Genomic DNA, 57671 nt, shown 5'->3' with positions numbered 1-57671 from the left:
TGCAGATAGGAATTGATGGCCTCCTGCCCGCTTTCGCGCCCGATGCCGCTCCTCTTGTAGCCGCCGAAGGGCGCCATATAGGAGACGGCGCGGTATGAATTGATCCAGACCATGCCCGCTTCCATTGCGGCCGCGCCGCGCAGCGCCCGGCCCATGTCGCTGGTCCATATCCCCGCCGCCAATCCGTAGGGGCTGTCATTGGCAATGGCGAAGGCCTCGTCCTCGTCGTCGAAAGGAATGACGGACAGGATCGGCCCGAACACCTCTTCACGCGCGATCCGCATGGTGTTGTTCACGCCGGTGAAGATGGTGGGCTCGACGAACCAGCCCTCGCCCAGTTCGCCGGGCGTCGGCTTGCCGCCGCCCAGCACGCACAGCGCACCCTCGCGGCGCGCGATGCCGAGATAGGACAGCACCTTCTCGCGCTGGGCTTGCGTGGTGATCGGCCCCACCTGCGTCTCGGGCAGCGCCGGATTGCCCAGTCGAGCGCTGGCCGCCAGCGTTATGACGCCCTCCACGAACCGATCGTGGATTTTGCGATGCACCAGCAGGCGTGAGCCGGCGATGCAGGTCTGGCCGCTGGCCGCGAAAATGCCTGATATCGCGCCGTTGACCGCGCTCTCGATATTGGCGTCGTCGAAGACGATGTTGGCCGATTTGCCGCCCAGTTCCAGCGTGACGACTTTAAGCTGTTCGGCAGCCGCGCGGTAAACGGCGATGCCGCCGGGCTCACCGCCGGTAAAGGCGATCTTGGCGACGTCGGGGTGTGCAACGAGCGGCACGCCAACATCGAGCGGCATGCCGGTAACGGTGTTGACCACACCGGGGGGAAAGCCCGCCTGCGCAAACAGTTTCACGAACTCCAGCGTCGAGGCCGAGGCGTGTTCCGACGGCTTGATGACGACAGTGTTGCCTGCCGCCAGCAGCGGCGCGAGCTTCCATGTCAGTAGCAGAAGCGGCGAGTTCCACGGCACGATTGCCGCGATGACACCCAGCGGCTCGTGGCGGGTGAACGCGAACATGCCAGCCTTGTCAATCGGCAGCACCGCCCCTTCGATCTTGTCGGCAAGACCGCCGAAATAGCGGAACCATTCCGGGATGTAGCGCAGCTGCGCCGTCATTTCGGTGAGCAGCTTGCCATTGTCGCGCGTCTCGATGGCGGCAATGCGCTCCGCGTTCTCGGCAATCAGATCGGCCAGCCGCACAAGCAGCTTGCCGCGTGCGGTCGGCGTGATGCCGGCCCATTCCTTCGACCGGAAAGCCGCCTTGGCGGACGCCACGGCAGCGTCCACCTGGCCCGCTCCCCCGCGCGGGATCAACGCCCATGGCCTGCCGGTGAACGGATCATGGCTCTCGAATGTATCGGCGGTCGATTGCAGCCGACCGCCGACCGTGTTCTGGAAACTGACCAGCGCCATATCGACCTCAACAGGTGGCAAAGCCCAAATGGGCGCGAAAGCGGTTCTTGACCTCGACCGCGTCGCGCGGCGGCAGCGAGCGCGGCAGGTTCTCGGCGGTGATTTTCAGCACGAAAAGGCGTGGGCCCTCAGCCGGTCGACGCAGCTCTTCACACAACCTGTCGACCTCCTCCAGCGAACGCAACTCGGCGCTTTTCGAAAAACCGCAGGCGGCCGCGACCTTGTCGAAACCAATGCCCTTGCCGGTATGGCTGGACTGCATGCCGGTCTCGCCGAAATGCTGGTTATCGAGCACGATCAGGTCGAGATTTTTTGGCCGCGCCACCGAGATCGTCGCCAGCGAACCGAACGCCATGAGCTGTTCGCCATCTCCGGTAATCACCATGACCCGCTTGTCGGGCTGGGCCTGGGCAAGCCCGAGGCCGATCAGCGCAGCGCCGCCCATGGCGCCCCAGAGATAGTAGTTGTCGTTGCGGTCACCGGCGGCATGCACGTCGTAGCTCGGCGAGCCGAGACCGGTCACGACCAACGCGCCATCGCGGGCGTCAAGCAGCTTCTTCACCGCAACCCGGCGGTCCATCGTCGGTAAATTCATGTCGCTCACCACTTCTTCTTACCGAGCAGCCGCTGCCCGATCAGCACGGCAATCTGCTGGTCGGCGTCGAAGGCCATCAGGGCTGCTTGCGCCACCGTCTCCACGAGGTCGGGGCCGGTCTCGGCACGCAGCACCCTGAGGCCGATCGCCTTCAGCGAGGCTTCCGTCGCCTGTCCCATCGGCACCTGCCATGGGTTGAATTCGGCCCATTCGCCCCGCATCGTCACCAGGACGAGCAAGGGAAAGCGCGCCTGCACGGGAAGCGACAGCATGTTGATGCAATTGCCGACACCGGAGGATTGCATGAGCACGACGCTCCGCTTGCCGCTCAGCCAGGAGCCGGCGGCGATGGCGATGCCCTCCTCCTCCGTCGTCAGCACGTTGGTGACGACCTCGGGATCCTCACTGAAAAGGCGGATCAATGTGGTGTGGCCGGCATCGGGCACATAGGACATGTGGCTGATGCCGGCGGCCTTGAGCACGTCATAGACCTGATCCGGCCACTGCCTTTCAGACGCCGCCGGAGCGGCTGCAAGTGCTGCTGCTTCCGGATGTTTTGCTTCTACGCTCGCCGTCACCTTGGACCCCGGGAATTTGGATTGGAACCAGGTTACCTCGGCTATCCGATCTAATCTTCGTCTCTTTCTTGTGTTCAGATATAATGATATTTGATAGCCCATGGAGTTGTCGCAGCTACGCACCCTGATCCACGTCGCCGAACTCGGCAGCCTCAGCAAGGCTGCCGACCGGCTGCACATCGCGCAGCCGGCGCTCAGCCGGCAGGTGCGCATGCTGGAGGAGGAATTGGGCTTTGCCCTTTTCCTGCGCCACGGACGCGGCATGGTGCTGTCCGAGCAAGGCAAGGAGGTGCTGACGCACGCCATGCGCGTGATGGCCGAGATCGACGAGATCCGCGCCACGGCCACGCCCGCCGATGCGCCGCTGACCGGCGAAGTGGCCATCGGCCTGCCACCCACCGTTGCGGACATTATTTCATTGCCGCTGGCTGCCGCCTTCGGCAAGGCCCACCCCAAGGCGAAACTCAGACTTGTCAGCGCCTACACAGGCTATTTGCTGGACTGGATGCACCGCGGCGAGGTGGACGTCGCGGTGCTCTATGACCCGCGCATGGCACGTTCACTGCGCTCGCGCCCCCTGCTCCTGGAAAACCTCTTCCTGATCGGACCGCCAGACGCGGGGTTTTCAACCGTGCGCGCCGTAACGTTCGCCTCGCTCGCCGGCAAGCGCCTGCTGCTGCCCAGCATCAAGCACGGGCTGCGCATTATCGTCGAACGCTGCGCCACGGATGCCGGCATCACGCTCGATGTCGGCATCGAAGCGGACTCGTACTCGGCGCTGAAGGACCTGGTGCGCAACGGCCATGGCTGGACGATCCTGCCGCTCGCTCCTATCCATGCCGACGTGACCGCGGGGCTGCTCACCGCCGCGCCGTTGATCGATCCCGTGCCCGTGCGCCGCCTGATCCTCGCGTACCCGGCAGACCGGCCTGCCTCGCGGCTGGCGCGGTTTGCCGGACAAGCGATTGAGGACATCGCCAAGGATCTTGTCGGGCGAGCCGTCTGGGTTGGCCAGCTTCTCGGTCCTCCGCCATAAGCATTCGAATTCCGTTATATCTGCTCACGCCCGCCTTGCATTGCTGACAGGATATGGAGGCGCGATAGTGAGGCCCGCAGCAAGACGAAAAGCCGGATAAATCTCATGGAACACTACCAGGACATTCGGGATGCCGTCGCCAGGCTGTGCGCGCGCTTCCCCGGAGACTACTGGCGCGCACTCGACAGGGACATGACCTATCCCGGTGAATTCGTCGCAGCGCTGACGGAGGCCGGCTGGCTCTCGATCCTGATCCCGGAGGCGTATGGCGGCTCGGGCCTGCCGCTTTCGGCCGCCGCTGCCGTGCTGGAGGAAATTCAGCGCGCCGGCTGCAATGGCGGCGCCTGCCATGCCCAGATGTACACGATGGGCACGCTTCTTCGCCACGGCTCGGAAGCGCAGAAGCAGCGATACCTGCCGAAGATCGCCGCGGGAGAACTGCGCCTGCAAGCCTTCGGCGTCACGGAACCGACCAGCGGCACCGATACGGGGGCGCTCAAGACCACTGCTCGCCTCGACGGCGATCATTTCGTGGTCAAGGGCCAGAAGATCTGGACCAGTCGCGCCGAGCATTCGGATTTGATGCTGCTGCTGGCGCGGACCACACCGCTCAGGGATGGCATGAAGAAGACCGACGGCCTCTCCGTCCTCATCGTCGACATGCGCGAAGCCGTTGGCAACGGCCTCACCATCCGGCCGATCCGCACCATGATGAACCATGCCACCACCGAGGTCTTCTTCGACGATCTGCGCGTGCCGGCCGAAAACCTGATCGGCGAAGAGGGAAAGGGATTCCGCTACATCCTCTCGGGCATGAACGCCGAGCGTATCCTGATTGCCGCCGAATGCGTCGGCGATGCGAAATGGTTCATCGAAAAGGCAAGCACCTACGCCGGGGAAAGGCATGTGTTTGGTCGGGCGATCGGCCAGAACCAGGGCATCCAGTTTCCGATCGCCAGGGCCTACGCCAACATGCGCGCGGCCGAATTGATGGTGCGCGAGGCGCTGAACCTCTACGAGGCCGGCAAGAACCCCGGCGCCGAAGCGAACATGGCCAAGATGCTGGCGGCCGACGCCTCGAACGAAGCCGCCAATGTCTGCATCCAGACGCATGGCGGCTTCGGTTTCGCGGAAGAGTACGATGTTGAACGCAAGTTCCGCGAGACGCGTCTCTATCAGGTCGCGCCGATCTCGACCAACCTCATCCTGTCATACCTTTCCGAGCACGTGCTTGGACTGCCGCGTTCCTACTAGGAGTCGTCCGTGAACGTCCTCATCGTCTATGCACACCCGGAAGCAAAATCCTTCAACGGCGCCATGAAGGATCTGGCTGTGGAAACCTTGACCCGCGCAGGCCACGATGTGGTCGTCAGCGACCTCTATGCGACGGGCTTCAATCCTGTCGCAGGGCCGGGCGACATATCAGGCGAGCGCAACGATCCAGACTTCTTCAGCCTGCCGCGCGAGCAGACCGCCGCCTACGAGGCCGGCGCACTCTCGGCCGATATCAGCGCCGAGATCGAAAAACTGAAGCGGGCGGACTTCGTGTTGTTCCAGTTCCCCGTCTGGTGGTTCGGAATGCCCGCAATCCTCAAGGGTTGGGCCGACCGTGTCTTCGCGCGCGGTTTCGCCTATCTGCCGGGCCGCAAATACGACACCGGCATATTCAGGGGAAAGGTCGCCATGGTGGCCGCCACCACAGGCACATCGGCCGACACCTACGCGCCCGATGGCATCGACGGCGACATCCTCACGGTGCTGTGGCCGATCCATAATGGCCTGCTGCGCTATTCCGGTTTCGACGTGCTGCCGCCCTTCGTCGCCCATATGCCGGGCCGTGTTGGCGACGATGGTCGTAAGGCCTATCTGGAGGCCTATAGCAAGAGGCTCGAGGACATCGACGGCACGCCGCGCCTGTTCTTCCACCCTGCGGAAGACTACGGCAAGAATGAGCGGCTGAAGCCTGGCGTGCTGGCGCGCTCGGGGGTGCAGCGCAATGTCTGACAGTGCCCGCCCGCTCGAAGGTCTGTTTGTCGTTTCGATCGAGCAGGCCGTCGCCGCTCCGCTCTGCACGGTCCGCCTTGCCGACGCCGGCGCGCGCGTCGTGAAGATCGAGCGCCCGGAAGGCGAAACCGCGCGTCACTACGATTCTGCCGTGGAGGGCATGTCGGCCTATTTCGTCTGGCTCAACCGAGGCAAGGAAAGCGCGGTGCTCGACCTGAAGGAAAAGGACGACCTGGCTTTGCTGCACCGGATGGTGGCGCGCGCGGACGTTCTCGTGCAGAATCTCGCGCCGGGCGCCATTGACAGGCTCGGCCTCTCCGCCGATGCAATTGCGAAAGAGTTTCCTCGGCTGATTGCCATCAACATCGTCGGCTACGGACAGGACACGCCTTACGCAGCGATGCGCGCCTACGACATGCTGGTGCAGGCCGAAAGTGGCATCTGCGCAGTCACCGGCACACCGGACACGCCGAGCAAGATCGGGGTTTCCGCCGCCGACATCGCAACCGGCATGAATGCCCATGCAGCGATCCTCGAAGCCTTGTTGGCGCGCGAGAGGACCGGGCGCGGTCGCATTGTCGAGGTTGCCATGTTCGACGCCATGGCAGACTGGATGACCGTGCCGCTGCTGCACTACGAACATGCGGGCCGCGAGACGCAGAGATATGGCCTGGCGCACGCTTCGATCTACCCCTATCGACCTTATGCCTGTCGGGATGGCGCCGTGGTCGTGTCCATTCAGCAGAACAGTGAATGGAAGCGCTTCTGCAGCGTCGTGCTGCAAAGGCAGGATCTGTTCGCCGACGAACGCTTCGCCACCAATGCCTGGCGGGTGGCCAATCGCACGGCACTCGACGCCGAGATCGAACCGATCTTCGCGGCAATCGACTGCGAAGAGGCCATAGGCCGCCTCAACGAGGCGCAGATCGCCTGGGGCCGGGTGAGCGCAATGAACGACCTGCCGCACCACAAGGCGTTGCGCCGGACAGAAGTGGCGCTGCCGGACGGCAGGCGCATCTCCGTGCCGATGCCGGCAGGGCGATCGGAGGGATTCGCAACGATCCCCAGCGTTCCCGCTCTTGGCGCCGACACAGACCGGATCCGGTCCGAATTCGCCGCCTGACGAGGAACTCATGAGCCTGGACACAAGCACGCTGCAGGAATGGGTTGGACGCACACACGAGGTCGAGGATGTTGTGACCCCGCGCCTGCTGGCCAGCTTTGGCGCCACGCTTGGGGACTACGCAGCGCAAACTACCGGGGGCGCGGCCCCGCCAGGACTGCACTGGTGCCTGACACCCGACATTGCCGACATGCACAAACTCGGGCCTGACGGGCACCCGGCCAAAGGCAGCTTCCTGCCGCCGGTGCCGCTGCCGCGTCGCATGTGGGCGGGCAGCGACATGCGCTTCATCGCACCGATCCGCGTCGGTGACGTCGTCCGCCGCCGCTCGACAGTGTCCGCTATCGAGGAGAAGCAGGGCCGCACCGGCCCGCTCACCTTCGTCACGGTCCGGCACGACATTGCCAACGACACTGGTCAGGTGATCGAGGAGGACCAGACCATCGTCTATCGCGCCGCCGAAGCTGCTGCGGCGACCTCTGCCCTGCCGGCAAGTTCGACCCTGGCAGCATCGCACGAGCTTTCGGTCGACGTCGATCCGGTACTGCTTTTTCGGTATTCCGCGCTGACGTTCAACGGGCATCGCATCCACTATGACGCGCCCTACGCCACGTCGGTCGAACACTATCCCGGGCTCGTCATCCATGGCCCGCTGCAGGCGACGCTGCTCATGAACTTCGCCACCGCCATTGTCGGCACGTCGCCGCGCCGCTTCTCGTTCCGGGGCGTGCATCCGGCGAGCGGCCCACAGCGCCTGCTTCTGAGCGCAACATCCCCAGGCCAAGACGGCATGGCTCTCGAGGTACGGTCGGCCGACGGCCATGTGACGGTGAAAGCCACGGCGCAATGGTGAGCTTCGTCACGCCCGTCGTGCCGCTGTTCGTGCCGGGCTCGCGGCCGGAACGGTTTGCCAAGGCCGACAGCAGCGGCGCGGACACGGTCATTCTCGACCTCGAGGATGCCGTCGCCCCTGGCGACAAGGAGCGCGCTCGCGAAGCCGTCGTGGCTCATGCGACCGCGCTAAAATCTCCGGTCGTGGTCCGTGTCAACGCCGCCGGCACACCCTGGCACGAAGCGGACATTGATGCCGTGCGGCGCCTCGACGGCGTCTCCGTCATGCTGCCCAAGGCCGAACGTCCGGAAGACATTGCTGATATGACCAGGCACATGGCACGCAGCGTTTCCGTCATCGCGCTGGTCGAGAGCGCCATCGGCCTTGCCAATTTGCCGGATATATTGGCCACGTCTGGCGTCGTTACCGTCGCCTTCGGCTCGGTTGACTTCTCGCTCGATCTCGGTTGCGCGCATGATCGACTGACCCTGTTTGCGGCCCGCAACGAAATCGTCTGGCGTTCGCGCGCGGCTGGCCGGACCGCGCCGATCGACGGCGTGACGACCGACCTGAGCAGTCCCGAAATCACCGAAGATGACGCCCGCCACGCCATGAAGATGGGTTTCGGCGGCAAGATGGCCATCCACCCGAGGCAGATCGAGCCGATTCGCAATGGCTTTCGCCCGAGCGAGAATGACATCATCTGGGCACGCGACATCGTCGGCGCGGCTTCGTCCGGTGAAGCTGTCCAGGTGAACGGCGAAATGGTGGACCGGCCGGTGATCGAGCGAGCCAGGCGGATCCTGTGCCGGGCCGCCTCGGTCTAGGGGCGATCAGAGGAGGAACAGATGGGCATGGACACCGCCGATTGGCCAACCGCCAGACTTTGTGCCTTCATCGCTGAACTCGACTTCGAGCAAATTCCGCCGCGCGTCGTTCATTTCGCGAAAGGACTGATGATCGACTGGCTCGGCTCGGCGCTGGCCGGCAAGGGCGCGCACCAGGTCGAGATGATCGACGGCTTTGCTCGGGCGATGGGGCCGGCGGACGGCCCAAGCATCGTCATCCCGACGCGGCGGCGCACCAGCCCCTATTTCGCGGCGATGGTCAACGCGGCGGCCTCCCATGTCGTGGAACAGGACGACGTTCACAACGGCTCGGTCTTTCACCCGGCTGCGGTGATCTTTCCGGCCGTCCTGGCTGTTGCCGAGGCTGAGGGGAAGACCGGCCGCGAAGTCCTGACTGCCTGCATCGCCGGCTACGAGACGGGTATTCGTGTTGGCGAGTTCCTCGGGCGCTCGCACTACGAGATATTCCACACCACCGGCACGGCTGGCGCTGTCGCCGCGGCGGCGGCGGTCGGCAAGTTGATCGGGTTGGATGCAGCCGGCCTCAACCATGCTCTCGGCTCCGCCGGCACCCAGGCGGCAGGGCTCTGGGAATTCCTGCGTGATGCCGCCGATTCCAAGCAGCTTCATACGGCGCGAGCGGCCGCCAACGGCCTGTTTTCTGCCTATCTGGCGCGCGATGGCTTCAAGGGGGCCGCGCAGATCCTCGAAGGGAAAAAGGGCATGGCGGCCGGCATGTCCAGCGACGCCGATCCGGCCCGCCTGACGGACGGCCTCGGCAGCCGTTGGGCAACCGAAGAGACGTCCTTCAAATGGCATGCCGCCTGCCGGCACACCCATCCGGCCGCTGACGCGCTGCAGTCTCTCATGCGCCGCGAAGGGCTCGGTCCGGACGACATCACTGATGTGGTGACCCATGTCCACCGGGGCGCCATCGATGTCCTGGGCGCGGTGGTCATTCCGCAAACCGTCCACCAGGCGAAGTTCTCCATGGGTACGGTGTTGGGGCTCATCGCCGTCCATGACGTCGCCGACCTCGACGCGTTCGAACGCCACGCACTTGCCGATGACCGCGTCGCCCGTTTCCGCGCGAAGGTGCGGATGGAACTCGACGCCGAGGTTGACGCCCTTTATCCCAAGCAGTGGGTCGGCAAGGCAAGCGTCACGACCGTTGACGGCCGCAAATTCAATGCCCGCGTCGACGAGCCCAAGGGCGACCCCGGCTACACGCTTGCGAAACAGGAATTGGAAGCCAAGGCACTACGCCTTGCGGAATTCCGAGGCGGCGCAACAGCTGACGAGATGCGCACCTGCATTTCTCAGATCTGGAGCCTCGACCAGCCTGGCAGCACGGCGGATATTATTTGCAGAGCCCTGTCTGCGAATAGGGCCGACGACCAGAGCTTCTGATGCATTGCCTGCCGCGCCGCTGCGGTCGGCGGAGCGGTGGCGTTGCGACTTCCGCCTCCCGGTCATGTGCCGGGCACGCCGTGCTCGGCCGACACCATGCGTGAAAGCGGAAACCCGATGGTACCGTTGGCTGGGATCGAACCAGCGACCTCCGGATCCACAATCCGGCGCTCTAACCATCTGAGCTACAACGGCACATTTGCCGGAGCGGATCGAAGCAGAAAACTCATCCCACTCGACCGCTCTGTCGTTCGGCGATGCGTCCTTACGGGCTTATGGATTCTAATTCAAGGCTTTTGGAAAGCAAAGGGCACTTCCCCACATCGGCGCGGCATTACCAGGCAAAAAGAGGGCACCAGGCAGAAGAGGACACCGGGCAAAGAAAAAGGCCGGCGGGAGGAGGTGCCGGCCTTTTCCTGTTACGAGCCAGCGGGAGGAGGTGCTGGCTGGTCACCCCGGAGAGCAGAGGGAGGAGGTTCCACCCGCCGGGTATTCCTTGATGGCTGCCATCATACGCTTGATCGGTTTTAAGAAAATGCGACCTTTTGTTGCATCTTCAGATCAAGCGTAAATGTTAGGCAACCTTGATTTCCTTCATCGCCTTCTCGAAGGCGGTCTTGATCGGCTTGGAGACATCCTCGGCCGCCTTGGAGGCGACGGTCTGGAAGTCCTTGGCCTGCTCGACCGTCATTTCGACGCGCTTGCGCAGGAACGCGGTCTGCAGCTCGACGACTTCCGACAGCGACTTGGCGCCGATCAGGGCTTCGAGATGCGAAAAACCAGCCTCGGCATTGGCGCGCAGAGCGGAAATGGTCTTGAGCGACAGGTCGCTGGAAACGGTCTTGGCCGTCTCGAAGGTCGACTCCAGAGCCTTCTGGGTCTCCTCGGCACCGGTCTTCAGCTTGGCATAGGCTTCCTTCGACTGCTCAACGCCCTTTTCAGCGAAAGCGCGCATCTGGTCGGTGGCCTTGGAAGCGTCGAAGCTCGGGAATTCAACGTTTTCGATCGTCTCGGCGGTTTTGGTCCTGGACATTTTCCATCCTTTTCAGCGGCAGCGGCTTTGACAGAAAGCCGTCTCGTTCATGTATGATGGCAATATAAAGGCAAATTTTGTGCATTGCAATATCTTTGTTGCAGTGCACCATAAATTTCTTTTGGGCCGTTAACCAAGAGCCCAGATTCCAGCCTTTGCACGTTCTGGCTTGTGGACCTTCGCGCCTCCGGCTTTTATTAACAAAGCGTTAACTGCAAATTCGCCGCTCCGTGAGGGTTCGCCAAGCGCATGCCGTCCGAATATTCCTTCCTCGACGTCGCCGTGCTCGACGCGGTCCGCCAGCGCTTTGCCGCCGGCGACGCGATCGCGATCCTGTCGGCGGATCTGGAGCAGGTGATCTGGGCCAACGGACCGGGGGCCGCGGTGTTCGGCTACCCCGATATCGGGACCATCATCGGCGCCTCGGCGCAGCTGCCATTGATCGCCAGGCGCCAGATCATGGCGACAAGCGGATTTCCCGAGATCGGCAGTGACCGCGCCATCATGGTGCGGCTGGCGACCGGCATGACCAGCCGCGCCGTCAGCTTCCTGGCCAGTGCCGTGACCATGCCGGACGCCGAAAAAGCGATTATGCTGGCAGTGCCGGCGGCGCAGACGGGCTCGCGCGGTGCCGGAGAAATCGCCACTCGCGCCATCAGCGGCTTTACCGAGGATGGCCATTTCATCGCCTTTGTCGATGCCGGGGGCACTGTCGAGGCAGCCTCGGAAGGGTTTTCGGCACTGGGCATTCTGCCGGAGACGCTGGCTGCGCTCGTCGCCGACGTCGCGGCCGAGAGCGACCGCATCGTCAAGCGCCTCGTCCCTGGCGGCACGGCCTCCTATCCGGCAGGGCTGGCGAGATTGACCGAGGAGCGGCATCTGCTGGTGGTGATCGACGAGGATCAGCTCGACGACACGGCCGGCGAACACCCGGCGCAAACCATTGCCGAGGCCGCGGCAGCTGGCGACGCCGTTGTCCAGCCGCAACAGGATCCCGAGGCGGCGCCAACCGACGAACCGCGCGCCGCGCAGCCGGCCGACGACATCGCAGCATCGCAGCAGCATGATATCGCCGACGCCACCGGGCAGACGCCGACGGCAGCCAACAGCGATCAACCAGCATCGGAAGGCACGCCGGCGCAGCACGACCATTGGTACTTCAACGCCGGCGAGGACGAAGGGCAACAGGCGCATCGACCAGCCGCGTCCGAACCTGAAGCACCAGATGAACCGGCCACCCTGGAACTTCCCGCGCAAGACACGAAACGGAATGACGTCCGAGCCACCTCTTCGGCCGCGCCTGCGACCGTTCCGGCGATGGACCGCGCGGCGGCGCCAGTACGCTTCGTCTGGCGCACCGATGCCGAGGGCAAGTTCAGTGCGCTGTCCCCGGAATTCGCCGACATCGTCGGCAAGCCGGCAGCCGATGTGATCGGTCGGCGCTTCAGGGATGTCGCGGCCACCTTCGGCCTCGACCCCTCCAGCGAGATATCCGGCCTGCTGGAACGACGCGATACCTGGTCCGGGCGCTCCGTGCTGTGGCCGGTCGCCGGCACCGATCTGAAGATACCTGTCGACCTGGCGGCGCTGCCTGTCTATGGCCGCAGCCGCGCCTTCGAAGGTTTCCGCGGCTTCGGCGTCGCCCGCGCCAGTGATGCGGTCGTCGATCCGGAAGCGATCGGCATGGCGCTGGTGCCCAATGGCGAGGCGCCGGCGACGCCGGAAACGCAAGCCGTCGAACCCGAGCCCGAACAGCCAAAGGCTGAAGAGCCGAAGGCCGAGGACCCTCAGGTATCGGACCCGTTCAAGGGCGAAGTGCCGGCGCTGACCATCGTGCCGAAACCGGAACGGCGCTTCGCCGACAAGGTGATCCGGTTGGCCGAACATCGCCAGCCGGCCAACGACAAGGGCCTGTCGACCCTGGAACGCAGCGCGTTTCGCGAGATCGGCGAGCGACTGAAGAAGGACAGCGCCGCGGTCGAGCCGCCAGAGGCCGAAAAGCCCAGCCTCGAAAGCTCCAAAGCAGCGACGACCGAGACGGTCGAGGCGGCTGGCGGCCTGACGCAAGCCGGCGAAATCCCTGCGGCAGAGCCAGAGAACGAACCGGTCGAGCCATCCGAGACCGATGTCGATGCCGAAGACGAGCAGGATCTGGCGCGGCTTGACGGCGGCCATCCGGACGAAGCGGTTCGTGAGGGAACCTCCGAACCGAATGTGACAGGCTCGTTGCTCGACTATGCCGGCCATGATGACGAAAGCGGTCCGGTCGCGGACAACAATGACGAGGCCCCTGTTTCCGAACCGGTGGCGGCGAAACCAGAGATCACCGGGTCCGTCGCCACTGGCGAAGAGCCGGTTGGAGCTGATGCGACCCATGACGCCGTCGATGACGACAGCATGACGTCAGCTGACTTTCGCGATGCCGAGGATAGTGAGGATTGGGCGCAGCCCGACGAGGAAGCCGCGGCGCCTGACGAGCAGGCGGCTGCATCCGCCGAGGAAACCGCCAGCGCAAGCGACACCGTCGCGGCACGCGTCGAGCGCCCTCGCCTGCAGGTGCCGCCGCTCAAGGCCGAAGGGTTCGTGCCGTCGGCGTTTTCGGCCGGAGATGAGCACAAGGCTCCGGACACCTCGCTTCTGAGCAAGCTGCCGGTGCCGCTGCTCATCCATTCCGGCGACCAGTTGCATTATGCGAACGAGGAATTCCTCAACCTGACCGGCTATGAAGCGCTCGACGACCTGGCGGATGCCGGCGGCCTCGGCGCGCTGTTTGCCGATCCCTACGCCGACGACGGCGCCTCCGACGGCATTGATCGCGCGCTGCGGTTGAAAACGCGTGACGGACAGGAATTCCCGATCGAGGCCATTTTGCGCTCGGTTCCCTGGCGCGACGGCAAGGCGCTGATGCTGGTCGTGCGCCGCTCCGGCGAGGATGACGCGCCAGCGACGCTGCATGTGGTTGGCGACGAGCAAACCCAGCCCGACATTCCCGAGCTCAAGGCACGTATCGCCGAGATGCGCACCATCATCGACACCGCCACCGACGGCGTCGTGCTGATCGGCCGTGACGGCACCATCCGCTCGATCAGCCGGCCGGCCGAAGCGCTGTTCGGTTTCGACAGCGACGACGTGACCGACAAGCCGTTCGCCTCGCTGTTTGCGATCGAAAGCCAGCGCGCGGCACGCGACTATCTCAACGGACTGTCCGAGCCCGGCGTGGCGAGCGTCATGAATGACGGGCGCGAGGTGATCGGGCGCGAGGCACAGGGGCGCTTCATTCCGCTGTTCATGACCATCGGCCGGCTGCCCAATGACAGCGGCTTCTGCGCCGTGGTGCGCGACATCACGCAGTGGAAGCGGGCCGAAGAGGACTTGACGCAGGCGCGTGCGGTGGCCGAGCGCGCGTCTTCGCAGAAGACCGATTTCCTCGCCCGCATCAGCCACGAGATCCGTACTCCGCTCAATGCCATCATCGGCTTTTCCGAACTGATGGTCGACGAGAAGTTCGGACCTGTCGCCAATGACCGCTACCGCGACTATCTGCGCGACATCAACCGCTCGGGCAATCATGTGCTCGACCTGGTCAACGACCTGCTCGACATCTCGAAGATCGAAGCCGGCCAGCAGGAGATGGCCTACGAGGCGGTGTCACTCAACGACACGCTGGCCGAGACGGTGGCGATGATGCAGCCGCAGGCCAACCGCGAACGCGTCATCATCCGCTCCAGCTTCGCTTCGCGATTGCCGGAAGTGGTGGCCGACCTGCGCAGCGTGCGCCAGATCGCGCTCAACATCCTGTCGAATGCCATCCGTTACACCCAGGCCGGTGGCCAGGTGATCGTCTCGACCGCCTATGAGACGTCGGGCGACGTCGTCATGCGGGTGCGCGACACCGGTATCGGCATGAGCCAAGCCGAGATCGAGCAGGCGCTGAAGCCGTTCAAGCAGATCAACGCGCTGAAGCGCGGGCGCGGCGACGGAACGGGCCTTGGATTGCCGCTGACAAAGGCGATGGTGGAAGCCAACCGCGCCCGGTTCACCATCAATTCGACACCGGGCGAAGGCACCCTGGTCGAGGTCGCGTTTCCGTCGACCCGTGTGCTCGCGGAATAAGCCGGCCCTCTCTTGACGGAATTGCTCCGGCAAAAGAAAAGGCGCCCAAAAGGACGCCTGAAGAGATGGATTGCTGTCACAACGGGGGCTTGAGCGAATTCGGATCCTCCGGGGCTGAGGAACGGGATTTCTCCCTCAAGTTGTATGCGACTATCGACGCCGGACCTTAACAACTCCTTACCGGCGCGGCGGAAAATTTACGAATGTGTACCACTCATGAAATCTAGGTAAATTCTACCGACATATCTTGTTAACCATGCCGACTGGCCAATCATTCGGCCAGCTGCCGCAGGTCCTTGAACAGCTCGAGCGCCTCTGGGTTGGCGAGCGCCTCCTTGTTCTTGATGGCGCGGCCGTGCACGACGTCGCGCACCGCAAGCTCGGTGATCTTGCCCGACTTGGTGCGGGGAATGTCGGTGACGGCGACGATCCTGGCCGGCACGTGACGCGGGCTTGCGCCGCTGCGGATCTTGGCGCGAATGCGTTTTTCCAGATCGTCATCCAGTTCCACGCCGGCGGCCAGCCGCACGAACAGCACGACGCGCACGTCATTGTCGAAGTCCTGGCCGATGCACAGCGCTTCCAGAATCTCCGGCATCTGTTCGACCTGGTTGTAGATCTCCGCCGTGCCGATGCGCACGCCGCCCGGGTTGAGCGTGGCGTCGGAACGGCCATGGATGATCAGGCCGCCATGCACGGTCCATTCGGCGAAATCGCCGTGACACCAGACATTGTCGAAGCGCTCGAAATAGGCCGCCCGGTATTTCTTGCCCTCGGGATCGTTCCAGAAGCCGATCGGCATTGCCGGAAATGCCTTGGTGCAGACCAGTTCACCCTTCTCTTGCCGGACCGGCCTGCCGTCGTCGTCCCAGACATCAACGGCAAGGCCGAGGCCGGGACCCTGGATCTCGCCGGTCCAGACCGGCTGCGTCGGCACGCCGAGCACGAAGCAGGAGACGATGTCGGTGCCGCCGGAGACCGAAGCCAGATGCACGTCCTTCTTGATGCCGTCATAGACGAAGCGAAAATCCTCCGGCGACAACGGCGAGCCGGTGGAGGAAATCGCCCGCACAGTGGACAGATCGTGCGTGCGGATCGGCTTGAGACCGGCCTTGCGCACGGAATCGATGAACTTGGCCGAGGTGCCGAAAAAATTCATCTTCTCGGCATCGGCAAAGTCGAACAGCACATTGCCGTCGGGGTGGAAGGGGGAACCGTCATAGAGCAGCAGCGTGGCACCCGAAGCGAGCCCCGACACCAGCCAGTTCCACATCATCCAGCCGCAGGTGGTGAAGTAGAAGAAGCGGTCACCGTCGGTGAGACCGGCATGCAGCCGGTGTTCCTTGACATGCTGGATCAGCGTTCCGCCGGCCGAATGGACAATGCATTTGGGAATGCCGGTCGTTCCCGATGAGAACAGGATGTAGAGCGGATGCGAAAACGGCAGCGGCTCGAAGGTAACGGACTTGCCGGCGAAGGGTGACAGCGCCTCTTCCAGCGCCACCGCCTTGTCGATGGTAGCAGCGACATCGCTCGATGTGCCGAGATAGTCGACGACCAGGATCTTGCGGACAGTGCCGAGCTTGGCCGCGACCGCGGCGATCTTGTCGGCGACCTCGATTGCCTTGCCATTGTACCAATAACCATCCGGCGCGATGAAGACGACGGGCTCGATCTGGCCGAACCTATCGAGCACGCCCTGCTCGCCGAAATCGGGAGAGCAGGACGACCAGACGGCGCCGATCGAGGCGGCTGCCAGCATGGCGGCGACAGTCTCCGGCATGTTGGGCATCATCGCGGCGATGCGGTCGCCCTTCTTCACCTTGAGCGACAGGAAAAGCTGCTGCAGCCGCGAGGTCAGCGCGTGCAACTCGTTCCAGGACAGCCGGCGCTCGACCTTGTCCTCGCCACGAAACACGATTGCCTCGCTAGCGCCGGTCTTCTTCAGCAGATTCTCGGCGAAGTTCAACGTTGCGCCGGGAAAGAAGGAGGCGCCGGGCATCTTGTCGCCGTCGACAAGCACCGGCTCGCCCCCATTGGTCCCCTTGTCGCCGACGATGCCGCAGAAATCCCAGACCAGGTTCCAGAACCCTTCGCGGTCCTCGACCGACCAGCCGTGAAGCTGCGAATACGAAGAAAACGTTACCCCGGCTTTCACAGCGGCTGCCTTCGTGAAAGCGGTCAGGGGTGCTGCATCAATCTGATCCTGCGTAGGGGTCCAGAGCGGTACTTTGGCAGCCATGATCGTTCCTCCACGGTCGCCATCGCTTATGCATATCGCGGCGCAGCAGAGCAAGATTTTGTTCGGTCAATGCGGCTAGATGTGCGCAAATGCCATCGCCGGGCCATAAAGACTTGAAATGCGTCAGCCCTAAGTCGTAGTGACGACTTGAAGTCGTAGTGACGACTGGAAGTCGTGGTGGCGACCGGGTTACACCCGTCGGGCGATTTTTGTCGGAATGGAAGCATACGGGGCGATATGCCATCATCTTTGATCCGGCGCGGAATATGGATGATCGGCGCTGCCGGGTTCGTCATCGCGCTGGTCGTTGCCGCCCTGCCGCTGATCGCTTCCACCCGTATCGTGCGCGACCGCATCGCCTGGGAAATGAGTGCCTGGAGCGGCTTCCGGGTCGCCATTGAGGGCTCGCCGCGCATCGAGGTCTGGCCGACGTTCCGCGCAATCCTGACCGATGTGACGCTTTCGCAATGGACCGACACCGAGGCGCCGCCGGTCGTCGAGGCAGAACGGGTCGAGGTCGACCTTTCCGCCATGGCGGCCTTGCGCGGCGACGTGGTGTTTTCGACGGCGCGGCTGGTGCGGCCGACGATCCGGGTTCAGCGCACGCCAACCGGCCTCTTTCTGCCCGCCATCCCGACCGGCGGGCGCATCACGCGCTCCATCGACGCGGCGCGCGGCTTGGTCAATGCCAACCCCGCCAAGCCGGACCTCGACAAGCTGCCGGCCGACACCTTCGGCACGGTGGAGTTTCGCGACGGCCGCATGGTGGCGTCCATCGCCGGCAAGGATGTCGAGATCCTGAGCAGTTTGACCGGCCAGGCGAATTGGGCGGCGATGAACAGCAATGCGACGCTGTCGGCAACAGGGATCTGGCGCGGCGAAAGCGTTGCGCTGGACGTCGGCTCGGCGAAACCGCTTGTGCTGTTTGCCGGCGGCACGGCGCCGCTCACGCTGTCCTTCAAGGCACCACCCGCCACCTTCTCGTTCGACGGCACGGCCAGCATGTCCGAGAACGTCTATTTCGACGGCCAGGCGAAATTCTCGGCACCCTCGCTGCGGCGTGTCCTGGAATGGTCGCAGGCCGGCGTCGCTCCGGGCGCTGCGATCGGCTCGGTCAGCATTTCGAGCAAGATCACGGCGACGGGCGGGCGCGTCAAGTTCGACAACACCGCGATTGCGCTGGACAACAATCCGGGAATGGGAGTGCTGGACCTCTCGTTTGGCGAAGCACAACCGGTGATATCCGGCACGCTCGCCTTCGACACGCTCGACCTCAGATCGTTTCTGTCGGCCTTCACGCCGCTGGCGCCGGCCGGAGGGGCGGGACCCGGTGAAATCGACACAAGTTTCGCCGACCGGATCAACCTCGATCTCAGGCTGTCCGCGGCACACGCCACGGCGGGTCCCATCCAGCTCGCCGACGTCGCTGCCACCGCACAGGTCAAGGATGGACTTTCCGTCTTCGATATCTCCGATGCCTCGGCCTTCGGCGGCAACATCCAGAGCAGTCTTCGCTTCGACCGCAAGCCGGAAGGCACGCAGGTCGAGATCCGGCTGCTGGCGTCCGATATCGACGGCGGTGCTTTCGGCACGGCGGCGGGGATGACCCGGCTGGTGCCGGTCGGCACGGGAACCGTCTCGGTAATCCTCAAGGGACCGGGCAGGACCTGGGATTCCATCTTCGACAATGCCGACGGCTCTGTTTCTGCGACCTTCGGACCGGGTGCGTTGAGCAAGCTCAACCTGCCGGCCTTTCTCAAACATACCGAACAAGGCGGCTTCTTCGCGCTCGACGACGTCTCCGACGGAACGCTGCCGATCGACGGCGCCGAGATCAAGGCCACCATTTCGAAGGGCGTGGCACGGATCGACAAGGCCGAAGCCAATTCGGCGAAGTACAAGATCTGGCTGTCGGGGATCGCCTCCTACGCTGGACGCGGACTGGCCCTGTCCGGCGGTATCATTCAGCCGGAGCAGGCGGCAACGCAGACCAATGGCCAGCAAGGCCCCAACCAGTCATCATTCTTCGTCGGCGGGACCTGGAGCACGCCGTTCATTTCCCCGATCAGCCGCGGCGTTTCGGGGGAATAAGCCAAACGCGGCGCGCTCTGTTTTGAGCATGATCTTGTCCGAAAACCGGTTCCCACTTTTCGGGATCATGCTTTTGTTTTGAGCATGATCTTATCCGAAAACCGGTTCCCACTTTTCGGGATCATGCTCAGCCGCGCTGCGCGGCCTGCTCGTCGAGCTGGCGCTGCACCTCACGCCGCTTGTTGGCAAGCGAGGCGATGATGACGCCAATCGCCACGACGGCGATCAGGATGGTGCAGGCGGCGTTGATCTCCGGCGTCACGCCGAGGCGGACCTGGCTGTAGATCTTCATCGGCAGCGTTGTTGCTCCCGGCCCGGAGGTGAAGCTGGCGATCACCAGATCGTCGAGCGACAGAGTGAAGGCCAGCATCCAGCCGGACACGATCGCCGGCATGATGACCGGCAGCGTGATCTGGAAGAAGGTCTTTACCGGCGTTGCGCCAAGATCCATCGCAGCTTCTTCCAGCGAGCGGTCGAAGCTGACCAGGCGCGACTGCACGACCACGGCGACGAAGCACATGGTCAAGGTGATGTGAGCGAGCGTGACGGTCAGGAAGCCGCGGTCGAGACCGACGGCAACGAAGAGCAGCAGCAGCGACAGGCCGGTGATGACTTCCGGCATGACCAGTGGCGCAAAGACCATGCCTGAAAACAGCACCCTGCCCTTGAAGCGCGTGTAACGGGTCAAGGTGAGCGCCGCCAGCGTGCCGAGCACGGTTGCCACCGTGGCCGAAATGACGCCGACGCGAGCCGTGACCCAGGTGGCGTCCATGAGGCCCTGGTTGTGGAACAGCGAGACGTACCATTTTGTCGAGAAACCGCCCCAGACGGTGACCAGTTTCGACTCGTTGAAGGAAAAGACGATGAGCAGCACGATCGGCAAATAAAGAAAGGCAAAGCCAAGCACGATCGAGGTGATGTTGAAGCGGCTCCAGGTGGGGTTCATGCGGTCACCTGTCCATTTCCTGAGCGCGCGCCTGAGCCCGCTGGAAGAGCATGATCGGCACGATCAGCAGCAACAGCAGGATGACGGCAACGGCCGACGACACCGGCCAGTCGCGATTCTGGAAGAACTCGTTCCACAGCGTCTTGCCGATCATCAGCGTCTGCGAGCCACCAAGCAGGTCGGGAATGACGAATTCGCCGACAGCGGGGATGAACACCAGCAGGCAGCCGGCGATGACGCCGGGAAGCGAAAGCGGGAAGGTGATCTTCCAGAAGGCACTGGTCGGCGGGCAGCCAAGATCCTTGGCCGCCTCGATCAGCGAATAGTCCATCTTTTCCAGCGACGAATAGAGCGGCAGCACCATGAACGGCAGGTAGGAATAGACGATGCCGATGAAGATCGCCGTATAGGTGTTGAGGATGACCAGTGGCTGATTGATCACATGCAGCGACAACAGCAACTGGTTGAGCAGGCCCTCGGGCTTGAGGATGCCGATCCAGGCGTAGACCCGGATCAGGAACGACGTCCAGAACGGCAAGATGACCAGCATCAGCAGCGTTGGCCGGATCGTTGCCGGCGCACGCGCCATGCCATAGGCGATGGGATAACCAACCAGCAGCGTCAGCAGGGTCGAGATGCCGGCGACGATCACGCTGGTCACATAGGCGTTGAAGTAGAGGGCATCCTGCGTCAGCCAGGCGTAGTTGTCGAAATTGAGTCCGCCAAGGCCGGCGAAGAATCCGGAGATACCGTCCTTGAAGCCGAGCACCGGCATGTAGGGCGGCATGGCGATCGCCGTCTGCGACAACGAAATCTTGAAGACGATGATGAAGGGAACGAGGAAGAAGAACAGCAGCCAGACATAAGGCACGAGGATGACGAGCCGGCTGACGAAGCCGGCGGCCAGCCGCGCCAGGATCGGCTTTGTCACGGCGGCCGGGGCCGCGCTATCGGCGATGGCGACGTTCGACATGGCCGCCCCCTACCGTGTCAGCACGACGCCGGCATCTGGCCGGAAGGAAACCCAGGCGCGGTCGTTCCACGTCAGCGGATCCTCGGTGATACGGGCCGCGTTCATGGTGCTCGCCCGCACCACCTGCCCGTCGTCCAGCCTGACGTGGTAGACGGTCATGTCGCCGAGATAGGCGATGTCGTAGACCTCGCCCTCGATGGCGTTGACCGCCTCGGCCGGCTTCTTCGACGACACCTTGATCTTTTCCGGCCTGATGGCGAAGGTGACGGCCGTCCCGGCGCTGGCAGTGCCGGCATTGTCGGTGCGGATGGTGATGCCGTTACCGGCATCGATGCTGGCAGCGCCAGCCTCGCCACGCGCGATCTTGCCCTCGAACATGTTCACATTGCCGACGAACCCGGCGACGAAGCGCGACCCCGGCGCCTCGTAGACTTCGGCCGGCGTTGCCACCTGCATCACCTCGCCCTTGTCGATGATGGCGATGCGGTCGGCCATCGTCATCGCCTCTTCCTGGTCATGGGTGACGACGACGAAGGTCAGACCCAGGTTCTGCTGCAGGTCCATCAGTTCGAACTGCGTTTCCTCGCGCAGTTTCTTGTCCAACGCGCCGAGCGGCTCGTCGAGCAGCAGCACCTTCGGCCGCTTGGCGACCGAGCGGGCGAGCGCGACGCGCTGGCGCTGGCCGCCGGACAGTTGATGCGGTTTGCGCTTGGCGAACTGTTCGAGCTTGACCAGCCTGAGCATCTCGGCGACGCGGGACGCGATTTCGGGCTTCGGCATGCCGTCCTGCTTGAGGCCGAAGGCGATGTTGTTCTCGACCGTCATATGCGGGAACAGCGCATAGGACTGGAACATCATGTTGACCGGCCGGCGATAGGGCGGGATGCCGCGCAAATCCTGGCCATCGAGCAGGATGCGGCCGGCTGTCGGTTCCTCGAAGCCGGCGAGCATCCTGAGCAGCGTCGATTTCCCGCAACCAGAGGCGCCAAGCAGAGCGAAGAACTCGCGCTCGAATATGGTCAGCGACAGATTGTTAACGGCGGTGAAGTCACCGAACTTCTTGGTGACATTGTCGAACTGGATGTATGGCTTGGCGTTCGGGTCGTTCCACGGCGCAAAATCCCTGCGGATGCTGCCAAGCGATTTCATGTCCCACTCCGTCCTGATTCTTGCTTCTTGCCCCAGAAAAAATGATCCCGGCAGGTGGCTGCCGGGACCATGTCAGATTGCTTACTGGCCAGTAACGATCTTGGTCCAGGTGCGCGTGATGACGCGCTGGGTCTTGGGATCGTATGGCGAGACAGTGTAGAGCTTCTGCAAAGTGGCGGCGTCCGGGTAGACCGCCGGATCGTCCAGAAGCGCCTTGTCGACGAACTGCTGCGAAGTCTTGTTGCCGTTTGCGTAAAGCACGTAGTTCGACGACTTGGCGATCACCTCGGGCGTCATCATGTAGTTGATGAACTCGAGCGCCTCCGCGACATGCGGCGCATCGGCAGGGATCGCCATCTGGTCGAACCACATCTGAGCGCCTTCCTTCGGCACGGAATAGCCGATCTCGACGCCCTGCTTGGCCTCGACCGCGCGGTTGCGGGCCTGGAAAACGTCACCCGACCAGCCGACCGCCAGGCAGATATCACCGTTGGCGAGCGCGTTGATGTATTCGGAGGAGTGGAACTTTCGGATATAAGGCCGGACCTTGAGCAGGGTCTCTTCGGCCTTGGCGATATCGTCGGGCGATGTGCTGTTCGGGTCGAGGTTGAGATATTTCAACGCCGCCGGGATGATGTCTGCCGGTGAGTCCAGCACGTAGACGCCGCAGTCCTTCAATTTGGCCAGGCTATCGGGATTGAAGAAGACGTCCCAGCTGTCGATCTTGTCGGTGCCAAGTGCTGCCTGCACCTTCTTGATGTTGTAGCCGATGCCAACCGTGCCCCACATGTAGTTGACCGAGTATTCGTTGCTGGGGTCATATTTGGCGGTTCGCTCGGTAACCGTGTCCCACATGTTGGAAATGTTCGGCAGTTTCGACTTGTCGAGCTTCTGGAACACCCCGGCCTGGATCTGGCGCGCAAGGAAATTGCCGCTGGGCACGACGACGTCATAGCCGCTGCCGCCGGCAAGCAGCTTGGTTTCCAGGATTTCGTTGGAATCGAAGGTGTCATAGACGACCTTGATGCCGGTCTTCTTGGTGAAATCGTCAATGATCGAACTGTCGATATAGTCCGACCAGTTGAAGACATTGACGACGCGGTCCTCGGCATGACCGCCGACGGTGAAAAGCGCCAAAAATGCCGAAGTCGCCGAAAGCCAGAACGCTTTGCGGATCATGCTATTCTCCTTTGATGAGTGTTCCTTCGCCGGCTCGTCACGGACCCCGCGCGACCGGGTATTTGTTTCAGACTATTGAGCTTTCCAAGGGGCGACAAGCGCGAACTGCCGATCCCATGCAGGCGGGTCGATGGGGTGGTGGTGCTGTGGCGTCGCCGGGACCTGGGTGGCATACCGGTGCCGTCAAAGGCTTTCGCCGTGGCGCGGGCAGAGATACGACGATATGGTCCGGTCTCGATCTGACCGGCTGGGAGACTTGGCAAGATACGCCTGTCTTGTTGTTGCCGTATTTCCAGCCTGCCCGCGCGGCAGCGACATTGTCAATGGCAAAGCAGCACACCGCTTCAATTAGGCGACGGCACCCCGGTGACCCCGGCGCGTTCAGGCCGCGTCTTGCGCTTGAATTCGAGCCCGATATGGACGAGCAGCGCCGTGACGACCACCGTGCCGCCAATGATGGTGCGTCCCGACGGGACCTCGGAATGGATGAGCCAGACCCATATCGGGCCGAGGATCGGCTCGAACGTGCCGAGCAGCGCCGCGACGGCCGCCGGGATCAGCCGTGCGCCGGTGGCGAAGAACGCAAGACCAATGCCGAGATTGACCACGCCGAAAGCAAAGAGAAAGCCCATGTCACTGACCGATACAGTGAATGTCGATGCCTGCGAGGCGGCAAAGCCCGCCGCAAGCATGGTGCCGAGGCAGGTCGCAGGCGTCATGCGTACGCTGGAAAACCGCCGGGTGATGACGGTGGCGATCGAGAACATGACCGCGATCAACAGCGCCAGCCCGTCGCCTATCGGCGAGACGGTGCCATCAAGCGATTCCGACACCATGATGGCGACGCCGGCGATGACGGCGGCAATCGCCATCCAGGTCGCGACACCAACCCTTTCGCGGAACAACGCCCAGGCAAACAGCGCCGCCAGCAACGGCACGCCGGCCTGCATCAACAGGATGTTGGCGACGGTGGTGTAGGCAAGCGCCACGACGAACGCGGTCGATGCGGTGGCGAAGCAGACCCCGACGGCAAGGCCGGGCAGACCCATGTCGCGGAACAATCTCAGCATGCCGCGCCAGCCGTCGCGCCAGACCATGAAGCAGATCAGAAAGGCGGCTGCCCAGATGGAGCGCCAGAAAATAACCGTCCAGCTGTCGCCGACGGTGATGAAGCGGGCGATGGTGCCGCCGAAACTCCACATCAGCGCCGACAGGAAGACCAACAGCATGCCTACGCGCTCCTCGCGCGGCGAGACCGCTGGAGATACGACGATCGGCGATGATGCGGTGTCGGTCATGGGCGCGACTGTCGGGCTTTTGTGGACGGGACGATGCGCAAGGGACGACGAAAAGATGCTCTGTTCGCGTAACGCAAAGACGCAGGCCGGAAGTGAGCCAGCGGCCGGCGACAATTATGGCACCTTGCTTCGGCGTTACTGAAAATCGAAAGCGCTCAAGCCCGTCACCATCTCGTCGAGGCCGAGCGGACGCGTCACCGGCGGTTCGGCGCGCGCCAGACAGCCGACGCGTTCGCAAAGCCGGCAGGCAGGCCCGACCGGCGTCGCCGCGACGGTGCCTGCCCCGGCCTTTGCGGAGGCAACCGCGCCGGGCAGTGCTGCGCCGTAGATGATGTCGTCACGAAAGCCGATATCGCAAGCCAGCAGCAGTGCCGTGCGGCGCGGGCGTTCCGAGAACGCGCCTTGCGGCCCTTCCAGTGTGCGAGCGATGCACAGGAATTCGGCGCCGTCGGGCATTTCCACCGCCTCGACGAAGATCTGGCCGGGCTGCGTGAAGGCGACATGCACGGGCAATTTGGGACAGCCGCCGCCGAAGCGGCTTTGGGGAAAGCCCTGGCTGCCGGCCTTGCGGAAGCGGTTGCCGGCATTGTCGACCTCCAGCATGAAAAACGGCACGCCCGAGGCACCCTGCCGCTGCAGCATGGTCAGCCGGTTCGCCGCCTGTTCGAAGGAGACCCCGAAGCGCGAGCGCAAGACATCGATGTCGTAGCGCGCCCGCACCGCAGCCGCGTGAAAAGCCTGGTAGGGCATCATCAGCGCATGCGCCGCATAGCGGCCGAGTTCGAAGCGGGCCAGCCGGCGTGCCTCGTCGGTGGTGAGCTTGATCGCCTGGATCTCGCCGGCGACCGCGACCGTCATGCGGATCAGACAGGCCTCCATCGCGACTTCGCGCAGTTGATCGAACGGCGACAGGCGTTCGGACAGGAACAGGCGCTGCGAGTGGCGATCGTAACGGCGGCGCCAGTTCGGCATGGTGGCGACCGGCAGCACCTTGACCACGATGCCGTATTCGCGCTTCAGCCAGGCCTTCAGCGCACCGAACAGATCGTCGCCGGGATCAAGCACCGAGGTGAACGTCGCGGCCTCCTCCTCGAGGGCTGCGAAATGGTTCGGCCGGCGCTCGAAAATCTCGTGCACTTCGTCGATCGGCAGGCGGGCACCGGAGAGCGCGGTCGCGCGACCTTCGCGTGCCAAAAGCTCGTTGAGGTCGGACAGGCGCTCGGCCTGCTCGCGATAGGCTCGGAACAGCTTTATCACCGCCGCGGACGCGTTGGGCGCTGCCTCGGCAAGCTCGATCAGCTCCTGATCTCCCGGCAACTCGCCGATCAGCAGAGGGTCGGTGAACACTTCCTTCAAGGCGGCGACAGACCCCCTTGCCTCGCCTTGCAGTTCGTGCGGATCGACCTTGTAGACGGACGCCAGCTTGAGGATCAGCTGCACCGTCAGCGGCCGCTGGTTGCGCTCGATCAGGTTGAGATAGGACGGCGAGATACCGAGGCCCTCGGCCATCGCCGTCTGGGTCAGGCCCTTGGCGTTGCGGATGCGGCGGATGCGTGGCCCGGCAAATATTTTCTGGTCAGCCATCGACTGTCCTTGACAGGAATTTACACAAACTTGGCGGCAATCTTGCTGCGTTTGCCTTTTACAATCATGACAAATTTACAGCGCGCCCCTGTCAAACGCAATACAGGTTTTCCCTTATATCTCGGCGATTTCCTTGATTCCTCTGGTTCATTTTGCGCCGCAATGTAAATTCAGTCACATTCCGCGCACTGATGATTGGTGCCTGGACACAGCGCAGAAATCCTTCGGAGTGACCAATGACTGATTTTTACAACCTCGTCCCATCGGCGCCGGAAGGTCGCTTCGACGGTATCGAACGGCCCTATTCTGCGGAGGATGTGAAGCGGCTGCGCGGTTCGGTGCAGATCCGCCAGAGCCTCGCCGAAATGGGCGCCAACCGGCTGTGGAAGCTCATCCACGAGGAGGACTTCGTCAACGCGCTCGGCGCCATGTCCGGCAACCAGGCGATGCAGCAGGTGCGCGCCGGATTGAAGGCGATCTACCTGTCTGGCTGGCAGGTTGCCGCCGACGCCAACACGGCTGGCGCGATGTATCCGGACCAGTCGCTCTATCCGGCCAATGCGGCGCCCGAATTGGTCAAGCGCATCAACCGCACGCTACAGCGCGCCGACCAGATCGAGACCTCCGAAGGCAACGGGCCTTCGGTCGAGACCTGGTTCGCGCCGATCGTCGCCGACGCGGAAGCCGGTTTCGGCGGACCGCTCAACGCCTTCGAAATCATGAAGGCCTTCATCGAGGCGGGTGCCGCCGGCGTCCACTATGAGGACCAGTTGGCGTCGGAAAAGAAATGCGGCCATCTCGGCGGCAAGGTGCTGATCCCGACCGCGGCGCACATCCGCAACCTCAACGCCGCGCGCCTGGCGGCAGACGTGATGGGCACGCCGACCCTGGTCGTCGCGCGCACCGACGCGGAAGCCGCCAAGCTGCTCACCTCCGACATCGACGAACGCGACCAGCCCTTCGTCGACTATAGCGCCGGGCGCACGGTGGAGGGCTTCTATCACGTCAGGAACGGCATCGAGCCTTGCATCGCCCGCGCCATCGCCTATGCGCCTTACGCGGATCTGATCTGGTGCGAGACTTCGAAGCCGGACCTGGCGCAGGCCAGGAAATTCGCCGAGGGCGTGCGCAAGCATCATCCCGACAAGCTGCTCGCCTACAATTGCTCGCCATCGTTCAACTGGAAGAAGAACCTCGACGACGCGACGATCGCCAGGTTCCAGAAGGAGCTCGGCGCCATGGGCTACAAGTTCCAGTTCATCACGCTCGCCGGTTTCCACCAGCTCAACTACGGCATGTTCGAACTGGCTCGCGGCTACAAGGCACGGCAGATGGCGGCCTATTCCGAGTTGCAGGAGGCGGAGTTCGCAGCCGAGGCCAATGGCTACACCGCGACCAAGCACCAGCGCGAGGTCGGCACCGGCTATTTCGACGCCGTGTCGATGGCGATCACCGGCGGCCAGTCGTCCACCACCGCCATGCATGAATCGACCGAGCACGCACAGTTCAAACCTGCCGCGGAATAGCGGACCACAGAAATACAGAGGAAACGCCCAACAGGGCTTGGAACACCAGGAGAAGACCAATGGCATCGATAAGCCGTGTCAAGGAACGTGCAGAGGAACAGTCCACGACGATGAGCGTCGACCAGCAAGCGACGATCCGCATGCTGGCCAACGACCTGCACCGTCTCAACCAGTCGGTGATGAAGGCGGTCGAGGCAGGCGTCTCGGTGGAGCTCGTGCGCTCGGCACGCCATCACGGCGGCGACGGCAACTGGGGCGATCTGCTGATCCCGGTGATCGTCACGCAGCAGAGCCACGGCTGACCGGATCCGCGCAACCGGCCTCTCACCTGCGCGGCTTCTGCGCAGGTGAATTTTTTTTTATGAAAAGTACGTGTGGACAGTTCAGTACAGTAGCGTTGCTTGAAATTCACTGCTCCCAAGGATGATTTCGGGTCTTTTATTTCAACTTGACATGGGCCACGATCTCACGCCAATTGCACCCCAGATTCAACTCTGCATTGAAATAGGGGCGAGCTTCTTGGTCGACTTGTGTGCCCAGTGAATCGTGAAGGCGAGACTCCAAGACATCTGAATTGGGTGACCCGTGACGCAAGCACCGAGGTGATCCATGATCCGTCGCAGGTGCTTGTCGTCGGCAAATCGCCAATCAATCGCGTGGTGATTTCGAAGATTGTCGAGCGATCCGGGCTCAAGCCGATCTCGGAATCTCCCGACACGGCGGCAAGGATCTTGCGGTCCCTCATTCCCGGTGCGGTTGTCCTTGATGGCGGCGCCGACAACAAGGACTGCGACAATCTGATGTCCAGCATCGACGCGTTGCGGCGGGCCTCGGGCAAATCGCTGCCACCGGTGATCCTGCTTTCAACCAGGAATGGCACGACGGAAAGCCTGGGCCTGTCCAGCATCATCGATGTGGTGGTCGCCAAGCCGATCACGCCCGAACGATTGCAACCGGTGATCGATCGCCTGATCGGCCGCTAGAGCAATTCCAGGAGAGTATGTAGCGGGTTCCTGTCCGAATAAACAAAGCAAACAGCTGAGCCCTGCCATCAGCCTGCGTTCACGATGCTTTCGACCAGTCCGGGCAGTTGTCCGAGATCGGATATCTGGCGGAACCTCGATTCGGCCACCGGGGCCTCGACATGCTCCAACACCCAGGTCAGTTCATGCGGCACATGGACACCCCAACCGCCGGCCTCGATGGCCGGCACCACGTCCGACTTCAGCGAGTTGCCGACCATCATGCTTTTTGCCGGACCATCGCCGTGCCGGCTGAAGAGTCTGCTATAGGTGGCCGCGTTCTTGTCGCTGACGATCTCGACCGCGTCGAACAGGTCGCCCAGGCCTGACCCGGCCAGCTTGCGCTCCTGGTCGAAAAGGTCGCCCTTGGTGATCAGCACAAGGCGGAATGCGCCGGCAAGCTTCTCGACAGTCTCGCGCGCATGCGGCAGGGTCTCGATCGGATGGCTCAGCATCTCGCGGCCGGCATCGAGAATCTCCGATATGACCGAGGCCGGCACGCGCCCTTTGGTGACCTCGATCGCCGTTTCGATCATCGACAGGGTAAATCCCTTGATGCCGAAGCCATAGACGGCAAGGTTGCGCCTTTCGGCCTCCAGCAATCGTGCCGAGATGTGCTCCGCTTCGCCATGATCGGCAAGCATGGCGGCAAAGCGCTGCTCCGTCAGGCGGAAGAACTGCTCGTTCTGCCACAGCGTGTCGTCGGCGTCGAAGCCGATCGTCGTCAGTTTGCCGTCGTGCCGCATGCAATTTCTCGATTAAGATTGGGGTCTCGATTGGGATTGGGACGCCCGAAACTAAGCCGATTGGCGTGATTTTCAACCGCGCCGGCCAATGCCCGATGCGGCTCCCCTTCCCTTCCATAGGGGCGCACGGCTATACTCCACAATCCGCAACCCAATCTGGTGAATGATGCCGCCTGCAAAAAAGGAAGTCCGTCCGTCGAGCCGCGGAGGACGCGCCCGCACGCCTGCCTTCGTGAAAAATCAACGGGGCGTCAAGAACTGGAAGGAAGTCAGCGCCTGGCTGGAGTGGCGCGGCATCGAGGACATCGAGTGCATCACGCCCGATCAGGCCGGCGTCGCGCGTGGCAAGATGATGCCATCGAAGAAATTCACCTCCAACACCTCGCTGGCACTGCCATCGGCTGTCTTCATGACGACCATTTCCGGCGGCTACCCCGAGGATGGCAACGGCTTCCATTACCCGGAAGACGACGGCGACCTCAAACTGATGCCGGACCTGTCGACGCTGACGGTGGTGCCCTGGGAAGAAGACCCGACGGCCGCGGTCATCTGCGATCTCGTCCACCAGGACGGACGCTCGGTCGAGTTCACGCCGCGCAACGTGTTGAAACGTGTGGTCGCCGCCTATGACAAGCTCGGCCTGAAGCCGGTGGTGGCGCCCGAGATCGAGTTCTATCTGGTGCGCAAGAACCCCGATCCGGACTATCCGCTGACCCCGCCTGTCGGCCGGTCGGGGCGCGCGATCGGCGGCGGCGCCGGCTATTCGATCGCCGGCGTCAACGAATTCGACGAACTGATCGACGACATCTATCATTTCTCCGAAAGCCAGGGCCTGGAGATCGATACGCTGATCCACGAGGAAGGTGCCGGCCAGTTGGAGATCAATCTGCGCCATGGCGACCCGATCGAACTGGCCGACCAGGTGTTCATGTTCAAGCGCACCATTCGCGAGGCAGCACTCAAGCACGAGATCTATGCCACCTTCATGGCCAAGCCCATCCAGGGGCAACCCGGCTCCGCCATGCACATCCATCAGTCGATCATCGACAAGAAGACCGGACAGAACATCTTTTCGGCCGAGGACGGCTCGGAAACCGAAGCCTTTTTCCATTTCATCGGCGGCATGCAGAAGCATGTGCCGAACGCACTCGTGATGTTCGCGCCCTATGTCAATTCCTACCGCCGGCTGACGCAGGCGGCGTCGGCGCCGGTCAACAACAAATGGGGCTATGACAACCGCACCACGGCGTTTCGTGTGCCGCGCTCCGATCCGGCGGCGCGGCGCGTCGAAAACCGCATCCCGTCCTCCGATGCCAACCCCTATCTGGCGCTGGCGGCATCGCTTGCCTGCGGGTTGATCGGCATCACCAACAAGATCAAGGCCGAGCCTCCCGTCCTGACCACAGCCAACGCCGACGAGATCGACCTGCCGCGTGGCCTGCTCGAAGCCGTCGACCTGTTCGAGGGCGACGAGGAACTCTGCGCGCATCTGGGCAAGTCCTTCGCCGCGACCTATGCGGCGATCAAGCGGGCGGAATTCGAGACGTTCATGGAAGTGATTAGTCCTTGGGAGCGGGAGTATTTGTTGCTGAATGTGTAGGGGAGTAGCGAATAGCGAATAGCGAATAGCGAATAGCGAATAGCGAATAGAAGCAATATCGGCCGCTTTCCCTATTCGCTACTCCCTACTCGCTATTCGCTTTCACCCCCTCCCAAATCTCCGAGTCTTCACCGCATCATGCCCTACCAATCCCCGATTTCCCCCGGCCGTTCCTGGTATGAAGACACGGCGGGACCGAGGCCCGAATATCCCGCACTTGATGGCGACCGGACATGCGATGTCGTCATCATCGGTGGCGGCTTTACCGGCCTGTCGGCGGCAGCGCATCTGGCCAAGGCAGGCGCCAATGTCGTTTTGATCGAGGCGTACCGCTTCGGCGATGGCGCCTCTGGGCGTAATGGTGGTCAACTTGGCACCGGCCAGCGTGCCTGGGCAGAGGATTTGGAAGCCGAGTATGGCCTCTCCCGCGCCAAGGCGCTGTTCGATCTTGCCGAAGAGGCGAAGACGCATCTCCTCGAATTCACTGCTGCCAACCAGATCGATATCGACTATATGCCGGGCCAGCTCTCGGTGGCGCACAAGCAGCGCTATGTCGACGACTACAAGGCGCATGCCGAGATCATGGCGAGCCGTTTTTCCTACCCGCATATCTCGTTCATGGATGCCAGGGAGACGGCGGAGCGGCTGGGATCAACCGCCTATTTCGGCGGCACGCGCGACACCGGCACTGGCCACATCCATCCGATGAAACTGGTGATCGGCACGGCGCGGTTGGCAGCACTGGCCGGCGCGCAGCTGTTCGAGGGAACGCCATCGACCGGCATCATTTCCAGTGGCGGCAAGGTCAAGGTTTCGACACCGAGAGGCACGGTGACGGCGCAGAAATGCCTGATCGCGGTCAATGCCTATGGCGGCACGCTCGAGCCGGTGAGTGCAGCGCACATCATGCCGATCGGTTCCTTCATCGGCGCGACCGTTCCCCTGGGAGCGGACTCAGACGTGCTGCCCGGCGGCGAGGCGGTCGACGATTCCCGCTTCGTCGTGCGCTATTTCCGCAGATCGAAGGACGGGCGGCTGCTGTTTGGCGGACGCGAGGTTTATGGCGTCAACGATCCGAAGGATATCCACATCCACATCCGCCGCCAGATCGCCGAACTCTATCCGGCGCTCAGGGATGTCGAGATCACGCATGGCTGGGGCGGCTATGTCGGCATCACGGTGCCGAGAAAACCGTTCGTGCGCGAAGTGATGCCCAATGTGATCTCGGTCGGCGGCTATTCCGGCCACGGCGTCATGCTGTCCAACTTCTTCGGCAAGCTCTATGCCGAAACCGTTGCCGGCAACCGCGACCGGCTGAAGCTGATCGAGGATCTGAAAATCCCGCCGTTCCCTGGCGGCCGGCGCTTCCGCACGCCGCTGCTGTTCCTGGCGCTCAACTGGTTTGCGCTGCGGGACAGAATCTAGGGCCTGTTCCGTCCCGATGGAATCAGGATCGGATTCCATCGGTTGGTTTGAGCATGATCTCTCTTTTGGCATGATCTCTGGCGATGCCATTTTTCGGGATTGCGCTTCAGGCTGGACAGGATCGCTCCGAATTCATGTAATATTGCTGTAATATTTGTTGCCGTAGCGACACATTGCAGAATCCCCGGCAAAGGTGCAGAATCGGCCGGGAAGGCGTAGTGATGCCACAATCCCCGGCAAAAGATGCCGGTTGTGGGTGACTGACGGGGAATTCTGCGGGCTAGCCCGCTTTGGTTTCTTGGGACCGATGCAGATTTGGCGCCAGCTTCTTGGCATTCGATCGAAAGAACATCGGCCCGCTTATGGAGGTGGCAAGAGTGAGAGAGCCCTTCAGTTTCGGTACGCCGGAACGTCGGCGCTTTGCCATGCAGTTCGGATACGATATGCGGCCGTCCTTCTGGCAGGAAGTCCGTTCGAACTCGCATCTGGTGATCGCCGCGATCGGCACCGCCGCACTGCTTGGCGTCGCCGCCGTGGCGCTATGGCTGGCATTGCCGGCCAGTGACAGGCAAGCGGCAGCAAGCCCCGAGCAGACCATTCCAACCATTCCGGTGAAGACAACTAAAATCGCGCCGGTAGGAGCAGCGGTGGCTGCGGCAGCCGTGCCGCAGGCGCGCAAGTCCGACGCGGTTTCGCCGACCGTCGCGGCCGCGGAAGCCAACATCCCTGCACTCGCGGCCAACGATCCGCGCTGGACCGGTTCGCAGCCGAAGGCTGCACCCGCTTCCGACGCGCCTGCTCGCAGCCAGGTGGCGAACCAGGCTGAACAGGCGCCGGACAAGCCGGCGGCGGCATTCGCGCAGCCGGCAGCCGATACCGATGCTTCCGCCGAACTTGCCAAGGTTGCCGCGCCCACGGCGGGCAGCCATCCCGACGGCGCACAAACCGCAGCCATCCCCGCGGTGCAGCCGCAAGTGCCGGAGCAGCAGCCCGCGGCGGCAGAAGGCGACGACAGCCAGGCTCTTAGATACAGCGGCCGCCGTCGACCTCCAGCGCCACACCGGTGATGAAGGCGGCTTCGTCCGAGGCCAGCCAGAGTGCGGCGTTGGCGATGTCGAGTGGGGTCGAAAGCCGGCCGAGCGGGATCGATGCCCGGAACTTCTCGCGGATTTCTGGCGTGTCGGCGCCCATGAATTTCTCCAGCATGCCGGTCTCGCCGGCAACCGGGCAGAGGCAGTTGACGCGGATGTTCTTCGGCGCCAGTTCCACCGCCATCGACTTGGTGGCGGTGATCACCCAGCCTTTCGACGCATTGTACCAGGTGAGGCCGGGCCGCGGCCGCAGACCTGCGGTGGAGGCCGTGTTCAGGATGACGCCGCCACCTTGCCGCTCCATGATCGGCACCACGGCAAGTGCCGCGTGATAGATCGCCTTCATGTTGACTGATGTGATCAGGTCGAAGGTTTCCTCGTCGACATCGAGCATGTCGCCGTTGCGATGAGTGTAACCGGCATTGTTGACCATGATGTCGATGCAGCCGAAGGCGCTTTTGGCGGCATAGACCATCTCATCGAATTCGGAGCGCAGCGAAACATCCGTCTGGGTCCAGATCGCCGCTTCACCGATCTCGCCGGCGACGCGTTCCGCGCCCTTGGCATTGAGATCGGCGACAACGATCTTGGCGCCCTCCTCGGCAAAGCGCCTGGCGATGCCCTCGCCAAAGCCCGACGCAGCACCGGTGATGACGGCAACCTTGTTTTCCAGACGCATGTTTTTTCCGCTCATGATTGGTGACGATCAACCGGCGCGCCATTGGCGCTCATCCGCGCAAAGCAACGGCTTCTGACCGGATTGGTCGAAAGATGTGCGGCCATCGCCGATTTCTCCTTTGGCTTTCGCCTTGATCCCGCTCTATGCTGCAACTGCGAAGGCTTCCGGAGCCGCGCCTGTCGACAAGCCTCCGGGTCATCGGACTGTCAAGGGGCAGGCGCATACACCCAGATGTGACACCGTGGCACTGGAAAATTTAAATCGATTAGATTATATCAGCCGCGTACTTGCGACCGGCGTCAAAGCGGACAGACCATGACCAGCCAGATCATCCCCGTCGACCCTTTCGACTTCATCATTTTCGGCGGCACCGGCGATCTGTCGGAGCGCAAGCTTCTGCCGTCGCTCTATTATCGCCAGCGCGACCATCAATTCTCCGAGCCGACGCGCATCATCGGCACGTCACGCTCGAAGATGAGCGATGAGGAATTCCAGGCCTTCGCCAAGCAGGCCATCTCCGAGCACGTCAAACCGGCCGATATCGACGCCAAGGAACTGAAGACATTTCTGGCGCGCCTTTCTTATGTCTCGGCCGATGCGACAAGCGGGGCCGGATTCGACAAATTGAAGAAGGCGATCGGCGACAGCGACAGCATCCGCGCCTTCTACCTGGCAGTGGCGCCGGCGCTGTTCGGCGATATCTCGCACAAGCTGAAAGAGCACAATCTGATCACGCCGAACTCGCGCATCGTGCTGGAGAAGCCGATCGGCCGCGACCTTGCCTCGGCGCAAGCGCTCAACGACCTGGTCGGCGACGATTTCCACGAAAGCCAGATCTTCCGCATCGACCACTATCTCGGCAAGGAGACGGTGCAGAACCTGATGGCGCTGCGCTTTGCCAACGCGCTCTATGAGCCGTTGTGGAACTCCGCCCATATCGACCACGTGCAGATCACCGTGGCCGAGACCGTGGGTCTGGAAGACCGCGTCACCTATTACGACAAGGCCGGCGCGCTGCGCGACATGGTGCAGAACCATATTCTGCAGCTCTTGTGCCTCGTCGCCATGGAAGCGCCGTCGTCGATGGACGCCGACGCGGTGCGCGACGAGAAGCTGAAGGTGCTGCGGGCGCTGAAGCGCATCAACGGCAACGAGGCGCCGAAGCACACCGTGCGTGGCCAGTACCGCGCAGGCGCCTCGGCCAGCGGAGCTGTAAAGGGCTATGTCGAGGAGCTTGCCCACGACAGCAACACCGAGACCTTCGTCGCCATCAAGGCCGAGATCGGCACCTGGCGCTGGGCGGGCGTTCCGTTCTACCTCAGGACCGGCAAGCGGCTGGCGACGCGGGTTTCGGAAATCGTCATCGAATTCAAGCCGATCCCGCATTCGATCTTCGGCGACAGCGCCGGGCCGATCTTCGCCAACCAGCTGGTCATCCGGCTGCAGCCGGACGAAGGCGTCAAGCAGTTCATCATGATCAAGGATCCGGGTCCGGGCGGCATGCGGCTGCGCCAGATCTCGCTCGACATGAGTTTCGCGCAGTCCTTCGACGGCCGCGCGCCGGACGCTTACGAACGGCTGATCATGGATGTCATCCGTGGCAACCAGACCCTGTTCATGCGCCGCGACGAAGTCGAGGCGGCCTGGAAATGGATTGACCCGATCCAGAACGCCTGGGAAAGCGCCCGACAGGAAGCGCAAGGCTATACGGCGGGCACCTGGGGCCCCTCGGCCTCGATAGCGCTGATCGAACGTGACGGGCGGACATGGCACGAGAGCAATTGAACAGCGCCGCCTATAGCTGGAACGGCTTCGCCGAGCGCCAGGAGCTGGCGGCCGCCCTCGCCGGTCATGTCGCCGGTCGCCTGACCAAGGCAATCGCCGAGCGCGGCACAGGGTTGCTCGCCGTCTCCGGCGGCAACACGCCGGCAAAATTCTTCGCCGCCCTTTCGGCGATCCCCATCGCCTGGGACAAGGTGATCGTGACGCTGGTCGACGAACGTTTCGTGCCGGCCTCCTCGCCGCGCTCCAACGCCGGGCTGGTGGCCGCCAATCTCTTACAGAACGCGGCCAAGGCAGCGCGTTTCGTGACGCTCTATCACGAAGCCACCAGCATCGAGGATGCGGCGTCCTCCGACAATGCGGCGCTGCAGTCACTGCCCTGGCCGCTCGATGTCGTCGTGCTCGGCATGGGGCCGGACGGCCACACCGCCTCGTTCTTTCCCGATGCCGACGACCTGGCAAGATTGCTCGACCCGTCCTCCGACAGGATCGTGCTGCCGGTTCATGCGGCAAGTGCGGGCGAGCCGCGGCTGACCCTGTCGCTGGCTCGCATCGTCGATGCCGGCTTCATCGCGCTGCACATCGAAGGCGAGGACAAGCGCACCGCCTTCGACAGCGCGGTTGCGCCCGGACCGCGAAAGCCAATTCGCGCCGTGCTCGACGCCGCGCGCAAGCCCGTAGAGGTTTTCTGGGCCCCCTGATTTGACTTGCTGGGGGTCCCGGCAGACAGCCGGATTGTGTTCCGGGACCTCGCCTGAAAGGACCGACACCATGACCGCCAGACGCGACATCGAAGCCATCACCGAGCGCATCCGCCAGCGTTCAAAGCCAGGCCGCGAGCGCTATCTTAGCCGCATCGCCGAGGCATCGAACCGCACCGCCAACCGGGCCGTGCTGTCGTGCGGCAATCTCGCCCACGGCTTTGCAGTGTGCAGCCCCACCGAAAAGCTGGCGCTGGGTGCCGACAAGGTGCCGAACCTCGGCATCATCACCTCCTACAACGACATGCTTTCGGCGCATCAGCCGTTCGAGACCTTTCCGGCACTGATCAAAGACGCGGCGCGCGAAGCCGGCGGCATCGCCCAAGTGGCCGGCGGCGTGCCGGCAATGTGCGATGGCGTGACGCAGGGCCAGCCCGGCATGGAGCTGTCGCTGTTTTCGCGCGACGTGATCGCCATGGCCGCCGCGATCGGCCTGTCGCACAACATGTTCGACGCCGCCGTCTATCTCGGCGTCTGCGACAAGATCGTGCCCGGGCTGGTGATCGCGGCGCTGACCTTCGGCCATCTGCCGGCGGTGTTCATTCCGGCCGGGCCTATGACGACCGGCCTGCCGAACGATGAAAAGGCCAAGGTTCGCCAGCTCTATGCCGAGGGCAAGGCAGGTCGCGCCGAACTGCTGGAGGCCGAGTCCAAGTCCTACCATGGACCGGGCACCTGCACCTTCTACGGCACGGCGAATTCCAACCAGATGCTGATGGAGATCATGGGCCTGCACACGCCGGGCGCTTCCTTCGTCAATCCCGGCACACCGCTGCGCGAGGCCCTGACCCGCGAGGCGACCAAGCGGGCGCTGGCGATCACCGCGCTCGGCAATGCCTATACGCCGGTCGGCCGGATGATCGACGAGCGTTCGATCGTCAACGGCATCGTCGGCCTGCACGCCACTGGCGGCTCGACCAATCACACCATCCACCTGATCGCCATGGCGGCGGCCGCCGGCATCGCCATCACCTGGCAGGATATTTCCGATCTTTCGGAAGCGGTGCCGCTGCTGGCGCGGGTCTATCCGAACGGTCTCGCCGACGTGAACCATTTCCACGCCGCCGGCGGACTCGGCTTCCTGATCCGCGAACTGCTTGACGAAGGCATCCTGCACGAGGATGTGCAGACGGTGTGGGGCGAAGGCCTGCGGCCCTACGCGGTCGAAGCAAAGCTTGGCGCCGACGGCAGCGTCGTGCGCGAAGCCTCGCCGCGGACAAGCGGCGACGAGAAAGTGCTGGCGCCTTTCAACAAGGCGTTCCAGGCGACCGGCGGTCTGAAAGTGCTGTCGGGCAATCTCGGCCATGCCGTCATCAAGACTTCCGCGGTGAAGCCGGAGCGCCGCGTCATCGAGGCGCCGGCCAAGGTCTTTGACAGCCAGCAAGGGCTGAATGAAGCGTTCAAGGCCGGCACGCTGACCGGCGATTTCATCGCCGTCATCCGCTTCCAGGGGCCGAAGGCCAACGGCATGCCGGAACTGCACAAGCTGACCACCGTGCTCGGCATCCTGCAGGATCGCGGCCAGCGCGTGGCTCTGGTCACCGACGGGCGCATGTCGGGCGCCTCCGGCAAAGTGCCGGCAGCGATCCATGTGACGCCGGAAGCGGTCGAGGACGGGCCGATCGCCAGGATCCATGAGGGCGACATCATCCGGCTGGACGCCGATGCAGGCACGCTGGAAGTTCTGGTGCCGGCAGGCGACTTCGCACTGCGCCGGACGGCGGATGCCGACCTGATCGGCAACGAGTTCGGTTTCGGCCGCGAGCTGTTCGCCGGGTTCCGGCAATTGGTCGGCCGCGCCGATCATGGCGCCAGCGCCTTCGGCACCGCTTGACGCAGTTCTGCGTAGTTCATGAAAAAGGGCGGCACATGGCCGCCCTCTTGCGGTTGTGCATACGATTCTATTGCACGGTTAGCTCGGCTCGCTCGCCGGCCTTGACCGTCACGTTGCCTTCTTTCGAACTGTTGTCGGATTTCTCCGAGACGACGGCGTAGTCGCCCGCCGGGATCGCTGCCTGATACTTCTGGTCGAATGCATAGCCAAGCGACTTGCGGTTGCCGTTGATGTCCTTCTTGGCCTCGAAAATCTCGATCTTCGAGGCTCCGGGCGCGGTGACCGCCAGCACGCCGGCATTCATTGCGATCTTCAGATCCTGAAATTCGCCGACCTTGACAGTGAACGGCTGCTCGACGACGGCGAGATCAACCGTCGCAATCAACACATAGTCATCGGGCGGCAGATCGAACTTGCTGTCGGGTCCGTAGGCATAGGTCACCTCGTCCCTGGTTCCATCGATCTTCTTTTTTGCCTTGAGCACCTTGAAGCCGATGCCTGAACCGTCCGCCTTGTCGCCGCCGGCAATATAATAGGCATTGGCAACGACATGGCCGACACCGGCAATCATGTCCTTTTCCACGGTCTTGCCGGCAGCCAGCGGAATCGTCTCGGTAGTCACGCCCTGCCCGATCGTGACAGTCACTTTCTCGTCGCCGGCGGGCAACACGGCTTTCGTGGTCCCATAGAAGGTGGCGGGCATGTCAGCACCAGGATAGTCGATGACGACAGCCGCGCCATCGCTGTCTCGACAAGCGCCTCCTGCAGCGCCTTCTCGTCGGAGGCCTGGATGTATTTGCCACCGGTGTTTTCGGCAAGGCAAGCGATCTGCTTGCCTTCATCGGCGGTGAGGCCGAAGCCGACGACATCGGCGGTGAAGTCGACGCCGGATGCCTTAAGCTCCTTGCCAAGCGCGCAAGGGTCACCGCCGCATGTTTCGAGCCCGTCGGTGATGAGCACGACGGTTGCCTTGTCTTCGGTGTATTTCAACGCTTCGGCTGCCTGCTTGACGGCCGCCGTCAGCGGCGTCTTGCCGAGGAATTTCAGGCTGTCGGCGGCGGCCGAGATGGCGCTGGCCGAACCTGCCTGTGGCGGCACGATCAACTGGATATCGTCGCAGCTGCCTTTTTCGCGATGGCCGTAGGCCATGAAGCCGATCTCATCGTCGCCGGGGACAGATTGAAGCACGGTTCTGAGCGATTCACGGGCGATTTCGAGCTTGGGCTTGCCGTCGATCTGAGCCCACATCGAGCCGGAGGCATCGAGAATGATGATGACCTTGTTTGCGGCAAAGCCGAATGTCGTCATCGACAAAAGGAGGATCGCCGCAGCGACGCTCCGTGCAAGTCCCGCCATCGATATCTCCTCAAATCCGCCCCTGATCCGGGCGGGAAAGCTATTTGACGCGGCGTCAGGACACAAGTCCGGGCACGGCTGTGAGGGGCCGAATGCCAAGAAGCGAAAAACCGCTCAGTAGGTCGTGCGGCGCTCTTCCGAGGGCGGCCTGCCGAATTGCAGCCGGTAGCTCTGGGCGAAGTAGGAATGCGAGGTGAAGCCGGTCGCGATCGCCACGTCGAGGATCGGCATGTTGGTCTGGCGCAGCAATTCGCGCGCCCGCTCCAGCCGCAGCCGCATATAGTAGCGGCCGGGCGTGACGCTGAGATGACGCAGGAACAGGCGCTCGACCTGGCGCACCGACAGGCCGGCGGATTTGGCCAGTTGCACCGCCGACAGTGGCTCGTCGAGGTGGTCGGCCATCAGTTCGACGATGCGCCTGAGCTTCTCCGACTTGCCGGTGAGGTCGCGTTCCGGCCCGACACGCTGGCGGTCTCCGGCCGAGCGGATGCGTTCGTGCTGGAACTGGTTGGCGACGCCATTGGCGAGGTTCGAGCCGAAATCGCCGCGCACGATCTCCAGCATCAGGTCGATCGAAGTGGTGCCGCCGGCACAGGTGTAGCGCTTGCGATCGATCTCGAAGACGTTGCCCGTGCAGTTGATGTCGGGGAAGCGCTCGACGAAGCCGGCGCGGTTTTCCCAATGGATGGTGCAGCGATAACCTTCGAGCTGACCGGCCTCGGCCAGCAGATAGGAGCCGACCGACAAGGCACCGAGCGCATTGCCGCGCCTGCCCCAGCTGCGCAAAGCCGCCAGCACCTTGCTCTTGCCGGGAAATTCCGTCGTCAGCCCGACCGAGACGAAGAGGATGTCGACCGGCGGCAGGTCGGCAACGGCATAGTCGATCTTGAGCGGCAGGCCATTGGAGGCCATCACCGGATCGCCGTCGGCCGACACCGTGGTCCAGCCGTAGAAGTCGCGGCCGAGCAACCGGTTTGCCGACCGGAACGTATCGATCGCCGCGGCCAGCGAGAACATGGAGAACTTGTCGACCAGCAGGAAAGCGAACTGCCGGCCGCCTTGAACGGGGTCAGTCATGACCGGCCGTTCCAAGGGAATAGTTGGGTTCGGCAAAGCTGCGGCTTTCTGGCGGGTCAGAAGGACGGCCGTTTCAATCCGGCCGCAAGGTAGGCAGAGGCTAACGTATTGGCCATCAGCATGGCAATGGTCATCGGGCCGACACCACCGGGCACCGGCGTGATGGCGCCCGCGGCCTCGGCCGCTTCGGCATAGGCGACATCGCCGACGAGGCGCGACTTGCCCTCGCCCTTTTCCGGCGCCGGAATGCGGTTGATGCCGACATCGATGACGGTGGCGCCTGGCTTCACCCAGTCGCCCCTGATCATCTCCGGCCGGCCGACCGCCGCGACAAGAATGTCGGCGGTGCGGGCAAGTGCCGGCAAATCCCTGGTACGGCTGTGTGCGATGGTGACGGTGCAGTTGGCGGCAAGCAGGAGATTGGCCATCGGCTTGCCGACGATGTTGGAGCGGCCGACGACGACGGCATTGAGCCCGGACAGGTCCTTGCCGCGTACCCGCTCGATCAGGAGCATCGAACCGGCCGGCGTGCAAGGCACGAAGGCAGTCTCGAGTTCACCGGTGCCGAGCTTGCCGACATTGATGAAATGGAAGCCGTCGACATCCTTTTCCGGCGCGATGGTCTGGATGATCTTGCCGGCGTCGATATGGGCCGGCAACGGAAGCTGCACCAGGATGCCGTTGATGGCTGGATCGGCGTTGAGGTCGCCGATGATCTCAAGCAATGCCTGTTCAGAGGTTTCGGCCGGTAGCGTGTGCTGGACGGAATGAAAGCCGCATTCCTTGGCGGTGCGCGACTTGGAAGCGACATAGACCTGGCTGGCCGGATCCTCACCGACGATGACCACGGCAAGACCCGGCTTGGCCTTGCCTTTGGCAACAAGCTCGGCCGTCAGGGCCTTGACCGTCCGCACCACGTCTTCGGCAACACTCTTGCCATCAATCACTTCGGCCATGGACCATCCTCAACACCAAAATGCCCAAGCGCGTCGCTTCCGGAAGCGACGCGCTTTTTGATCTTTCACAGCGTGGCATTTTCACGAAAATTCCAACACGCAATCCCGCCAAAGCGCCGTCCCATGCCGTTTACGCGAAACCGGCATGTTTTTGTGCGGCACCGCGAAGAATCTTGTGGCTCAGAAGTAACGGCGGCGCGCGCGGCTCTCGGTAAGTTCGCGAACCGCTTCGCGGAATTCGCGCAGGCTGGCGCGGATTTCCTCGATCGGGGCCTGCTGCTCGACGTCCGGCGCGGCCCGCGGCGCCTCCACCGATGGCTCGTGCGGCTGAGCTGCCTGCCGCGGCGGGATGGGCTGGGGCGGATAGAGCGCGGAAGCAGGCTGAGGCGGATAGGGCAGCTGCCCGGCATTGGGGGCCGGCATGGACTGAGGATAGGGATAGCCAGGCTGCTGCGTATAGCCCAATGGCTGCGCGTAGGGGTAGAGCTGAGGGCCCGAATAGGGCCGCTGCGGCACCATGTGAGGCGGCGATGGCGGCTGCGCCATCTGCCGCGGATGGGGGGCCTGACCGCCGGGCTGGAAAGGCGGCGGCGGGTAGGCTGCCGCAACCGGCTGCCGAGGCGCGAAAGCCGGCGCCGACTGGGAATAGGCGGGGTACGCCGGATCCTGCGTCGGCTTCACGTTTTCAGCAGAGACCCACTCACCAGTGTCGAAGGGCTCCTCCGGGGATGGCGCGCGGGACACGGCCTTGTGCAGCCTTGACAGCAACGCGCCGATCCGGCCGGGACCTTCGGCCGCCGGCGCGGTCACGGCCTGCTGGACAGGCGGTGGTGCCGCGGGCGGTGGCGGCGCAGGCGGTGGTGCCAATGATTGCGGTGCTGGTGGTTGCGGTGCCGGCGGGGGAGCCGCCCGGTATGGCTTGTCCTCGTAAGGCTTCCGGCTTTCGTCCATGCTGCGGTCGCGGCGTGATCGCGAATTGGCGGTGTCACGCAGGCTCTCATAGGCGCCACGCATGGCGCCGAGGCCAATGCCGGAGGCAAAGCCCAGCAGCAGGCCGGCAAGCGCCACCACGACCCGCGACGGCCCGTTCGGCTCGAGCGGCGCGAAGGCCTTCGAGATCACATTGATGTTGGCGGTGTTGATGTCCTTCTGCTCGCCGGTCTCCTTGGCGCGCAGCAGGTATTGTTCATAGACGGAACGCTTGGCGGTAGCCTCGCGCTCCAGTTCGCGCATCGACACCAGGTCGCTGTTGACGTCGCCGCTGCGGACCTTCAGCTGCGCCAGACGAGAAGCGAGATCCTGTTCGAGCTGGACGGCACGCTTGAGGTCGACCTGCAGCGAGGAGCCGATGCGGCGCAACTCCGCGGCGATGCGGTCGCGTGCGCCGGTAAGCTGGGCATTGAGCGCCTGGAGTTCGGGGTGACGCGGGCCGAACCGGATGGCGGCGCGGTCAGCCTCCTGCTTGAGCGACGCATATTGGGAACGCAGATCGCTCATCGTGTTGGAGTTGATCTCCTCCGGCAAGGTGCCGGTGAGAACGGAGTTGACGTCGACCGAACGCGCCGAGGCCGCCCGGGCGTTGAGTTCAAGCGTCCGAGCGCGCGCAACCGACAGCTGTTCATTGAGCTTCAGCATCTCATCGTCGCTGATGAGGTGGCCCTGCGCGTCGACAAGGTCGTGCGAGGCCCTGAAATCCTCGACCTTGCGCTCGGCCGCCTCGACGCCCTTGCGCAGCTCGTCCAGTCTTGCCGTCAGTTCGTCGGTGGCGCGGCCTGCGGTATCGGACTGGATTTGGCCGAAGGTCTGCAGGAAGACATCCGTCATCGTGTTGGCGATCAGAGCCGATTTCTCGCCATTTTGCGTTGTCGCGCTGACGGTGATGACGAAGGTCTTGCCGCCGCGCTCGACCGAAAGGCTCTCAGCCAGATTGCCGACAGCCAGCGCACGGCGGCGGGTGTCGTCGACACCGCCCGGTCCGTCATTGCGAGACAGGACGGAGCGGATGAGCGACATGACGCTGAGGCCGCCGCCTTGCCCATTGAATTCGGGGTCGTTGACCAGATTGAGCTTGTCGACGACCTTGTTGAGAACAGTGCCCGACGTCAGCACCCGGACTTGGTTTTCGACGATGGCCAGCGTGGCGTCCGAGGCGACGACCGACTGGGTGAGGTCGCGGTCGGTGAGCTTCAGGTCGCGTGGATCGACGATCAGCTCGGTGGTGGCTTCGTATTTCTTCGGCGTCGACAGCGCGATGGCAATGCCGAGCGCGGCGCCCAGTATCGTCGTCGTCACGATCAGCAGCTTCGACTTGCCAACACCACGGACGACCTGCATCGGATTGATCAGCGGCTTCCACTGCTGGCTGTCGGCGCTATCGTTGCGGGATGCCGAGGCCTCGCCTGAATAGTAACGTTCGGATGTGCGATCGGAAGCGCCTGCGGTTTCAGCAGACTGTGTCCGTGGTGTGGTTTGCGCAGGGCTCACCGACGAGGCTGGCTCGTAGCCAGCCTGATACGCGTCTGTTGCGACCGGATCCGACAGCTTCGGGTTCGTCCGCGTTTCGCGCCGTGAACGGGCGAGACGATGGCGGGTGGCGGCATCCTCGCGCCATGACGGGTCTGCCCGATCCCCGATCGAGACCAGAGACGCGTCGGGTTCGTCGCCGCGCACAGCCTGGCCAAGCGCCAACAACGAGCGCTCGCGTTTCCAGTCTTCGCGGTTTTCCCTGTCGACCATCGTCTGGAACTTTACCCTTGGCGACCTGCGAACGGCGATTGGCCATTCGTTAAGCCACGCTAAACAGGCATGGAAAACAAAAGGTTAATTTTGCCGCGCCGTAGCCGTGGTTTCTCTCTTCGGTTGCATCTATTTTCGACGCAACCTTAGGCCCCAGAACGGCACGTTAAGTTTTCCGGCCTAGGCTCTCCATGAGACATGACGCAGGCCAGTGACATACCGCAAAGGCGGCCCCTCGCCCGGATCGGCAGCTTTTTGGCCGAACGACGGGGGCTGCTTCGCGACTATTTCTCGGCGATCAGCGGCGCCGGTGGGCGACTGGTGTTTTCACTCGCCTATTTCATCGCGCTGGCCAACACGCTGTCCATTTCCGAGTTCGGCATGTTCGCCACCGCATCGGCGGCCGGCGTCATGCTGTCGCGCATCCTCGCCTTCGGTTTCATCTCGGCACTCTATCGCACCGCCACCATCCGCCCCAATCTGATCGGCACCTTCACCGCCGGCTTCCTGCTGCTCGGCTTGCTGTCGTTGCCGCTGCTGGCGGCGGCCTCGTTCGGCGTCTATCTGATTTTCTTCGCCGACACCGTGCCGCTGTCGGTGTTTGCGGCAATCGTCTTTGCCGAGGCGCTGCTGTGGCGGCCGGTGGAGGTGGCGCTGATCGTAAACAACGGTCTGGGCAAGTTCGGCCGCGCCGCGCTGCTGGCCATCCTGGCGACGGCGTTGCGGGCGCTTGGTGCGGTGCTGTTCATGTTCTCTGCGCAACACAGCGTCTGGATATGGTCGTGGTTCTATATCGGTGCCAATGCCGCTTCGCTGCTGATTGCATTCGGCTTCTTCTACCCGCGCCAGCGGCTGCGGCTGCGCATCGAGCTTTATCTCAGGCGGCTTGCCGATTCCATCTACGTGGCCGGCGCCGAGGTGCTGTTCTATCTGCAGATGGAGTTCGACAAGCTGCTGGTTCTGGCGATCGGCGGCCCGCATCTGGCCGGTATCTACGCCATCATCATGCGGCTGGTCGACCTGACGGCCATTCCGATCCGCACCTTCTCGATGATGCTGGTGCAGCGCATGATGCGCGCGCCGGAACTGCTGTCGCGCCTCGCGGTCAAGAGCGGCATCGAAGGCGGCGTGTTCGCTGTCTCAACGCTGGCGCTGCTGGCGCTTGGCATCGTGCTGCATTTCTTCCCCAACGCACTCGGCAAGAATGTCGCCGAGGCCGCCCCGCTGGTGGTGCTGGCGATCTGCGTGCCGGGACTGCGCAATCTGGTCGAATACCAGGCCGAGCTTTTGTTCGCACGCGGCCAGACGCTGGTGCGGGCGCTCAATCTCGGCTTGCTCGCCGCACTGAAGGCGCTGCTTTTGACCTATGTGCTGACGACCATCCTCGACACGCCGAACCTGGTGCTGTCGCTCAATGTCGTCTTCCTGCTTTTGTATCTCGCCTCGACGCTGCTCACTTATTCGGCGATGCGTAAGCCGGCAAAGGCGATCTAGGGCCTTCTCATTTGCACATGATCTCGGACAAACGGAAACCGTTTGTCCGAGAAAGCCGGTTCCCGCTTTTCGGATGCTCTAATCCAGCCCGATCAAACGTCGGATGCGGCCGATATCGGTGCCGATGAAGGATTGCATGCCGATCGCCACCTGCTCCGGCGCCATGGCGGCGACGAAGCGGCGAAACTCGTCGTCCGACAGCGCCTCGCCGGTCCAGTGGACGCGACAGAACTCCTCCGAACCGTGGAAGTGACCGGCGCCCTGCAGCAGATCGTCGACGTAGCGTCCGTAGATCATGCATTCGGAGAATCTGCGCGCCGAGCCGATGACCTCGACCCAGCTGCGACCATGGACCTTCTCGATCTCGCCGCACATGGCCAGCACGGTGTCGCGCCGCCAGGCGATCAGCGTCGAGATGTAGTCGTGGACCGATGTCCGGGACGGGTCGATGCCGAGTGCCGACCCGGCGTTGCGCGACCAGATGCGATGCTCTTCATGACCTTCGTTCGCCAGCACGCCGTCGCGGCGGAACAGCCGCGCCTTGCCGTCGCGCCAGAAGGCGCCACAGTCGAAAGGTTTGAGGAAGGCGACGTCGGAATCGCAGAAGATCAGCACGTCTTCGGATGCGTGTGCTGATATGGCGATGCGGCGCAGCTGCTGCACATGCCAACCGCGCAGCGGCTGCGTCTTCAGGCTGAGCCAGACGCGCCGGCGAAACAGGCTGAGCGGGTCGTCGAAGGCATGCAGCCAGCGTGGCAGCAGATCACGCTCATCGACGACCGTGCGGCGGCCGGTCTCCAATTGGCGAAACAGCCTGACGTCGCGATGTTCGACCAGAATATAGTGGTGCGCCGCGCCGGAAACGTGGCGATCAAGTGTCTCGCACAGCAGGCGGCAGCGCTCGAAATCGGGCGCGTAGCTTGCCGTCACGATTGCCGCCGTCGGTATCTGCCGAAGCGGGCTTGGTTCGACAGCGGCGCCCGGAACGAACCTGCTGTTCACTGGCTGTCTCCCGCGGCTTCGGGTGTCCGTGACAATCTCTGCCTGGCAACACGCAGCAGGAACAGGGGATTGCCGACCACGTAGCGGCGCCACAGGCGGCCCGGTTCGACAGCCAACCGAAACAGCCATTCGAGCCGCAGCCGGCGCATCCACAAGGGTGCCCGGGGCACCGCGCCGCTCAGGAAGTCGAGCAACGCGCCGACGGCGATAGGCAGCGTGCAGTGGCGTGCGTCGATATGGCGTTCGATCCACAATTCCTGGCGCGGTACACCCATGGCGACGAGCAGCACGTCAGGCCGCAGCGCGGCGATCCGGTCGACGATTTCCGATTCCTGCGAAGCGGGGAAATAGCCGTCATGGATCACCACGAAGCTGTGCTGCACGGCCAGAGCCGCCAGCTTGACCGACGCCGCTTCGGCGTTGACGCGCGTCGCGCCGAGCAGCCCGACGGTCAGCGGCGTTGTCGAGGCCTGCAGGAAGGCAGGGACGAAATCGGTGCCGTTGAGGTTGTCCGGAAACGGCGCGCCGTAAAGAAGTCTCGCCGCCAGATCGACACCTATACCGTCGGGCAGGATGAGGAAATCATCGAGCGCCTCGGCGAAGACCGAGTCGGCATAGGCGAGGTTAGCGTTGTGGGCGTTGAGGAAACTCACCTTGGTGAAGCGCCGCTCGGCAATCAGGCGGTTCAGCAGGACGATGGCATCGCTCCAGCGGATCGCAAGCACCGAGATGCCGAGGATCGTCTTCAACGTGTCGGCGCGGGCGGCATGCATGTTCATGCAAACGCCTCCTGCCTGACAGGCCCGAGCTTTTCGAGGCCGAGCCGGATGGCGGCATCGAGCGCCTTGACCTGCGAACGCCGGAATGCGCTGCCATCAACATCGCGGATGTCGGCCGCCGCGGCTTCGAGAGCCCTAGCAAAGGCGGCTGGATCATCGGTGACGATGCAATTGGCCGGGCGGTGGCCGATGCCGCGCAGCGAGCGGCTGGTGGCGACGGATGGCAGGCCGAGTTCGAAGGTTTCGATGGTCTTCAACTGGACGCCGCTGCCGGCGGTGCTGATCAACGGGATGACGGCAGCGCTACGCACGAAGGCCTGCGCGTCGGGCACGCGGCCGACAAGTTCGACACCCGGATGCTTCGAGGCGACGCCCGAAGGCATGTGGCCTGCGATGCGGATGCGGAAATCGGGCCGCAGATGCGGCACCACCTTATCCAGGAACCAGTCGAGGCCGATGCGGTTCGGATGCCAGGTCCAGGTGCCGATCAGGGCGGCGTCGCAGTCGATGCGGCGCGGTCCTTTCGGAGGCGTCTGAGCACCGGTCACCAGTGGCAGCACCGCCGAGCGGTCGTCTGAGGCGACACCGAGTGCGGCGCGGTCTTCCTCGGCCAGGGTGAAGACGAAGCGGGCCCGGCGGTAGAGACGCTCTTCCACGGTCTTGAGCAACTTCGCCTCGCGGCGGAACAACAGGCGCTGGAAGAGGCTGCCGGCGGCAGCGGCGTTCTCCCGTGCCGAAAGATGCTCGACATTGTGGGCAACGAAGATCGAAGGCCGCTCAGTGAACAGCTTTTCGAAGGCGCCGGCGAACTGCACGGAATTCAGCACGTAGCCGTCAAACGGTCCGGCGCGCTCGACAGCGGCAAGTACATCGCAATCGGACACGGCGCGCAACTTGACCGACGCGAAGGTGAGGCCCGAAAGCAGCGCCTTGCCGACCCAGGCCAGCTTTTGCCGTGCGGAGGCATTGTCCGTGCGCACGTCGATCGCACCCAGCACCACGGTGTTTTCGGGATCGGCCGCGAGTTTTCCCGGCCAGGTGAAGCCGATGACGGTGACGCGCGCGCCAGCGCGTCGCAAGGCGGCGATGATCGCAGCGTTGGCGATCTCGTAGCCCGAGGCGAGAGCGCCGTCGGGCACGATCGATGTGGCGAACAGCAGATGCATCTCACCTATCCAGTGGTGTAGCCGGTAGCAAAGTGCGGTGAACCCTTGATTAAGCCAGCACATTCGACGACCGAAAGCCCCTGTCTGGCGGGCTTCTCCGTGCAAGGTGATTAACGAAACCTTATCACCGTGGTGCTACCAGAGCCCAACTCACCATGTGGCTGGACACGGATGATCCCTTTGCCATCGGACGGTTCGGTATCAATCGCTGGACGCTCGCCGCGGCTTGACGTCGAGGCCGTCGAAGCGGTCGTCACCTTGCCGACCTTCAAGCGGCCCGAGCAGGTGCTGGAAACGCTGGCGTCGCTGCGCGCGCAGCAAACCGGCAGGCGCTTTGCCGTCATCGTCATGGAAAACGAAGCCGAGGCGCGAGCCGGCGCCAAGGCGGTACTGCCGCTGTTCGAGCGCGGCGAGATGTCAGGTCTGGTCATCATCGCGCAGGAGCGCGGCAATTGCAGCGCCTACAATGCCGGCTGGCAGACAGCGATCCTGCAATTCCCGAACTTCAGGCATCTGCTGGTCATCGACGATGACGAGATTGCCGACCCACAGTGGCTGGAACGGATGTGCACGGCAGCCGAGACGCTCAGTGCCGATATCGTCGGCGGCCCGCAGGTGCCCGTGTTTGCCGATCCCGCCCATGCGAGATGGGCCGAGCATCCGGTGTTCGCGCCGCCCTATCGAGAAACAGGGCGCGTGCCTGCGCTCTATTCCTCCGGCAATCTTCTGGTCGGGCGCAACGTGCTGATCGCCATGGGTCCGCCCTTTCTCGATCTGAAATTCAACTTCATGGGCGGCGGCGATTCCGATTTCCTGAGCCGGGCGGCACAACGCGACTTCGTGCTTGGCTGGTGCGCTGAAGCGGAAGTGCAGGAAACCGTACCGGCCCGGCGTGTCGAAGCCGACTGGATCCGCGCCCGCAGCCTGCGCAACGGCGTCATCTCGACATTGGTCGAAAAAAAGAAGCGTGCCGGCACGCCGCTCGCCGGCGCCAAGGTCTTGCTGAAGAGCCTGGCGCTGCTTGCCGCCTCGCCGTTTCGCGGCCTGATCCGACTGGCGCGGACAGGATCGCCGGCGATCGCCATCTACCCCGTCCATGTGGCGCTGGGCCGCGTGCTGGCCGAATTCGGATATGCCAATGAGCAATACCGCCAGCCTGAGAAAAACTGAGCGCGCCCCGCTCAGCGCCGCGTTCACGCGCGAAGGCGTGGCCACTGCCATTGCGGCGCTGCTGTTCACCGTCATCATGGTGTCCTTCCGGCCGTTCCAGCCGGCCGGCGCCGAACTGACCGGTCAAGGTGGCGACATCGTCAATCAGCTTGGCTTCAGCTCGCTCGGTGCCATATCGATCTTCTCGCTGATGGCCTTTGCCGATCCGCGCGTGCTGCGCTCGCTGCTCAGCCCGTCCTGGATGCTGATGCTGGGCTTCTTTTTCCTGTCGGTGGTGCTGGCAACCGACCCGCCTTCGGCCATGCGCGCCGCCTCCTTCACGCTGATCGGCATCCTGACGATGGCGACGATCCTGGTGCTGCCACGCGACGCCGAGGCCTTCTCAAAAGTCATCATCTTCACCGCCGTCGTGGTCATGGGCCTTTCCTATCTCGGCCTCATCGTCTTTCCGCACGAGGCGATGCACACCGCCGACTCACAGGAGCCCGAACATGCCGGCCTGTGGCGCGGCGTGTTCACTCACAAGAACATCGCCGGCCCGATCATGGCCTGCCTCAGCTTCGCAGGTCTGTATCTCTACCGGCGCGGGCAGCGATACTGGGGCGCCGGGATCTTCTTCGCAGCCATGATCTTCATGCTGCACACCGGCTCAAAGACAACCGCCGGCCTGGTGCCATTCTCGATCCTGATCGTGATGTTTCCAAGCCTGATAGGCATGCGGCTCGGCACGCCGATCCTGTTTGCGCTGGCGATCATCGCCACGGCGGTCGGCACGCTGGGCATCGTCTTCCTGCCGCCGATAAAACATCTGGCGGCGATCTATTTCCCCGACATGACCTATACCGGCCGCACGACGCTGTGGGAGTTCGCCGGCAGCATGCTGGCGAAGAAGCCATGGACCGGCTACGGTTATGAAAGCTTCTGGGGCACGCCGCTCTTGCTCAACCAGGACCAGCCCTTCGACCGGCCGTGGGACATCAGAACCATCGTGCACGGCCATGACGGCTATCTCGACATCGCCGTGCTGATGGGCATTCCGGCACTTTGCGTGGCGGTCTACACCTTCCTCATCGCGCCGTTGCGCGACTACATGCGCATTCCGCTGCGCAGGGAAAACATCTTTCTCGGCGACTTCTTCATGATGGTGGTGCTGTTCACGGCGCTGAACGCTTTCCTCGAAAGCTTCTTCTTCCATCGCGGCGACCCGGTCTGGCTGTTCTTCGTGCTCGGCGTGCTTGGCCTCAGGCAAGTGTCGCTGCGGCCGATCGCGGTGCGTGATCCCGATCGCGGCACGCGATCTTTCCGTCCATCCTGACAGGGCTTCCCCACGGAAGCGCTAGCGTCTATGTGAAGGCCTTCCTTCGGAGGGCTTTCGATGACGATCAGGCTTGTTCTCGCCGGCTGCGGCAATATGGGTTACGCCATGCTCTCGGGCTGGCTGAAATCCGGCAAGCTTGCGCCATCAGCGGTCTTCGTGGTCGAGCCCAATGCCGATCTACGCAATCGCGCCGCAGCGTTGGGCTGCGGCACATCAGCCGATGCCGGCGATATTCCAGCAGACGCCGTGCCCGATCTCGTCGTCATCGCGGTGAAGCCGCAGGTGATCCGCGATGTCACCGCCGCCTACAAGCGTTTCGGCGATGGCCGCACCACCTTCGTCAGCATTGCCGCCGGCACGCCTACCGCCACCTTCGAGGAGATCCTGGGCAATCGCGCGCCGGTTGTGCGCTGCATGCCCAACACGCCCGCGGCGATCGGCAAGGGCATGATGGTGGTGTTTTCCAACCCGCTCGTGTCTGATGACACCAAGCGTTTCGTCGCCGACCTGCTGTCGGCGAGCGGTGAGGTAGCCACCATCGACGACGAGGGCCTGATGGATGCGGTGACCGCCGTATCGGGATCGGGGCCAGCCTACATCTTTCATTTCATCGAGGCGCTGACCGTGGCCGCCGAGAAGGCCGGGCTGCCGACGGCGACCGCCAAGCTGCTCGCCATGCAGACCGTCTACGGTGCTGCCTCGCTCGCCGCCGAAAGCGGCGAGGAACCGGGCGTGCTGCGCCAGCAGGTCACCAGCCCCAAGGGGACGACGGCAGCAGCGCTGGCGGTGCTGATGGGTGAGGACCGCCTGACCAATCTGCTTACCCAGGCAGTCGAGGCAGCGCGGTTGCGATCGATCGAGTTGGGCAAATAGAGCGGATGTGTCCCGCTAAGCGAGATCCGTATGCGAGACGTCATTGCCCTTGTAGAGCAACACTGAGCCGTGGCTCTTCGCGCAAGCATAGGACAGGCAATCGGCGAGATTGAGCTGGGCGGGATGCCCTCGTCCCTTTCCATAGTCTGAAAAGGCCTGGACCGCGAGCTTGGCGTCACCAGCGTCGATCGGCACGATTTCGATTTCGGCTTCACGCAGAAAAGCCTCTATCGCCGCTTCAGCGACAAGAGGCTCGACGGCAAGCATGGTGGAGAGCCGCATTGCCGCTTCGAGCACTACCAGCGCAGAGGTTATCTTGCGCGGTGCTGCCCCGATGCGGTTGCTCCACTCGCGGGCATCCCCTTCTTCCGAAAGTATTGCGACAACCACGGAGGTGTCTACAAACATCAGGGATGTCCCCACATGTCGTCGATCTCATCTTTGGCCACAGGCCGGCCGCCCTGGCCGGCTCTGGCTTTGAGATCGCTGGCAATGGCAGCCAGTCGGTCCGCCAGGGGAATGAGTCCCCCTTCCCGCTTCAGTTCGGATTCAAGCGCTTCGATGACCGCCTCAGTCATGGAAATCTTACGTTTGGCGGCGAGCCGCCGTGCCAGTTCACGCGCACGCGGATCCCTGATCTGGAGATTCATTGGCCTGTCCTTAGTGACATTTGCCACTACAACATAGTGTATTTGTCATGACAGCGCCATAACGGACTATTTTCCGTACAGCATCTCGTCCTGCAGCCGGCGCAAGGCGAACAGTCTCGTCGTCTGGTCGGGCGACGCATTGTCGGCGGTCAGCAACTCGCCTTTCCTGACCGGCCTCAGCACCTTGCCGCCCTCGAGCAGGCCGACCGGCACGGCGCGCTGGGCGCGGGCTTCGCTGACGGTCATGGTCCAGGAACGGTAGCAGGTCTCGCCGATCGCATCGAAGGTCTCGCCGGTGGCAAGGTCGCGCTTGGCGACGGCGCACACTTCGGCCACCGGCCTTGGCAACGGCACCATGTCGGGCTTGCCGAAAAGCATGATGCGGGCGGCGGTCAGCGGCACTTCAAGCGAGGTCAAATGATAGGGCCGGAACAGGCTGTAATAGGGGCCGTGGCCTATATGCAGATCGTCCAAGCGCTCGATGATGCGCGGATGCGTCGCCTCGACGATGACGAAGACGCCGGGCGCGACGCCCTTGCCGACCGTGTAGTCGACGACGCCTTTCTTCAGCAATAGCCCACCATCCTCGCGCGGAATGAGCACCTTGGCGAGGTCGTCGCGGTCGGCCTTCGGGCCGTGCATGCCGGGCACATCCGGCACCAGCCCGGTGGCGTTGGCGATGGCGCACATCTCGACCATGGTTTTCGAACCGTCGACGAACTCGACCAGCATACGCGGGTTCATGTTGCGGCGGATCGCTTCCGCGCGATAGTCGTCCGGCACGGCGTCGTGGTTGAGCGGGTTGTTCTTGCCCTTGCCGGCCGAGACGATGGTTAGCCCGAGCGCCGACGCGAACTCGATCAGCTCCATGCAGCTCGACGGCTCGTCGCCCGCACCCACCGAATAGACGACGCCAAGCCGGTCGGCTTGCTGCTTGAGATAGCAGCCGATGGTGACGTCGGCCTCGACGTTCATCATCACCAGATGCTTGCCGTGCTCCATCGCCTTCAGGTCGAAATCGGCGGCGACACCCGGCTTGCCGGTGGCGTCGATGACGACGTCGATCAGCGGATTGGTGACCAGCATCTCGTTGGAGGTGATGGCGATCTTGCCGTTTTCGATGGCGCCGGTGACCTTCGAGGCGGTGTCGGCCTCGACCGCCATGGCTTCGTCGCCATAGGCGATGCGGATGGCATCGCGCGCGGTGTGCGGGCGGCGTGTCGAGACGGCGCAAACCGAAATGCCCGGCATCAGCATGCCTTGGGTGACCAGATCAGTGCCCATCTCGCCCGAACCGATGACGCCGATGCGCACAGGGCGGCCCTCGGCGGCACGCCTGGCGAGATCGCGGGCAAGGCCGGTCAGGGCGACATTGGTCATGCAGGTTGTCCATGTTTCTTGATTTGGAGGCGGCAATAGCAGGGAACCGCCCCCTTTTGCCAACGAAACCGTCGGGCGCGGCTTCACACCACCCTGACGTAGCTCGTCATTCCCGATTTCTGATGCTCGATGATGTGGCAGTGCAGCAGCCAGTCGCCGGGATTGTCGGCGACGAAGCCGAGTTGAACCTTCTCGTTGGGCTGGATGAGATAGGTGTCGGAAATCACAGGCTGAACCTGGCGCGTCGAGGATGACAGCACCTTGAAGCTCATGCCGTGCAGATGCATCGGATGGGATTGCGGCGTCAGGTTCTCCATGTCGATGACATAGCTCCTGCCAAGCTTCAATTCGGCCAGCGGTGCGGTCGGATCCGGCGTATCGCCGGGCCACGGCACCTTGTTGATGGCCCAGAAACTGTAGCCAAGCGAACCGCAGATGCCGTCGCTCGGGATGTTTTCCGCCGTGGCGCTGAGCGCCAGGGAAATGTGCTGGGCGCTGGTGAGATCCACCTCCGCCACCGGATTGACCTCCAGGGGTGCAACATCGCGAATGTCGCGCTTGAGGGAGTTTCCTGTCGCGCGCACGGTCGCCAGGATTTTTGGCTTGGTGCCCCTGACGTCCCTCAGGCTCACGATCGCACCCTCGTCGTCGGGCATGCGGATGGCCAATTCCATGCGCTGGCCGGGTCCAAGCAGCAAGGCATCGGGAGAAAAACGCTGCGGTACCGGGTTCCCGTCGAGCGCAATGACGGTTGCCTCGGCGCCGTCGACGCGAAAGGCATAGATGCGGGTGACGTCGGTGATGGCGACCCTGAGCCGCACCAGTCCGCCAGCCGGCGCGTCATATTGCGGCTGATCGAGCCAGTTGGCGGTGCGCATCGTGCCGTAGGTGCCGGTTTTTGCGGCATCGCGTGGCCGGAACTGGTCGATGAACTGGCCGTCGTCGCCGAGGCGCCAGTCGCGCAGATTGACGACCATTTCGGCATCGAATTCCGGATCGCCGGGGTTTTCGACCACGATCACGCCCGTCAGGCCGTGGCCCATCTGCTCCAGCGTGTTGCAATGCGGGTGGTACCAGAAGGTCCCGGCGTCGGGCGGGGTGAAGGCGTAATCGAAATGATCGCCGGTGTAGACGTAGGGCTGGACCAGGAACGGGACGCCGTCCATCTTATTTGGAACGCGAATGCCATGCCAGTGGATCGTCGTCGGATCGTCGATCGCGTTGACCAGGCGGGCCGTGAAGGGCTCGCCCTTTTTCATTCTGAGCACGGGCGGCATTCCGGCATTGCCATAGGTCAGCACATCCCTGGTCTGGCCGACATCCATCAGCTTCGCCTGGATTTTTGCCGTCTGCAAAACCACCGGCTCAGATGTGGCAGCGGCCCAGCCGCCAAGTCGACCCAGTGCAGACAACCCGATCCCGCCCGCGCCGGCAACCGCAGCCGTCTTCAAAAGTCTGCGGCGTGTGAGTACGGTCATTCGGCGCTCCAACTGCAAAGATGGCTGCCTTGGGTTTATCGCTGTCCTGGATCATGGGCCAGCCACCAGCGCAGAGCCCGATATTGGCACATCGTGTCTCGACGATGTCATGGCGATGTGTGGTTGCCGTCTGGCCTCGCCGACAAGAGAACTTGCGGCCGCTATTCAGCCGCCTCGGCATAGTGTGCCGGCACGTAGTTGAGGATGGGTCCGAGCCAGCGCTCGACCTCGGCCAAGGGCATGGCCTTGCGGCGCGCATAATCCTCGACCTGATCGCGTTCGACCTTGGCGACGCCGAAATAATAGCTTTCGGGATGCGACAGATAGATCCCCGACACGGACGAGCCCGGCCACATCGCATAGCTTTCGGTCAGGCTCACGCCCGCATTGCCCTCACCGTCAAGCAGCCGGAACAGTGTGGCCTTTTCGGTGTGGTCGGGCTGCGCCGGATAGCCGGGCGCCGGGCGGATGCCGCGATAGGGTTCGCCGATCAGCTCGTCGGGCGCCAACGATTCGTCTGGCACGTAGCCCCAGAACTCCTTGCGCACCTTCTCATGCATGCGCTCGGCAAAGGCTTCGGCGAAGCGATCGGCCAGCGCCTTGACCATGATCGACGAATAATCGTCATTCGCCCGCTCGAAACGCTCGGCGATCGCCACCTCCTCGATACCGGCGGTGACGATGAAGCCGCCGATATAGTCGGGCTTGCCGCCGTCGGCCGGCGCGACAAAATCCGACAGCGCGACATTGGCCTTGCCGTCGCGCTTGGTCAGTTGCTGGCGCAGGGTGAAGAACGTGGCCAGTTCCTGCGAGCGTGCCTCATCCGCGAACAGCCTGATGTCGTCGCCGACGGCATTGGCCGGCCAGAAACCGATGACGCCGCGCGGGGCGAACCATTTTTCGGCAATGATCTTTTTCAGCATCGCCTGCGCATCCTCGAACAGTTGGCGCGCGGCGGCACCTTGCGCCTCGTCTTCGAGGATCTTCGGATAGCGGCCCTTCAACTCCCAGGTCTGGAAGAACGGTGTCCAATCGATGTAGCGTGCGAGTTCCGTGAGATCCCAGTTCTCGAACACCTTGACGCCGGTAAAAGACGGCTTCGGCGGCTCATAGGCAGACCAGTCGATCTGGTGCGCATTAGCCCTCGCCTTGGCCAGCGGCAGCCGCTGCTTGTCGGCTTCGGAGCGGGCATGCGCATCGGCGACCTTCTTGTATTCGCCGCGCACGGTGTCGACATAGCCGCCCTTGGTCTCGTTCGACAGCAAGGACGAGACGACGCCGACCGCCCGGCTGGCGTCGGTGACATAGACCGTCTGGC

Annotated in this window: 46 protein-coding genes, 1 tRNA gene and 1 pseudogene (2 of these 48 only partly in view); 22 read left to right on the top strand and 26 right to left on the bottom strand. The window is 63.4% G+C overall.

Going from position 1 to position 57671, the window contains the following annotated elements:
• The 3 genes in view from ACFOJ9_RS04840 to ACFOJ9_RS04830 are tightly spaced (at most 7 nt apart) and all read right to left on the bottom strand, a layout consistent with a single transcriptional unit that may run on beyond the window.
• Positions 1 to 1418, bottom strand: the 5' portion of a protein-coding gene (locus ACFOJ9_RS04840) for an aldehyde dehydrogenase (RefSeq protein WP_378977200.1). It extends 61 nt beyond the left edge of the window; only the first 1418 of its 1479 coding nucleotides appear in the window; its start codon is at positions 1416 to 1418; its stop codon lies beyond the left edge, outside the window.
• Positions 1419 to 1425: 7 nt separating this feature from the next.
• On the bottom strand, positions 1426 to 2013 hold the full coding sequence (locus ACFOJ9_RS04835) for a thiamine pyrophosphate-dependent enzyme (RefSeq protein ID WP_378987557.1): 588 nt from the start codon (positions 2011 to 2013) through the stop codon (positions 1426 to 1428).
• A 5-nt stretch (positions 2014 to 2018) separates the two neighbouring features.
• On the bottom strand, positions 2019 to 2591 hold the full coding sequence (locus tag ACFOJ9_RS04830) for a thiamine pyrophosphate-binding protein (protein WP_378977199.1): 573 nt from the start codon (positions 2589 to 2591) through the stop codon (positions 2019 to 2021).
• A 100-nt stretch (positions 2592 to 2691) separates the two neighbouring features.
• Between ACFOJ9_RS04830 and ACFOJ9_RS04825 the strand changes: the two genes are divergently transcribed.
• From ACFOJ9_RS04825 to ACFOJ9_RS04795, 7 genes are all read left to right on the top strand, one after another.
• Positions 2692 to 3627, top strand: coding sequence for a LysR family transcriptional regulator (locus ACFOJ9_RS04825; protein WP_378977197.1), 936 nt, complete (start codon positions 2692 to 2694; stop codon positions 3625 to 3627).
• 105 nt (positions 3628 to 3732) lie between these two features.
• Positions 3733 to 4881 carry an acyl-CoA dehydrogenase family protein gene (locus ACFOJ9_RS04820; protein ID WP_378977195.1) on the top strand — a complete coding sequence of 383 codons (1149 nt, stop codon included), beginning with the start codon at positions 3733 to 3735 and terminating at the stop codon, positions 4879 to 4881.
• Positions 4882 to 4890: 9 nt separating this feature from the next.
• Complete coding sequence (locus ACFOJ9_RS04815) at positions 4891 to 5631, top strand: NAD(P)H-dependent oxidoreductase (RefSeq protein WP_378977193.1); 741 nt, start codon at positions 4891 to 4893, stop codon at positions 5629 to 5631.
• Positions 5624 to 6754, top strand: coding sequence for a CaiB/BaiF CoA transferase family protein (locus ACFOJ9_RS04810; protein WP_378977191.1), 1131 nt, complete (start codon positions 5624 to 5626; stop codon positions 6752 to 6754). Before ACFOJ9_RS04815 ends, ACFOJ9_RS04810 begins: the two co-directional genes overlap by 8 nt.
• Before the next feature lie 10 nt (positions 6755 to 6764).
• Entirely contained in the window at positions 6765 to 7607 is an 843-nt protein-coding gene (locus tag ACFOJ9_RS04805; protein ID WP_378977189.1) for an FAS1-like dehydratase domain-containing protein, read from the top strand.
• Positions 7601 to 8413 carry an HpcH/HpaI aldolase/citrate lyase family protein gene (locus ACFOJ9_RS04800; RefSeq protein WP_378977187.1) on the top strand — a complete coding sequence of 271 codons (813 nt, stop codon included), beginning with the start codon at positions 7601 to 7603 and terminating at the stop codon, positions 8411 to 8413. The genes ACFOJ9_RS04805 and ACFOJ9_RS04800 overlap by 7 nt, the downstream gene beginning before the upstream one ends.
• 21 nt (positions 8414 to 8434) lie before the next feature.
• Entirely contained in the window at positions 8435 to 9844 is a 1410-nt protein-coding gene (locus ACFOJ9_RS04795; RefSeq protein ID WP_378977185.1) for an MmgE/PrpD family protein, read from the top strand.
• Positions 9845 to 9962: 118 nt separating this feature from the next.
• Here the strand turns inward: ACFOJ9_RS04795 and ACFOJ9_RS04790 are convergent.
• Together ACFOJ9_RS04790 and ACFOJ9_RS04785 are read right to left on the bottom strand one after the other, a co-directional pair.
• Positions 9963 to 10039: transfer RNA gene (locus tag ACFOJ9_RS04790), tRNA-His, on the bottom strand.
• 379 nt (positions 10040 to 10418) lie between these two features.
• Positions 10419 to 10877: a phasin gene (locus ACFOJ9_RS04785; protein ID WP_378977183.1), complete on the bottom strand. Its 459-nt coding sequence runs from the start codon at positions 10875 to 10877 to the stop codon at positions 10419 to 10421.
• Positions 10878 to 11126: 249 nt separating this feature from the next.
• Between ACFOJ9_RS04785 and ACFOJ9_RS04780 the strand changes: the two genes are divergently transcribed.
• On the top strand, positions 11127 to 14990 hold the full coding sequence (locus ACFOJ9_RS04780; RefSeq protein WP_378977181.1) for a PAS domain S-box protein: 3864 nt from the start codon (positions 11127 to 11129) through the stop codon (positions 14988 to 14990).
• Between the two features lie 271 nt (positions 14991 to 15261).
• On the opposite strand, the gene ACFOJ9_RS04775 is transcribed toward ACFOJ9_RS04780, so the two are convergent.
• Positions 15262 to 17232: an acetoacetate--CoA ligase gene (locus ACFOJ9_RS04775; RefSeq protein ID WP_378977179.1), complete on the bottom strand. Its 1971-nt coding sequence runs from the start codon at positions 17230 to 17232 to the stop codon at positions 15262 to 15264.
• Between the two features lie 237 nt (positions 17233 to 17469).
• Here ACFOJ9_RS04775 and ACFOJ9_RS04770 point away from each other — a divergent pair, with 237 nt between their 5' ends.
• Positions 17470 to 19323, top strand: coding sequence for an AsmA family protein (locus ACFOJ9_RS04770; protein ID WP_378977177.1), 1854 nt, complete (start codon positions 17470 to 17472; stop codon positions 19321 to 19323).
• Between the two features lie 127 nt (positions 19324 to 19450).
• Here ACFOJ9_RS04770 and ACFOJ9_RS04765 read toward each other — a convergent pair whose 3' ends face one another.
• The 6 genes from ACFOJ9_RS04765 to ACFOJ9_RS04740 all read right to left on the bottom strand — a co-directional run bounded on the left by ACFOJ9_RS04765 (position 19451) and on the right by ACFOJ9_RS04740 (position 26452).
• Positions 19451 to 20269, bottom strand: a complete 819-nt coding sequence (locus ACFOJ9_RS04765; RefSeq protein ID WP_378977175.1) for an ABC transporter permease — start codon at positions 20267 to 20269, stop codon at positions 19451 to 19453.
• A 4-nt stretch (positions 20270 to 20273) separates the two neighbouring features.
• Positions 20274 to 21242 (bottom strand): ABC transporter permease subunit, encoded by a 969-nt coding sequence (locus ACFOJ9_RS04760; RefSeq protein ID WP_378977173.1) that lies wholly within the window; start codon positions 21240 to 21242, stop codon positions 20274 to 20276.
• Positions 21243 to 21251: 9 nt separating this feature from the next.
• The gene (locus ACFOJ9_RS04755) at positions 21252 to 22391 is read right to left on the bottom strand and encodes an ABC transporter ATP-binding protein (RefSeq protein ID WP_378977171.1); all 1140 of its coding nucleotides are present in this window, start codon (positions 22389 to 22391) and stop codon (positions 21252 to 21254) included.
• An 81-nt stretch (positions 22392 to 22472) separates the two neighbouring features.
• Positions 22473 to 23570 carry a polyamine ABC transporter substrate-binding protein gene (locus ACFOJ9_RS04750; protein ID WP_378977169.1) on the bottom strand — a complete coding sequence of 366 codons (1098 nt, stop codon included), beginning with the start codon at positions 23568 to 23570 and terminating at the stop codon, positions 22473 to 22475.
• A 344-nt stretch (positions 23571 to 23914) separates the two neighbouring features.
• The gene (locus ACFOJ9_RS04745) at positions 23915 to 24868 is read right to left on the bottom strand and encodes a DMT family transporter (RefSeq protein ID WP_378977167.1); all 954 of its coding nucleotides are present in this window, start codon (positions 24866 to 24868) and stop codon (positions 23915 to 23917) included.
• Positions 24869 to 25003: 135 nt separating this feature from the next.
• The gene (locus tag ACFOJ9_RS04740; RefSeq protein ID WP_378977165.1) at positions 25004 to 26452 is read right to left on the bottom strand and encodes a helix-turn-helix domain-containing protein; all 1449 of its coding nucleotides are present in this window, start codon (positions 26450 to 26452) and stop codon (positions 25004 to 25006) included.
• Between the two features lie 236 nt (positions 26453 to 26688).
• Between ACFOJ9_RS04740 and aceA the strand changes: the two genes are divergently transcribed.
• The 3 genes from aceA to ACFOJ9_RS04725 all read left to right on the top strand — a co-directional run bounded on the left by aceA (position 26689) and on the right by ACFOJ9_RS04725 (position 28961).
• On the top strand, positions 26689 to 27978 hold the full coding sequence (aceA, locus tag ACFOJ9_RS04735) for an isocitrate lyase (protein WP_378977163.1): 1290 nt from the start codon (positions 26689 to 26691) through the stop codon (positions 27976 to 27978).
• A 59-nt stretch (positions 27979 to 28037) separates the two neighbouring features.
• On the top strand, positions 28038 to 28280 hold the full coding sequence (locus tag ACFOJ9_RS04730) for an SMc00767 family acetate metabolism repressor (RefSeq protein ID WP_006202762.1): 243 nt from the start codon (positions 28038 to 28040) through the stop codon (positions 28278 to 28280).
• A gap of 276 nt (positions 28281 to 28556) precedes the next feature.
• The gene (locus ACFOJ9_RS04725) at positions 28557 to 28961 is read left to right on the top strand and encodes a response regulator (RefSeq protein ID WP_378977160.1); all 405 of its coding nucleotides are present in this window, start codon (positions 28557 to 28559) and stop codon (positions 28959 to 28961) included.
• Between the two features lie 68 nt (positions 28962 to 29029).
• Here ACFOJ9_RS04725 and ACFOJ9_RS04720 read toward each other — a convergent pair whose 3' ends face one another.
• On the bottom strand, positions 29030 to 29746 hold the full coding sequence (locus ACFOJ9_RS04720) for an HAD family hydrolase (RefSeq protein ID WP_378977158.1): 717 nt from the start codon (positions 29744 to 29746) through the stop codon (positions 29030 to 29032).
• 163 nt (positions 29747 to 29909) lie between these two features.
• Here ACFOJ9_RS04720 and ACFOJ9_RS04715 point away from each other — a divergent pair, with 163 nt between their 5' ends.
• From ACFOJ9_RS04715 to ACFOJ9_RS04705, 3 genes are all read left to right on the top strand, one after another.
• Complete coding sequence (locus ACFOJ9_RS04715; protein ID WP_164548587.1) at positions 29910 to 31346, top strand: glutamine synthetase family protein; 1437 nt, start codon at positions 29910 to 29912, stop codon at positions 31344 to 31346.
• 138 nt (positions 31347 to 31484) lie between these two features.
• A complete protein-coding gene (locus tag ACFOJ9_RS04710; RefSeq protein WP_378977156.1) occupies positions 31485 to 32771 on the top strand; it encodes an NAD(P)/FAD-dependent oxidoreductase in 1287 nt (428 codons plus the stop codon).
• 377 nt (positions 32772 to 33148) lie between these two features.
• Positions 33149 to 33838 carry an SH3 domain-containing protein gene (locus ACFOJ9_RS04705; protein WP_378977154.1) on the top strand — a complete coding sequence of 230 codons (690 nt, stop codon included), beginning with the start codon at positions 33149 to 33151 and terminating at the stop codon, positions 33836 to 33838.
• Here the strand turns inward: ACFOJ9_RS04705 and ACFOJ9_RS04700 are convergent.
• Positions 33795 to 34541, bottom strand: a complete 747-nt coding sequence (locus ACFOJ9_RS04700; RefSeq protein WP_378977152.1) for an SDR family oxidoreductase — start codon at positions 34539 to 34541, stop codon at positions 33795 to 33797. The two genes, ACFOJ9_RS04705 and ACFOJ9_RS04700, sit on opposite strands and share 44 nt — an antisense overlap.
• Before the next feature lie 315 nt (positions 34542 to 34856).
• Between ACFOJ9_RS04700 and zwf the strand changes: the two genes are divergently transcribed.
• The 3 genes from zwf (at position 34857) to edd (ending at position 38918) form a co-directional block, all read left to right on the top strand.
• Positions 34857 to 36326 carry a glucose-6-phosphate dehydrogenase gene (zwf, locus tag ACFOJ9_RS04695; protein ID WP_378977150.1) on the top strand — a complete coding sequence of 490 codons (1470 nt, stop codon included), beginning with the start codon at positions 34857 to 34859 and terminating at the stop codon, positions 36324 to 36326.
• Positions 36308 to 37024, top strand: a complete 717-nt coding sequence (gene pgl / locus ACFOJ9_RS04690; RefSeq protein ID WP_378977148.1) for a 6-phosphogluconolactonase — start codon at positions 36308 to 36310, stop codon at positions 37022 to 37024. The genes zwf and pgl overlap by 19 nt, the downstream gene beginning before the upstream one ends.
• A gap of 70 nt (positions 37025 to 37094) precedes the next feature.
• A complete protein-coding gene (gene edd / locus ACFOJ9_RS04685; protein WP_378977146.1) occupies positions 37095 to 38918 on the top strand; it encodes a phosphogluconate dehydratase in 1824 nt (607 codons plus the stop codon).
• Positions 38919 to 38985: 67 nt separating this feature from the next.
• Here the strand turns inward: edd and ACFOJ9_RS04680 are convergent.
• The 4 genes and pseudogenes from ACFOJ9_RS04680 to ACFOJ9_RS04665 all read right to left on the bottom strand — a co-directional run bounded on the left by ACFOJ9_RS04680 (position 38986) and on the right by ACFOJ9_RS04665 (position 45043).
• Positions 38986 to 40274: pseudogene (locus ACFOJ9_RS04680) on the bottom strand (vWA domain-containing protein).
• Positions 40275 to 40388: 114 nt separating this feature from the next.
• Positions 40389 to 41351 (bottom strand): GlxA family transcriptional regulator, encoded by a 963-nt coding sequence (locus tag ACFOJ9_RS04675; RefSeq protein ID WP_013530232.1) that lies wholly within the window; start codon positions 41349 to 41351, stop codon positions 40389 to 40391.
• 56 nt (positions 41352 to 41407) lie between these two features.
• Positions 41408 to 42307, bottom strand: coding sequence for a bifunctional methylenetetrahydrofolate dehydrogenase/methenyltetrahydrofolate cyclohydrolase FolD (folD, locus tag ACFOJ9_RS04670; protein ID WP_378977144.1), 900 nt, complete (start codon positions 42305 to 42307; stop codon positions 41408 to 41410).
• A gap of 180 nt (positions 42308 to 42487) precedes the next feature.
• A complete protein-coding gene (locus ACFOJ9_RS04665; RefSeq protein WP_378977142.1) occupies positions 42488 to 45043 on the bottom strand; it encodes a GumC family protein in 2556 nt (851 codons plus the stop codon).
• 198 nt (positions 45044 to 45241) lie between these two features.
• Here ACFOJ9_RS04665 and ACFOJ9_RS04660 point away from each other — a divergent pair, with 198 nt between their 5' ends.
• The gene (locus ACFOJ9_RS04660) at positions 45242 to 46537 is read left to right on the top strand and encodes a lipopolysaccharide biosynthesis protein (protein ID WP_378977140.1); all 1296 of its coding nucleotides are present in this window, start codon (positions 45242 to 45244) and stop codon (positions 46535 to 46537) included.
• A 78-nt stretch (positions 46538 to 46615) separates the two neighbouring features.
• Here the strand turns inward: ACFOJ9_RS04660 and ACFOJ9_RS04655 are convergent, their stop codons facing one another.
• Genes ACFOJ9_RS04655 through ACFOJ9_RS04645 form a run of 3 tightly spaced genes read right to left on the bottom strand, consistent with a single transcriptional unit; the run spans position 46616 to position 49484 of the window.
• Positions 46616 to 47539, bottom strand: coding sequence for a DUF6492 family protein (locus ACFOJ9_RS04655; protein WP_378977138.1), 924 nt, complete (start codon positions 47537 to 47539; stop codon positions 46616 to 46618).
• Positions 47536 to 48318: a WecB/TagA/CpsF family glycosyltransferase gene (locus ACFOJ9_RS04650; RefSeq protein WP_378977136.1), complete on the bottom strand. Its 783-nt coding sequence runs from the start codon at positions 48316 to 48318 to the stop codon at positions 47536 to 47538. Before ACFOJ9_RS04650 ends, ACFOJ9_RS04655 begins: the two co-directional genes overlap by 4 nt.
• Positions 48315 to 49484: a glycosyltransferase family 4 protein gene (locus ACFOJ9_RS04645; RefSeq protein WP_378977134.1), complete on the bottom strand. Its 1170-nt coding sequence runs from the start codon at positions 49482 to 49484 to the stop codon at positions 48315 to 48317. Before ACFOJ9_RS04645 ends, ACFOJ9_RS04650 begins: the two co-directional genes overlap by 4 nt.
• Before the next feature lie 171 nt (positions 49485 to 49655).
• Here ACFOJ9_RS04645 and ACFOJ9_RS04640 point away from each other — a divergent pair, with 171 nt between their 5' ends.
• The 3 genes from ACFOJ9_RS04640 to proC are packed head-to-tail and all read left to right on the top strand — an operon-like array spanning position 49656 to position 52845.
• A complete protein-coding gene (locus ACFOJ9_RS04640; RefSeq protein WP_378977132.1) occupies positions 49656 to 50654 on the top strand; it encodes a glycosyltransferase family 2 protein in 999 nt (332 codons plus the stop codon).
• Positions 50623 to 51969 carry an O-antigen ligase family protein gene (locus ACFOJ9_RS04635; protein WP_378977130.1) on the top strand — a complete coding sequence of 449 codons (1347 nt, stop codon included), beginning with the start codon at positions 50623 to 50625 and terminating at the stop codon, positions 51967 to 51969. The genes ACFOJ9_RS04640 and ACFOJ9_RS04635 overlap by 32 nt, the downstream gene beginning before the upstream one ends.
• A 60-nt stretch (positions 51970 to 52029) precedes the next feature.
• The gene (gene proC / locus ACFOJ9_RS04630; RefSeq protein WP_378977128.1) at positions 52030 to 52845 is read left to right on the top strand and encodes a pyrroline-5-carboxylate reductase; all 816 of its coding nucleotides are present in this window, start codon (positions 52030 to 52032) and stop codon (positions 52843 to 52845) included.
• A 15-nt stretch (positions 52846 to 52860) separates the two neighbouring features.
• Here proC and ACFOJ9_RS04625 read toward each other — a convergent pair whose 3' ends face one another.
• The 5 genes from ACFOJ9_RS04625 to metH form a co-directional block, all read right to left on the bottom strand.
• Entirely contained in the window at positions 52861 to 53253 is a 393-nt protein-coding gene (locus ACFOJ9_RS04625) for a type II toxin-antitoxin system VapC family toxin (protein ID WP_378977126.1), read from the bottom strand.
• Complete coding sequence (locus ACFOJ9_RS04620; RefSeq protein WP_378977124.1) at positions 53253 to 53495, bottom strand: type II toxin-antitoxin system VapB family antitoxin; 243 nt, start codon at positions 53493 to 53495, stop codon at positions 53253 to 53255. The genes ACFOJ9_RS04625 and ACFOJ9_RS04620 overlap by 1 nt, the downstream gene beginning before the upstream one ends.
• A 66-nt stretch (positions 53496 to 53561) precedes the next feature.
• Positions 53562 to 54875: an NAD(P)H-dependent oxidoreductase gene (locus ACFOJ9_RS04615; protein ID WP_378977122.1), complete on the bottom strand. Its 1314-nt coding sequence runs from the start codon at positions 54873 to 54875 to the stop codon at positions 53562 to 53564.
• 83 nt (positions 54876 to 54958) lie between these two features.
• On the bottom strand, positions 54959 to 56353 hold the full coding sequence (locus ACFOJ9_RS04610) for a multicopper oxidase family protein (protein WP_378977120.1): 1395 nt from the start codon (positions 56351 to 56353) through the stop codon (positions 54959 to 54961).
• Between the two features lie 161 nt (positions 56354 to 56514).
• Positions 56515 to 57671, bottom strand: the end of a protein-coding gene (gene metH, locus ACFOJ9_RS04605) for a methionine synthase (RefSeq protein WP_378977118.1). It continues 2653 nt past the right edge of the window; the window shows 1157 of its 3810 coding nt (coding positions 2654–3810); the start codon falls outside the window, past its right edge; its stop codon occupies positions 56515 to 56517.

Source organism: Mesorhizobium cantuariense (assembly GCF_042647205.1).
In the GTDB taxonomy this organism is placed as follows: Bacteria; Pseudomonadota; Alphaproteobacteria; order Rhizobiales; family Rhizobiaceae; genus Mesorhizobium; species Mesorhizobium cantuariense.
This window is presented reverse-complemented; position numbering and strand designations above follow the sequence as displayed.

Bases quoted from the DNA above. Each gene is read 5' to 3' on its own strand.
- ACFOJ9_RS04835 (WP_378987557.1), bottom strand. From the start codon at position 2,013: ATGAATTTACCGACGATGGACCGCCGGGTTGCGGTGAAGAAGCTGCTT.
- ACFOJ9_RS04825 (WP_378977197.1), top strand. From the start codon at position 2,692: ATGGAGTTGTCGCAGCTACGCACCCTGATCCACGTCGCCGAACTCGGC.
- ACFOJ9_RS04820 (WP_378977195.1), top strand. From the start codon at position 3,733: ATGGAACACTACCAGGACATTCGGGATGCCGTCGCCAGGCTGTGCGCG.
- ACFOJ9_RS04810 (WP_378977191.1), top strand. From the start codon at position 5,624: ATGTCTGACAGTGCCCGCCCGCTCGAAGGTCTGTTTGTCGTTTCGATC.
- ACFOJ9_RS04805 (WP_378977189.1), top strand. From the start codon at position 6,765: ATGAGCCTGGACACAAGCACGCTGCAGGAATGGGTTGGACGCACACAC.
- ACFOJ9_RS04800 (WP_378977187.1), top strand. From the start codon at position 7,601: ATGGTGAGCTTCGTCACGCCCGTCGTGCCGCTGTTCGTGCCGGGCTCG.
- ACFOJ9_RS04795 (WP_378977185.1), top strand. From the start codon at position 8,435: ATGGGCATGGACACCGCCGATTGGCCAACCGCCAGACTTTGTGCCTTC.
- ACFOJ9_RS04785 (WP_378977183.1), bottom strand. From the start codon at position 10,877: ATGTCCAGGACCAAAACCGCCGAGACGATCGAAAACGTTGAATTCCCG.
- ACFOJ9_RS04780 (WP_378977181.1), top strand. From the start codon at position 11,127: ATGCCGTCCGAATATTCCTTCCTCGACGTCGCCGTGCTCGACGCGGTC.
- ACFOJ9_RS04775 (WP_378977179.1), bottom strand. From the start codon at position 17,232: ATGGCTGCCAAAGTACCGCTCTGGACCCCTACGCAGGATCAGATTGAT.
- ACFOJ9_RS04770 (WP_378977177.1), top strand. From the start codon at position 17,470: ATGCCATCATCTTTGATCCGGCGCGGAATATGGATGATCGGCGCTGCC.
- ACFOJ9_RS04765 (WP_378977175.1), bottom strand. From the start codon at position 20,269: ATGAACCCCACCTGGAGCCGCTTCAACATCACCTCGATCGTGCTTGGC.
- ACFOJ9_RS04760 (WP_378977173.1), bottom strand. From the start codon at position 21,242: ATGTCGAACGTCGCCATCGCCGATAGCGCGGCCCCGGCCGCCGTGACA.
- ACFOJ9_RS04755 (WP_378977171.1), bottom strand. From the start codon at position 22,391: ATGAAATCGCTTGGCAGCATCCGCAGGGATTTTGCGCCGTGGAACGAC.
- ACFOJ9_RS04750 (WP_378977169.1), bottom strand. From the start codon at position 23,570: ATGATCCGCAAAGCGTTCTGGCTTTCGGCGACTTCGGCATTTTTGGCG.
- ACFOJ9_RS04745 (WP_378977167.1), bottom strand. From the start codon at position 24,868: ATGACCGACACCGCATCATCGCCGATCGTCGTATCTCCAGCGGTCTCG.
- ACFOJ9_RS04740 (WP_378977165.1), bottom strand. From the start codon at position 26,452: ATGGCTGACCAGAAAATATTTGCCGGGCCACGCATCCGCCGCATCCGC.
- aceA (WP_378977163.1), top strand. From the start codon at position 26,689: ATGACTGATTTTTACAACCTCGTCCCATCGGCGCCGGAAGGTCGCTTC.
- ACFOJ9_RS04730 (WP_006202762.1), top strand. From the start codon at position 28,038: ATGGCATCGATAAGCCGTGTCAAGGAACGTGCAGAGGAACAGTCCACG.
- ACFOJ9_RS04720 (WP_378977158.1), bottom strand. From the start codon at position 29,746: ATGCGGCACGACGGCAAACTGACGACGATCGGCTTCGACGCCGACGAC.
- ACFOJ9_RS04715 (WP_164548587.1), top strand. From the start codon at position 29,910: ATGATGCCGCCTGCAAAAAAGGAAGTCCGTCCGTCGAGCCGCGGAGGA.
- ACFOJ9_RS04710 (WP_378977156.1), top strand. From the start codon at position 31,485: ATGCCCTACCAATCCCCGATTTCCCCCGGCCGTTCCTGGTATGAAGAC.
- ACFOJ9_RS04700 (WP_378977152.1), bottom strand. From the start codon at position 34,541: ATGCGTCTGGAAAACAAGGTTGCCGTCATCACCGGTGCTGCGTCGGGC.
- zwf (WP_378977150.1), top strand. From the start codon at position 34,857: ATGACCAGCCAGATCATCCCCGTCGACCCTTTCGACTTCATCATTTTC.
- pgl (WP_378977148.1), top strand. From the start codon at position 36,308: ATGGCACGAGAGCAATTGAACAGCGCCGCCTATAGCTGGAACGGCTTC.
- edd (WP_378977146.1), top strand. From the start codon at position 37,095: ATGACCGCCAGACGCGACATCGAAGCCATCACCGAGCGCATCCGCCAG.
- ACFOJ9_RS04675 (WP_013530232.1), bottom strand. From the start codon at position 41,351: ATGACTGACCCCGTTCAAGGCGGCCGGCAGTTCGCTTTCCTGCTGGTC.
- folD (WP_378977144.1), bottom strand. From the start codon at position 42,307: ATGGCCGAAGTGATTGATGGCAAGAGTGTTGCCGAAGACGTGGTGCGG.
- ACFOJ9_RS04665 (WP_378977142.1), bottom strand. From the start codon at position 45,043: ATGGTCGACAGGGAAAACCGCGAAGACTGGAAACGCGAGCGCTCGTTG.
- ACFOJ9_RS04660 (WP_378977140.1), top strand. From the start codon at position 45,242: ATGACGCAGGCCAGTGACATACCGCAAAGGCGGCCCCTCGCCCGGATC.
- ACFOJ9_RS04650 (WP_378977136.1), bottom strand. From the start codon at position 48,318: ATGAACATGCATGCCGCCCGCGCCGACACGTTGAAGACGATCCTCGGC.
- ACFOJ9_RS04645 (WP_378977134.1), bottom strand. From the start codon at position 49,484: ATGCATCTGCTGTTCGCCACATCGATCGTGCCCGACGGCGCTCTCGCC.
- ACFOJ9_RS04640 (WP_378977132.1), top strand. From the start codon at position 49,656: ATGATCCCTTTGCCATCGGACGGTTCGGTATCAATCGCTGGACGCTCG.
- ACFOJ9_RS04635 (WP_378977130.1), top strand. From the start codon at position 50,623: ATGAGCAATACCGCCAGCCTGAGAAAAACTGAGCGCGCCCCGCTCAGC.
- proC (WP_378977128.1), top strand. From the start codon at position 52,030: ATGACGATCAGGCTTGTTCTCGCCGGCTGCGGCAATATGGGTTACGCC.
- ACFOJ9_RS04625 (WP_378977126.1), bottom strand. From the start codon at position 53,253: ATGTTTGTAGACACCTCCGTGGTTGTCGCAATACTTTCGGAAGAAGGG.
- ACFOJ9_RS04620 (WP_378977124.1), bottom strand. From the start codon at position 53,495: ATGAATCTCCAGATCAGGGATCCGCGTGCGCGTGAACTGGCACGGCGG.
- ACFOJ9_RS04615 (WP_378977122.1), bottom strand. From the start codon at position 54,875: ATGACCAATGTCGCCCTGACCGGCCTTGCCCGCGATCTCGCCAGGCGT.
- ACFOJ9_RS04610 (WP_378977120.1), bottom strand. From the start codon at position 56,353: ATGACCGTACTCACACGCCGCAGACTTTTGAAGACGGCTGCGGTTGCC.